Here is a 53658-nt window from a genome sequence, read left to right as displayed (position 1 = left end):
AGACGCAGGGCGGGTCCAGCCGATCGTCGTCGCCGATCCAGCGCACGTACGCGCCGCGCGAGACGCGGGCGGCGTGCACGAAGTTGTTGAGCAGGCCGACGTTCTCCGGATGCCGGTGGTAGACGATCCGGGGGTCGGAGGCGGCCAGGTCGCGGCAGAGCTCCTCCGTGCCGTCGGTGGAGGCGTTGTCGGAGATGACCAGCTCCAGGTTCTGGTGGTCCTGGGCGAGCACCGACCCGATCACCCCCTCCAGCCGGTCGGCGCCGTTGCGCACCGGCAGCGCGATCGAGACCAGATCAGCGGCCGACATGGGCCCTCCCTCCGCGTACGAGATGCAGGAGCGCGGCGCGCGGCACCGCGACGAGCACGAACAGCAGCAGCCCGGCCCCGCCGGCGACGCACAGCTCCAGGAACGCCCCGTCGACCACGGTGGCGAGCCCGGCCATGGCCACCCCGGCGAGGACGGCGGCGAGCAGCGGCCTGGCCAGCCCGGCGGCGAACAGCCCGACGGGCACCCCGGCCCGGCGCAGCGCGAGCGCCAGCAGCGGCAGCGCCAGCACCACCGCGACCACCGCGTGCGCCGTCGCGGCCCCCTGGATGCCGCCCGTACGAGCGCCGACGAGCAGGGCGGGCACCAGCGCGAGCGCCCAGCACACGTTCACCCACAGGGTCGCCCTGGTGATGCCCAGCCCGGCCAGGATGTCGGTGATCAGCAGACTGAGCATCCGCACGGCCATCACGATCGCCAGGAACCGCAGCACCTGGGCCGAGGGCAGCCAGCGCGGCTCGTACAGGAACTCCACCAGCGCGGGTGCGAGCACGCACATGACCGCCGCGATCGGCAGCACGAGGCAGCCCAGCAGCGGGACCGCCCGCCGCACCCCCTCCCGGATCGCGGCCGGCCCTTCCTCGGCCAGCCGCGAGAAGCTGGGCAGCGCCACGTAGCGCAGGGCGGTGCCGATGATCCCCGGCACCCAGGCCGCGATGTTGTAGGCGAGCAGGTAGAAGCCGAGCTGGGCGGTGCCGAGGGTGTCGCCGACGATCACCACGTCGACGTTGAGCAGCAGCCCTTCGATGCCGAGCCCGACGCAGAGCGGCAGCCCGAAGCGGAGCAGCCGTGCGGCCAGCACCCGGTCGAAGCCGAACGCGATCCGCACCCGGGCGAGCACCAGCACCAGCACGCCGGTGAGCGCGGCCCCGCTGAGCTGCCCCCAGGCGAAGCTGTAGGCCCCGGCGCCGTCCGCGGCCAGGGTGATGGAGACGGCCGCGTTGGCGCCGAACCCGGCCAGGTTGGCCCAGGCCAGCTTGTCCTGCTCGAAGCGGCGCATCAGGGCGGCGCTGCGCACCGCCGTCAGCCCGTAGACGACGTTGGTGGCCATGAGGATGCGGATCACCCAGGTGGCGTCCTCGTTGCCGGCGAAGCTCGCGTAGAAGGGCGCGATCACCCAGAACAGCCCGTACAGGGTGAGGCTGGAGGCGATGGCGACGACGGTCGCGGTCGGCGCGATCTCCTCCAGCCTGCCGCGCCACTGCACGGTGGCGGCGATGACCCCGGCGTCGTTGACGTGGATGACGAACTGGCTGGCCGCCAGCGCGATGGCGAACACGCCGAAGTCGTCGTTCGTCAGCAGCCGGGCCAGGACCAGGCTCATCGCGAACGAGCCGGCCTTCATCACCACGTTGCCGAGCAGGCTCCAGCGCAGGCCGCGGCCCGCCTTGCGGCCGACCTCGCCGACGTCGCTCACGTACCGTCCTCGACCCTCTCCAGCCAGATCTCCCGCCAGAACGGGACGAACTCGCGCGGGCAGTTCGCGTTGTAGACCCCTTCGCAGACGAGGTCGTCGAGGATGATGCAGGGGTTCTTCATGTGCAGCATCCGCCCGGTCTTCTCGTCCAGGCAGCGCTCCACCCTGGCGCGCACCCTGGCGGTGCGGCCGCAGTGGCGTGCCATCTCCTCCTCGAAGCCGAGCCCGCGGTTGAGCAGGCCGTCGTCGAGCGTGGCGAGGATGTCGTCCTTGGGCCTGATCCTGACCAGCTCCCCCGGCTGGAGGTCGAGCTTGCCGGTGGGCGTGGTCCGGCCGGCCCGCCCTTCGACGAACCCCCAGCGCAGCCCTCGCCTGATCCACAGCCGGCGCGGCAGGATCTTCTTGCTCGCCTCCTGGAACCGGTTGAACAGCCCGACCAGGAACGCCCGCGCCACCGCGGGCGCCCCGGCGTTCCCGCTGCGCACGTCGGTGACGTACTGGCCGAGGTCGCGGAACGGCAGGCAGGTGGGCGCGGCCCTGAGCAGCTCGGTGGCCTGGCAGGAGTACGCGTCCGCGCCCTTGCGGGTGTTGACCTGGAGCAGCGGCAGCAGCCTCGGCGACGACGCGGCGGGCCGCGGCGGATCGCCCGGCTCGACCTTCCTGAGCCAGGCTTCCTTCCAGTAGAGGGAGCAGGCGGTCTGGCAGCCGCCGTGCGCGGCCCCGTCGCAGCGGGCGCCGGTGAGGTGGACGGCGCGCTCCATCTTGCGCATGCCGCTGCGGCTGATCGTGTCGCAGAGCTTGTGCGCCACCTTGTGCACGGTCAGCCGCCGCCCGCAGTAGCGCAGCATCTCCGGCATGAACGGCAGGTTCTCCAGCTCGCCCCGCTCGTCCAGCGTGGCCAGGATCTCCTCCCGGCCGCGGACCTCGACGAGGTCGCCCACACGCAGCTCCATCAGTCCTCCCGTTTGAGCAGCCCGGCGCCTTCGAGCGCGGCGGCGGCGTCGGCGACCATGTCGAAGGGCAAGCCCGACCGGTCCGCGACGTCCAGCAGGCTGTGGCCGCCGTCGGACTGGTTCAGCACCCATAACATCGCCAGCTGCGCCTCTCGCGTGTCACTGCGCCCGCCGATCGACCCGTACAGGCCGCGTCTGCCGAGCTGCGGCTCGCCGTACGGGCTGAGGTTCCGGTAGCGGCCGTCGCGTTCGAGCACGCGCACCGCCTCCCAGAGCGTCTCCAGCGTGTCGGCCATGGCTTCGGCGGTGACGAAGCCCGGGTGGTCGCCGGAGGTGTGGTACTCGGGGTAGCCCGCGTACGGGGTTCTGGTGAGGCTGCCGACCGGCAGGTCGAAGCCGGGCGAGCAGTACTGACGCTCGTCGTACCCGTACGGGGAGAAGTCGAGGATCGTGTGCGGCCGGCCGGCGAGCACGTGCGCCAGCGCGCGGTCCACGCCCGCGTCGCCGCGCCTGCTGCGCTTGTAGGTGAGCGGGCCGGGGTCGCCTGCGCAGGCGAGCGTCAGCCCGGCCCCGATCCGGCCGAGCCGGTCGCGGTTGCGCGCCAGCCAGGTGATCGCGCCGATCGTGCCGGGCGCGAACACGAACCGGTACGTCAGCCGCTGTGACGGCCGCTGTGCCTCCAGCCGGGCGGCGAGCGCGACGGCGACGGCGATCCCGGCCAGGTTGTCGTTGGCCAGCGACGGGTGGCACACGTGGCAGGAGATCAGCACCTCCTCGTCGCTGGTGCCGCGCACGACGTGCTCGCCGTAGGTGAGGTGCCCGTCGGCCAGCGTGGCGTCGATCAGCACCTCGTACGGCCCCTCGCCGAGCCCGTCGAGCGTCCGCTGACTGAGGCAGAACCCCCACGTCTCGCTGTAGTAGCTGGTCCGGTACGGCACCAGGTCCGGCTGGTCGGGCAGCGTGTGCAGCCGCGGCCGCAGCTCCTCCAGCGTGTACGTGCCGCGCACCGGCACGCTGTAGCCCACCACGTGCAGGTTGAGCCGCCGGAAGTCGATGACCCTGGCCCCGGAGGGATCCTTGACGTACGCGTCGCGGATGTTCCACTCCTTGGGCACCGTCCAGTCGAGCACCTGCGTCCCGGTGGGCACCTCGTGCACGTCGAGCGGCAGGTGCTCGCCGACGATCTCCAGCGTGCGGCGCACGCCGTCGCCGGTGATGGAGCGGCAGACCGGGTAGAGCCGCTCGACCAGGGCGTGCATCTCCTCACCGGTCACGCGCGCAGCTCCGGGGTGACGGTGCCGTCGGCGCGGCGGTCGGCGAGCCTGGCCAGCCGGGTGAAGCGCCGTTCGAAGCCGTGCGCGGTCAGCCCGTGCTCGCGGTAGGCGTCGGCCAGCTCGACCGCCCCCGCCTTGACCGTCCACCGGGCGTGGAAGCCGGGCAGCGCGGCCCTGATGCGGGAGAAGTCCACCCGGTACGAGCGCGGGTCGGCCCCGCTCTCACCGGTGATGAGCAGCTCAGCGCCGGGCACCGCCTCCACCACGTGCTCGGCGATCTCGGCGACGGTCAGGTTGTTCTGCTCCCAGCCGACGTTGAACGCCCGGTCGTGCACCGCCTCGCGCGGCGCGGCCAGCGCGGCGGCGAACGCCTCGGCGATGTCGGCCGCGTGCACCAGCGGCCGCCACGGCGTGCCGTCCGACAGGACCCGCACGGTGCCGGTCAGGTGGGCGTGCGCGACCAGGTTGTTCAGCACGATGTCGGCCCGCAGCCGGGGCGAGAACCCGAACGCGGTGGCGTTGCGCAGGTAGACCGGCGAGAAGTCGTCGTCGGCCAGCGCCGCCAGGTCGTCCTCCACCCGCACCTTCGACTCCGCGTACGGGGTGACCGGCCGCAGCGGCGCGTCCTCGCCCAGCAGCTCGTCCCCGCCCGAGGCCCCGTACACCGAGCAGGTGGAGGCGTACAGGAAGCGGCGCACGCCCGCGTCCCGCGCCAGCCTGGCCAGCCGGACGGAGGCCGTGTGGTTGATGGCGTAGGTCAGCTCGGGGGCCAGCGCGCCCAGCGGGTCGTTCGACAGCGCCGCCAGGTGGACCACCGCGTCGAAGCCGTCGAGCAGCCCGGCGGGCACGTCGCGCAGGTCCGTCCGGTGGCCCGGCGGATCCGCGGGATCCGGGCCCAGCACGCAGTCGGCGAACAGCCCGGAGTCGAGCCCGGTCACCTCGTGGCCGGCGGCGGCGAGCACCGGCGCCATCACGGTGCCCAGGTATCCCAGGTGCCCGGTGAGCAGAACGCGCATGCGGATCAGCCTCCAGCGAGGTCGAGAGTGAGTTTGCGCAGGTAGAAGGCCTCGGCGTAGCGCGTCTGGCATTCGATCCCGCGGATCCTGGCCAGCCCGGTGAACGCCTCCCTGTCGAACCAGGAGCGGCGGCGCTGCGACGGGTAGTGCTCCCACAGCAGGGCGACCTTGGCCTCGGCGACCGCCGGCATGAGCGGCTGGTAGGCGTTCGGGCGGCCGAGGTCGCCGTCCCACTTGACGATCTCGTACCCGAGCACCAGGTGGTCGCGGAACGCGGTGGTCACCAGCTCCGCCAGCCCCCGGTGGTCCTGGTGGGCGTCGCCGGGGTGCGGCGCGAGGATCAGGTCGGGCGAGATCCTGACGCGCAGGTCCTCCACCGCCCGCTTGGCCTCGTCCCAGTGCGCGGGCAGCCGCCCGTCGGGCATCTTGCCGACCGTCACGCGCAGGTCGGCGCCGGGGCAGAAGGCCGCGAGCGCGTCGCGTTCCTCGCTCTCGCGCTGGGTGCCGCCGCCCGACAGCACCAGCGCCTCCACCCGGATCCCCGGACGGGCGGCGCAGAGCGTGAGCAGCGTGCCGCCGGCGCCGATGGCGACGTCGTCGCAGTGCGCGCCGAGTACGGCGATCCGGCGCAGCTCGCCGGGCACCAGGTCGATCATGCGGCGGGCTCCCAGACGGCCCACGGCCGGTCGCCGCGGGCGTAGGCGCGGTCCAGCTCGACGCGCTGGTTGACGGTGTCGGTGGGCCGCCAGTAGCCGCGGTACGGGTACGCGAGCAGCCGGCCGCGCTTGGCCAGCTCCCGGCAGCCGTCGACGAGCAGGTCACCGCCCTCCGGGATGTGGTCGAAGATCTCCTGGCGCAGGACGAAGTAGCCGCCGTTCACCCATAACGGCATCTCGGTGACGGCGGTGATCTGCCCGACCAGGCCGCCCTCCTCGACCTCCACGCAGTGGAAGGTGCCGGGCGGCGGCACCACCATCAGCGAGGCGCCCGCGTCCGACCGGGCGAACCGGTCGATCATGTCGGGCAGCGGCGCGTCGCTCAGCACGTCGGCGTAGTTGGCCAGGAACATCTCGTCCCCGCCGAGATGCTCGCGGACCCGGCGCAGCCGCTCGCCGATGGACGACTCGACGCCGGTGTGCACGAACGAGATCGTCCAGTCGGAGATGTCGTTGGCCAGCAGCTCGACCCGGCCCTGCCGGAGCACGAAGTCGTTGGACGCGGTCTCCTCGTAATGGAGGAAGAAGTCCTTGATCTGGTGGGCCCCGTAGCCGAGGCAGAGCACGAACTCCTTGTGCCCCCAGTGCGCGTAGTAGCGCATCACGTGCCAGATCAGCGGTCTCGGGCCGACGAGCTGCATGGGCTTGGGCGCGTCCCCGGGTGCGCCGGTGCGCATCCGCGTGCCGTACCCGCCGCAGAAGAGGACGACCTTCACACGACCTCCAACTCGGGGATGGGGAAGACCAGCCGGCCGCCCCAGTCGTGGACATAGGAGAGCTGCCCGACCAGCTCGTCCCGCAGGTTCCAGGGCAGGACGAGCACGTAGTCGGGCCGGTCGGCGGCGATCCTGCCGGGCTCGAAGACCGGGATGCGCGCGCCGGGGGTGAACTTGCCGTGCTTGTACGGGTTGCGATCCACCGTGTAGGCGAGCAGGTCGGGCCGGACACCGCAGTGGTTGAGCAGCGTGTTGCCCTTGCCGGGCGCCCCGTAGCCGACCACGGTCCTGCCGGCCTCGGCCGCGCCGACGAGGAAGCCCAGCAGGTCGCGCCGGACCTTGGCGACCCGGGCCGCGAAGCCCAGGTAGCCGGACAGGTCGTGCAGCCCGGCGGCCTTCTCCAGGGCCAGCGCGTCGCGCACCCGCTGCCCCGGCGTGCCCTCCGGCCGCGCCCAGAGCCGGATCGAGCCGCCGTGGGTGGGCAGCAGCTCGACGTCCACCAGCGTCAGCCCGCCGCTCGCCAATGCCCGCTGGGCCGAGGCGACCGTGTAGTACTGGAAGTGCTCGTGGTAGATCGTGTCGTACTGGTTGCGCTCGATCAGCGTGAGCAGGTGCTGCACCTCGATCGACACCCACCCGTCGTCGGCGACGAGCGTGCGCAGCCCTTCGGTGAAGCCGACCACGTCGGGGATGTGCGCGTACACGTTGTTCGCCACCACGTGGTCGGCCCTGCCGTGCTCCCGCACGACCGCCCTGGCCGTCTCGGGGGTGAGGAACGCGGTCACCGTGGGCACGCCGGCCCGGCGGGCGGCCTCGCCCACGTTCACCGACGGCTCGATGCCCAGGCAGCGCACGCCCCGCTCGACCACGTGCCGCAGCAGGTAGCCGTCGTTGCTGGCCACCTCCACCACGAACGCGCCCGGCCGCAGCGGCAGCCCGGTCACGAACGCGCGCGCGTGCTCCACCCACGACGTCGAGTAGGAGGAGAAGTAGGCGTAGTCGGTGAACGTCTCCTCCGGCGTGATCAGCGGCGGCAGCTGCGCCAGCCAGCACGCGGTGCACACCCGCAGGTGCAGCGGGTAGGTGACCTCGGGCTCGTCGAGCTGCGCGGCGGTGAGAATCCGCTCGCACGGCGGGGTGGCCCCCAGGTCCACCACCGAGGCCAGGTCGCCGGCCCCGCAGAGGCGGCAGGTCGTCATGCCATCGCTCCCTTGTAGAACTCCCGGCACCGCTCGTACGAGGGCAGCAGCCCGGCGTCGAGCGCCTCCTTCAGCGAGGGCGCCGCCGCGTCCTTCTCCGACAGCACCGGCTCCAGCTCGGCGGGCCAGGCGATGCCGAGGTCCGGGTCGAGCGGGTGCACGCCGTGCTCCCTGGCCGGGGTGTACGGAGCCGTGCACAGGTAGACGACGGTCGCCCGGTCGCTCAGCGTGATGAACCCGTGGCCGAGCCCTTCCGCGATCAGCGTCGCGGTGCGCTCCTCGTCGTCCAGCACCGCCGCCTCCCACCGGCCGAACGTGGGCGAGCTCGCGCGCAGGTCCACCACCACGTCCAGGATCGCCCCGGACACGCACATCACGTACTTCGCCTGCCCCGGCGGCACGTCCGCGAAGTGCAGCCCCCGCAGCACCCCCCGCCGCGAGACGGAACAGTTGACCTGGGCGAGCTCGAACGCCCGGGGCAGCAGATCCGCGCGCAGGGCCTCCGCGAACGCGCCCCGGGTGTCGTGATGCACGACCGGAGTGTGCAGCCAGGCGCCGTCGATGCCGAGAGGCTTCACCAGCCCACCTTCCCGACCGCCTGCCCGGCGTGCGGCGCCCTCCCGGTCAGCACCGGCCAGGCGGCGTGCAGGGCGTCGCGCCAGTGCCGGATCGGTTCGCCTCTCGTGACGGCGAGCAGGCTGGTGGCGGGGCGCCGGGCCGGGCGGGGGAAGGCCGTCGAAGGCACCGGCCGGACCCGGTCCGGGTCCTCGCCCAGCAGGGCGAACACCTCCCTGGCCAGCCCGTACCAGGTGGTCTCGCCGGCGCTGACCGCGTGGTAGACCCCCGGCGGCAGGTCCGACTGGGCCAGCCGGACCAGGTGGTCGGCCAGGTCGGCGGACCAGGTGGGCTGGCCGCGCTGGTCGTCCACGACGTCCACAAGGGGGCGGGTGGCCGCCAGCCGCGTCATCGTGCGGACGAAGTTCGGCCCGCCCGCGCCGTAGAGCCAGGCCGTGCGGACCACGTACTGCCCGTGCTCCAGCGCCGCCCGCTCACCCGCCAGCTTCGTCCGGCCGTAGGCGTTGACCGGCGAGGGCTCCGCGTCCTCCGGGTACGGCCCGGCGGCCGTGCCGTCGAAGACGTAGTCCGTCGACAGGTGCACCAGCCGCGCCCCGGCCCGCTCGCAGACCCGGGCCAGCGTGCGCACCGCCGTGCCGTTGACCTCCATGGCCTCGGTCTCGCGCGTCTCGGCCAGGTCGACCGCCGTCCAGCCGGCGCAGTTGACCACCACTCTCGGCCGGTAGGCGCCGACGAAGTCGCGCACCGCGCGGGCGTCGCACAGGTCCAGCTCGTCGCGGCCGAGCGCGAGCACCGGCTCCCCCGTCACGGCGATCCGGTGCAGCACGTCGGCGGCCAGCATGCCCCGGCCGCCGGTGACCAGCCATCTCATAAGCCGGCCCACCAGTCGCGGTTGGCCGCGTACCAGCGGACGGTCTCCTTCAGCCCCTGCTCGAACGGGATCCGCGGCCGGTAGCCGAGCCCGCGCAGCTTCCCGTCGTCCAGCGAGTACCGCCGGTCGTGTCCCTTGCGGTCCTCGACGTGTTCCACCATGTCCCACCCCTTGCCGCACGCCTCCAGAAGGCGGCCGGTCAGCTCCCTGTTCGTCAGCTCGGCGGTGCCCGCGATGTGGTAGACCTCGCCCGGTTCGCCCACCTCGGCCACCAGGCGGATGCCCGCGCAGTGGTCCTCGACGTGGATCCAGTCGCGCACGTTCCCGCCGTCGCCGTAGAGCGGCACCTTCCGGCCGCGCATCAGGTTCGTCACGAAGAGCGGGATGACCTTCTCCGGGTACTGGCGCGGACCGTAGTTGTTGCCGCACCGGGTGATCGACACGTTCAGCCCGTACGTGATCGCGTACGACCGGGCGATGAGGTCGCCGCCCGCCTTCGACGCCGCGTAGGGGGAACGCGGTCGCAGCGGCGCGTCCTCCGTCCACGACCCCTCGTCGATCGTCCCGTACACCTCGTCGGTGGAGACCTGCACCACCCGCGGCACCCCCGCGTCCAGGCACGCCTGCAGCAGCGTCTGCGTGCCGAGCACGTTCGTGCGGACGAACTCGGCCGCGCCGTCGATCGACCGGTCGACGTGCGACTCGGCCGCGAAGTTGACCACCAGGTCGTGGCCCGGCACCACCTCGGCCAGCAGGCCCGCGTCGCAGACGTCGCCGTGCACGAACGTGTGCGCGGCGCCGTCCAGGTTGGCGCGGTTGCCCGCGTAGGTGAGCTTGTCCAGCACCGTCACGTCGGCGCCGGCGAGCCCGTGGACGAAGTGCGAGCCGATGAACCCCGCACCGCCGGTCACCAGGATCCTCTTCATGAACTGATCTGTACCTTGCTGTGATCGCCCAGCACGAGCCGGTGGGCCCTCGGCGTGTCGGGCGCCCGGGTGACCTCGACGTCGTGGCCGATGAGCGACTGCTCGATCCGGCCCACCCCGTCGATCGACGCCCTCGGCATCAGGATCGAGTACTCGACCTCGCTGCGCGTCACCGCGCAGCCCGCCCCGATCGAGGTGTACGGGCCCACGTACGAGTCGCGGACGACCGCGCCCGCCCCGACGATCGCCGGGCCGACCAGCCGTGACCGCTCCACGACGGCGCCCGCCTCGACCCGCACCCGGCCGATCAGCTCGCTGGCGGCGTCGACCCGGCCGTACGTCCCCGCGTCGAGCCACTCCAGCACGAGCCGGTTCACTTCCAGCATGTCGGCGACGTTGCCGGTGTCCTTCCAGTAGCCGGTGATCACCGACGACTCCACCCGCAGCCCGGTCTCCAGGAGCCACTGGATCGCGTCGGTGATCTCCAGCTCACCCCGCCACGACGGCTTCAGCTCGGCCACCGCCGCGTGCACGGCCGGGCTGAACAGGTAGACGCCGACCAGCGCGAGGTCGCTCTTCGGGGACGCCGGTTTCTCCTCCAGGCGGACGACCCGGCCGGCCGCGTCCAGCTCGGCCACCCCGAACTGCCTCGGGTCGCCGACCCGGGTGAGCATGATCTGCGCCGCCGGCCGCTCACTGGCGAAGCGCTCCACCAGGCCGGTGATGCCGCCCACGACGAAGTTGTCACCCAGGTACATGACGAAGTCGTCGTCGCCCAGGTAGTCGCGGGCGATCAGCACGCCGTGCGCCAGCCCGAGCGGCGCCTCCTGGCGCAGGTAGGTGACCTCCAGCCCGAAGGCGGAGCCGTCGCCGACGGCCGCCTCGATCTCCGCCCAGGTGTCGCCCACCACGAGCCCCGCCTCGCGGATCCCGGCGGCGGCGATCGCCTCCAGTCCGTAGAACAGCACCGGTTTGTTCGCGACCGGCACGAGCTGCTTGGCCGAGGTGTGCGTGATCGGCCTCAGCCGTGTGCCCGACCCCCCGGCGAGCACGAGTGCTTTCACCGTCAGTACGCCCCTTCTCCACGCGCCACCACGGACCAGGTCTTCCACAGGATCTGCAGGTCGAGGACGAGCGACCAGTTCTCCACGTACCGCAGATCGAGCCGGACCGACTCCTCCCAGGTCAGGTCGGAGCGGCCGCTGACCTGCCAGAGCCCGGTCATGCCCGGCTTGACGACGAGGCGGCGGCGCACGTCGGCGCCGTACTGGGCGACCTCCTCGCGCAGCGGCGGCCGCGGGCCCACCAGCGACATCTCGCCGCGCACCACGTTGAGCAGCTGCGGCAGCTCGTCCAGTGAGTAGCGGCGCAGGAAAGCGCCGATCCCGGTGATCCTTGGATCGTTCCGCATCTTGAACAGCACGCTGTCGAACTCGTTCGCGCCGGCCAGCCCGTCCTTGAGCCGCTCCGCGTCCGTGACCATGGTCCGGAACTTGACCAGCCGGAACTCCTTGCCGCGCCGGCCCACCCTGGTCTGGTGGAAGAGCGCCGGTCCGGCGCTCGTGACCCGGATCAGCACCGCGATGGCGAGCAGCGGCAGGGCCAGCACGAGCAGCGCCGCCACCGCGACCAGCCGGTCGAACACGCTCTTGACGAACTGTCTCGCCCCGTCGAACTCGGGGTGCTCCACGTGCATCAGCGGCATCCCGGCGACCGGGCGGATGCTGATCCGCGGCCCGGCCACGTCGAGCAGCGCCGGGGCGACGAACAGGTCGGTGCGTGAGGTCTCCAGGCTCCACGCCAGCCGGCGCAGCGCCGCCCCGTCCAGTTCGGGGCAGGCGAGCACGGCGACCGCGTCCGCCCCGGTGCGCGTCACCACGCCGGCGACGTCCGCGAACGTGCCCAGGATCGGGATCCCGTCCAGGTCGTCGTCCTGCCGCTCGGCCGGCAGGCAGGCGCCCACGACCCGCATCCCGTGGTACGGCTGCCGGCGGAACTGCATCACCAGGTCGAGGATCGACTCCCGGTGGCCGACCGCGATGACCTCGCGCATGTACTCGCCCACCGCTCTCCTGCGGTGCAGGCGTTTACGCATCCGGTAGCGGAAGCAGAGCGTGGCGATCAGCGCCAGCGGCAGCATGGCCAGCACGAAGCTGCGCGCGATCACCGTCTGCGTGGCGTAGGCGCCGATGGCCACGGCCGCCATCAGCCCGACGCCGCCGTTGAGCACCGCCTTGAACTCGTCCGTGCCTTCCCCGTTGGCCCGCTGCCGGTAGGCGCCGCCGAGCGCGAGCGCGACCGGCCAGGCGGCGACCAGCCCGACGCCGAGGAGGAACTCCTCCGCCGGGATGTAGACGCCGTTGAGCAACCGGATGCCGAGCACGACCGCACACGCCAGCAGCACGCACGCGGTGTCCCCGGATAACAGGAGCCGCAGGTAAGCGCGCGTCCAGATGCTCGACGCATGGCGTGGTACGGCTTCGAGGAGCACGACAGCGGACTCCCCAGTCCCCACCCTCATAGCACCACCCAGAATCTTCGTACACCGCGTAACACCAGATGTTCCTTGACTGTTTTCACGGGTCCGGGAAGTCCCATGATTATCAAGGGCGGCGGCCCCCACTAAAGAGTAAAGATCAACCCAGTGATGGGGAATATCGCGATATGTCCACAATCGGACGAAGGTCAGCGGCCGTCAGGGCTTGACGGAACGATCCACAAGTGATCTCTTGAGGGTGGTAAATCATGGCATTACGGCCATATTCCTGCGGAATTACGGCGCGGCAAAACCGCTAGTCGTATTCCAGATCCGGCAATGCGGACGGCGGATCGGGGCTCCGCCACACGACCACAACCCCGTCGTGCTGCGCGTCGCTCGCCATCGTCAACCGGTCGAGGTCGAAATCGGGCAGGTAACGTAACCGGGCGAGAAATGTCGCGTCCGTCGCCGAACGCGGCACCACGCATCCCTCGCCGTCGCGGTCGAGGAGAACGTAAAGGACGTCGGAGTCCGTCTCGGTGACCACACGGACCTCCACCACGTCCTCCCACGCGAGGGCCTCGACGCTCCCGTCGGCGTAGTGACGGGTGACGCCCTCTTCCGTGACGTACACGTAGGAGTCCGGCATCGGATTGCCGTGCATGGCCGCGATTCTTGCGAGTTCGGGGGCTGTCCCGCAAGGGTTCGCGCGTACCGGGCCGCCTGCTCAGGCACCCCAGGTATGGGAGAGGTGCGCCGCCACGGCCGCGCGGGCGGCGTCGGCCGGGCCGGTCGCGATGGCGTCGAGCAGCTCGCGGTGCTCGCGCACCAGCACGTCCCTGTCTTCGTAGACCCGGCGCAGCCGCACCAGCCCGAGCCGGGTCTCGGCCGCCAGCGCGCCGTAGAGCCGCACCAGCCTCGGGCTGCCCACCGCCTCGATCAGCGCCTCGTGCAGCGCCATGTGCTCCGCCACCGACTCCGACCACGGCGCGCCGGGGTCGAGCGCGGCCATCCTGTCGAGCGCCGCGTCGGCCTCGGCCACCCGCCGCCCGGCCAGCGCGTCCGCCATCAGGCCCTCCAGCGGCCGCCGGACGAACATCAGGTCGTCCAGGTCGGCCGGCGTCACCTCGGGGACGTAGGCGCTGCGGTTGCGCTCCCGCCGGAGCAGCCCCTCGTGGACCAGCCGGGCCAGCGCCTCGCGCACCGTCGGCCGCGCCACCCCGTAGGCGGCGGCGATCTCCTGCTCGGGCAGCGGCGTGCCGGGCTCGATCTCGCCGGACAGCACACGGCCGCGCAGCGCGTCGACGAGCGCGCCGACGGCGGAGACGGGTCTGATCGGGGTCCGCACGGGTGCGACTCTAACGCCCCGCCGGGGCCTCCGACCCCTCTCGTACGATCACCCGCCGCCTCTCCGGCAGGGCCACCGCCACCAGGCTGACCGCCAGCAGGGCCAGCCCCGCCACCGAGACCGGGGCCAGCCGCTCGCCCAGCACCACCAGGCCGAGCAGCGCCGCCACGGCCGGCTCGGCCAGCGCCAGCGTGGCGGCCGTGGCAACCGGCGTGGTCCGCAGCCCTCTCCCGTACAGGAAGTAGGACAGCGCGGTCGTCCCCACCCCCAGGTAGAGGGCGGCGAGCAGGCCGCGGGGCTCCCCGAGCCAGCCCACGCCCTGCCAGAGCAGGACCGGCAGCATGATCACCGCGGCGCCGCCGAACAGCACTCCCATGACCGCGTTCGACTCCGCGCCCGCGCCGATCGCGCCGGCCGCGCTGACCGCGTAGAACGCGTAGAGCAGCCCGCCGAGCAGCGCCAGCAGCACCCCGGACACGACCTGACCGCCCGCCTCGGCCCCGCCGCCGACGATCAGCGCGACGCATCCGGCCACGGCCGCGGCGGTGGCCGCCGCCCAGCGCGGGCTGGGCCGGTGCCGGTGCAGCGCCCAGGAGAGCAGCCCGGTGAAGACGGGCCCGCTGCCGATCGCCACCACCGTGCCGATCGCCACGCCGGTGCGCGCGACGGCGGCGAAGAAGCAGAGCTGGTAGGCGGCCACGGCCACGGCGGCCAGCAGCAGCCCCGGGCGGAGCGCCGTCCTGAGCCCGGACCGGGCGAGCAGCGCCAGCGCGGCCCCGCCGATGACCAGCCGGGCGGCGGCCAGGGCGACGGAGTCGGCCGAGACGAGCAGGCCCGCGGTGCCGGCGGTCCCCCAGAGCACGGCGGCCGCGACGACGGAGAGCGGGCCATTCTTCATGCCAGACATTGTCTGACAACTATACAATTTCGTCCAACAGGTTATCGAGGAGCGCCCCGGCCCGCTCCCCCACCTCGGCCGCGTACTCGTCCAGCAGCGCCAGCGCCCCCCGCACCTCGGGGACATGTCTGGCGGGCAACTCGACCAGCGCCTCGTCCTCCACGGTCACGCCGCCCTCGACGCGGAACCCGTTCCCCGACGCCGCGACGAGCACGGCGAACGTCACCTCGCGCCCGTCGGGCAACATGAAGGCGGCGCCGGTGCGCACGCCGGCGGGCGGCACCACATAGGAGAAGGGACGGCCGCGCACGAACGGATGCCGTAACTCGGACAGGATCCCCGCCGCCCGGCCCAGGGCCGCCAGCAGGGCGGCCGCGGCCAGGCTCTCGCCGTCCACCCGCCCAGCGTAGATCACCCTCCATCCCCATGACCACCCAGGCCCCCACGGGACCGACCGGATCGGGGTGGACACACCCAAACCCTCACGGGGCCGACACGGATCAGGGGGGACGCACCCAGCCCTACGGGGCCGACCTGAATCGGGGTGGACGAAGGCGCGGGGCGGCCATGGCCGACCCCACTGGGTCGGTGGGTGTGGTGGGGCGGGGGTCAGGCGGGTGGGTCGGTGGCGAGGCGGGTGTGGCGTTCGATGTCGTGGCGGGCCCCGTCGTGGTGGAGCTTGCCGCGTTCGACGCCCTGCGGGAGGAAGCCCGCCTTGATCGCGACCCGGCACGAGGCGGGGTTGTCGAGGCGGTGGCTCAGCTCCAGCCGGTGCAGGCCGCGCTCGCCGAACGCCCAGCGCGCCAGCTCGTCGGTGGCCGAAGCCGCGATCCCGCGCCCGCGCGCCTCGGGGACCGTCCAGTAGGACACCCAGCCGGTGTCGTGGTCGTCGATCCGGGTCACCGCGACGTTGCCGACGACCCGCCCGTCGAGGGTGACGGCGAAGGCGTGGCCGGCGCCCTCCCAGGAGGCGATCCACCCGACCGCGTCCTGCGGCGTGACGACGGGCCACGAGCTCTGCCGCCTCAGGTCGGGCGCCCGGAAGGCACGCAGCACGACCGGAGCGTCATCCTCCCGCCACTTCCGCAGTCTGATCTGTGCCATTAACCGCCTATTTTATGGGCGGCCTCGAACGCGGTGACGAGCTGCTTCGGCGCGGTCAGGCACCACGCCTCGGCGGTCAGCTCGAACAGCTCGTCGTAGTCGATCTTGTCGAGGTGGACCACGACCCACCCGAACCGCCCCGCGGTGAACTGCACCTCGAACACCTCGGGCCGCTCGGCCACCAGCGCCAGCTGCTCCTCGATCGTCGACTTGAGCCCGACGGTCTCGGTGTCCTCCCACAGGTAACCGAAGCCCTTGCCCCGCACCTTGATCGCGACCCAGCCGGGCCCGTCGCTCGTGCGCACTTCAGGCAGGCTCTTCAGCAGTTCGAGAAACTCGTCGACGCTCACACCCATGGGGCCCTGTGTACCAAACGCATCCGACATTTCCTGCCGGTCCGGCCGCCGCCGTGGTCAAGGGGTGGTCGCCGAGGCGGCGAGGCCCGCGCGTGCCATGCCGCGTACCACCACGTAGTGGACGGGCCGGATCACCGTGAGGTAGATCCGGCCCGTCCACCCGTGGCAGCGCGCCACGGTGATCATGCGGAACCTGGTCCGTCCGCCGCCCGCGTCGTCGGCGACGATCGCCAGGAAGGCCGCGAGGTGCGAGTCGCTCGCCTCCAGCACCAGCTCGCGGCCTTCCTCGCCGCCGATCACGGTGAAGAACCCGATCCTGCGCCCCGGCGCGAACGGGATCTCCTCGGGTCGCATCCCGCCCGATCCGGGCCGCACGTCGGGGTGTGCCGTGCGGAGCAGTCGCGCGAACACCGACCGCGCCCTGAAGAGCCCGCGCACCCACCACGGCTCCCAGCCCAGCGCCCCGGCGGCGAACGCGCGCAACCCGCCCCCTCCTTCGACGGCGACCTCGTCCACGAAGTCGGCCCGTTCCATGAGCGTCGACAGCATGCGCCCTCCTTTTTAGAGACTTCTCTCTACAATAACGCGCGGCTACGCTCGACGCCATGGGACGACCGCCTCGCCATGACGTGGACCGGCTACTGGACGCCGCAGCCGAGCTGGTGACGACCGGCGGCCCCGGCGCCGTCACCATGACCGCAGTGGCCCGCGCCGCCGGCGCCCCGAGCGGCTCGGTCTACCACCGATTCCCCGGCCGCCCCGCCCTCCTGGCGGCGCTCTGGCTGCGCACGGTCGGCCGCTTCCAGCGGGGATTCCTCGCCGCGCTCGACACCGACCCGCCCGCGCAGGCCGCCCCCGCCGCGGCACGCCACGTGATCGCCTGGTCCCGCGCCCACCCGCACGAGGCCCGCGTCCTGCTCTACGGACCGGCCGACTTCGACCACCCGCACTGGCCCGGGGAGGCCCGCGCCCAGCTCGCCGCCGCGAACGGCCGGGTCACCGCCGCCCTGCACGCCCTGGCCGCCCGCCTGGGCAGGAGCTCCCCGTACGACCTCGAACGCCTGACGCTGGCGGCCGTCGACATCCCCTACGCCACCGTCCGTCGCCACCAGTCCGCCGGCACCCCGCTCCCCGCCTACGCCGAGGACCTGGTGACCAGTTGCGCCATCGCGGTGGCGGGCTAGAGGAGTCTCTCTATTTCGATCGGCGGCCCCTGCCCGTTCAGGGTGATCGACATGGCCGACGCCAAGTTGGCCCGCTGGCCATTTCCCGCAGAAGGGACCCGCCTGTCTAGAGTGATCAGCATGACCGACGCCAAGTCCACGGGCTGGCCGTTCACCGTGCAGGCCGCGTATGTCGGGTTGACGCTCCAGATGGCGTTCGGGTTGATCGGGCTGGCCGTGGGCTTCGGCGGGGCGCTGGCCATGATGCTCCCTCAGTTCTGGGGCCTCGTCGCCGTGGCGGCGGTGATCCTGGGGCTGACCGGGTGGGTGATGGCGCGGTTCCCCAGGCGGGAGCGGCGGGTGCGATGGGGCGCGGCGGCGCTCCAGGCGGTCCTGATCGCGGGCTGGCTGGTGGTGGAGTGGGCCGACGCCAAGCTCGGCACCCTGTCGTTCCTGTCGTTGAACGTGCTCATCCCCACGTTCGTCGTCGCCATGCTGTTCACGCCCGCCGCCGCGCGCTGGTTCGACCGCTGACCGCTACCCGCCGGCCGGCAGGACGACGCGCGGGATCATCGGCGACAGCGCCGCCTCGGTCGGCGAGATGCGGGAGCCGAGGAGGACTCGCCGGGCGGAGGGAAGCCATCGGCCCGATATCTCAACTTTTGAGTTGACTACTGGTGGGTTGAAGTGAAGCGGGCGTTTTGCCTGTTGTCTCTGATACTCCTGGTGCTACGGTAAGCGCCTGTTCCCGTTCGCACTCTGTTACGGAGCGGTAACAGTAAGCCTCTGCTGCACGGGGAGCAGCAGTACCGACCCCCCGAGGACCGCGGATGCCAGCAGACGTACCTCTTCGAACGCGACGCGATCTTGCCCCGCGAGAGCTCATGGTGGTCACCGCCCTGGGCACCATGGTCGTGGTGGCTTGCCTGTGGCTGTGGGCCGTGTTCGCCACGCCGGCCGACGCCCGCGGGGTGATGGCGATCACGGGCGGGCTCTGCGCGGTGCTGCTGGCCGCCGCCGCCGCCGTGATCGCCCACCATGTCGCCACCGGCCGCCGGCTGCGCGAGCAGGCCAGGGCCGCCGCCGCCCGGGTCGCCCGGCTGGAGCGCGAGATCGCCCGGGTGGCCGAGGACACGCTGCCCGCGCTCGGCCGCCAGATGCGCGGCGGCGGGTCCGTCCCCGACGCGCTCTCCCGCCTGCCGCAGCCTCCCGATGGACCGTTGCAACAACTACTGAAGGCCACCGCGAACGAGCTCGACGGGCTCGAACGCGAGCGGGCCATCGCGCACGCGTCCCGCTCGGCCACCGAGTCGGAGATCGTCACCCTCACCCGCGACACGCTGCCCGAGCTGGTCAGGCAGATCCAGGTGGAGCGCAAGCCGGTCACCTCCGCGCTCGCCGAGGTGCGCCAGCCCGTGCACGCCCCGCTGCGCGACCTGCTCGCCGAGACGGCCCAGCAGCTCTCCGAGGGCGACCGCAGGGGCGCCGCCGTGATGGCCGCCTGCGCCGGGGCCGCGGCCCGGGTGCAGGCCCAGGCCACCAGCCTGCTGGCGCAGCTGCGCGACCTGGAGGAGCAGTACGGCGACCAGGAGGAGGTCTTCGCCGACCTGCTCGACCTGGACCACCGCGTCTCCCAGCTCGGCCGGCTGGCCGACAACATCGCCCTGCTCAGCGGCGGCCGCTCCGGCCGCAGGTGGACCCGGCCGATCGTGATGGAGAGCGTCCTGCGCGGCGCGATGGGCCGCATCAGCGCCTACCAGCGCGTCCGCGTCCACTCCACCAGCACGGCCGCCGTGGTCGGGTACGCGGCCGAAGGCGTGATGCACGCGCTGGCCGAGCTCATGGACAACGCCGCCACCTTCTCCGCGCACGGCACCGAGGTGCACGTGTACGTGGACGAGGAGGACGCCGGCATGGTGGTCACGATCGAGGACAGCGGCCTCGGCATGCGCCCCCGCGAGCGCCAGCACGCCGCCAAGCTCGTCTCCGAGCCGCTCGACCTGCGCACGCTGTCCGGCACCCGGCTGGGCCTGGCCGTGGTGGGCCGGCTGGTCGACAAGTACGGCCTCACGGTCAGCTTCCGTCCGTCGGCCAGAGGCGGCACCGGTGTCGTGATGCTGATCCCCCGCGTGCTCATCACCCAGCCCAGGACCGCCCCCGAGCCGCCGGCCGCGATCGAGCGGCAGGCCCGCCCCGCCCTGGTGGCCGCGGCCGTGCCCGCCCAGGCCGCGCCCGCCGAGGAGGCCGAGGAGTCGCTGCCGCGGCGGCGGCGCGGCCAGACGCTCGCCGAGGCCACCGGGTCGCGACCGGCGACGGCGGTCAGGCCGCAGCGCGACGGGCGCGAGGCGGCGGCCAGGTTCGCCGCGTTCCGCCAGGCGGGCGGTCGCGGGCGTCCCGCCGATCCGGCCTCCGGCGACTCCTAGACCCCCGGGCGCAGCGAGCACCGGACCACTTGGATCTCAGATAGGAGGCAGGGGCCGCCCCCGGGCGGACGCCCCGCGTTTCGATGAGCACTATCGACGCATCGCGTACCACGGATCGCACCATTGACGGGCTGCTGGAGAGCCTCAAGGACCGGACCCCCGGCATCAGGTACGTCCTGGTCCTGACCAGGGACGGGCTCAAGATGAGCTACAGCAGCGGCCTCACCAGGGACAGGGCCGACCAGCTCTCGGCGCTGTCCGCCGGGATCCAGAGCCTGTCGCTGAGCGCCTCGGCCGAGTTCGGCGACGCGATCGGCGCCGGGCAGGCGATGGTGGAGTTCGCCGGTGGGCTGCTGCTCATCGTGCCCGCCGGAGAGGGCGCCCATCTGGCGGTGGTCGCCGAGGAGGACGGCGAGGTCGGGCTGATCGCGCACAACATGAACGAGCTGGTCGAGCAGATCGGGATGTACCTCACCGCGGCGCCCAGACCGGCCGAGGGCGACGCCTCGTGAACCGGCGCCCGATCGACCGGGAGAGCCCGGACCGCCTCTACACGGTCACCGGGGGCCGCACCCGCGCCGACGAGACCGCGTTCGACTCGGTCTCGCTCATCGTCAGCGAGTGCGAGCCGGTCCCGGGCATGCAGTCGGAGCATGTCAAGATCCTCCAGCTGGCCCGCCGCCCGACGGCCGTGGTGGAGATCTCCGCGGAGCTGCGGCTGCCGGTCAGCGTGGTGAAGATCCTGCTGCGCGACCTGCTCGACACGGGCCGCATCACCGTACGCCACCCCTCCGCCGGCGCCAAGGCGGGCAAGCCGGATCCGGACATCCTGAGGCAGGTGCTCGTTGCGCTCAACAACCTCTGACGAGACCCCCGTGCGGACGCCGCTGCGCGACTCCGCCGCGGACGCGATGAAGATCGTGGTCGTGGGCGGGTTCGGCGTGGGCAAGACCACCATGGTGGGCTCGGTCAGCGAGATCCGCCCGCTGAGCACCGAAGAGGTGATGACCGAGGCGAGCGTGGGCATCGACGACGCGAGCCGGGTCCGCACCAAGACCACCACCACGGTGGCCTTCGACTTCGGGCGCATCACGGTCAGCGACAGCACCGTGCTCTACCTGTTCGGGGCGCCCGGCCAGGAGCGGTTCTGGTTCGTCTGGGACCAGCTGTTCGCCGGCAGCCTGGGGGCGGTCGTGCTGGTCGACACCCGCCGCCTGGAGGACTCGTTCTACTCGATCGACCGGCTGGAACACCACGACATGCCGTTCGTCGTCGCGGTCAACCGCTTCGCGGGCGGCCCGTCGCTGGACGCCGTGCGCGAGGCGCTGGACCTGTCGCCCGGCATCCCGCTGGTCGACTGCGACGCGCGGGAGCGGCAGTCGTGCAAGCACGTGCTGATCACGCTCGTCGAGCATCTCACCCGCCTGTACGACCGGACCCCTGCGGGGCAGCCGTGACGAACCCCGGACATCCCGAGCACGCCGGCGCCGTCCGGCTGTACGAGCCGGAGGTCCTCGACGACCCGGCCGCGTTCCTGGAGGAGCTGCGCCGCAAGCACGGCCCGGTCGTGCCGGTGCTGCTCGACGCCGACCTGCCCGCCTGGCTCGTCCTCGGGTACCGCGAGCTGCACCACGTGACGAGCCAGCCGCAGCTGTTCGCCCGTGACCCGCGCCGCTGGAACCAGCACGACCTGGTGCCGCCGGACTGGCCGGCCCGCCCGCACGTCACGTACCAGCCGTCGGTGGTGTTCACCGAGGGCGAGGAGCGGCGGCGGCGCGGCGGCGCCATCGGCGACGCGCTGGACGAGATCGACCGCATCGAGCTGACCCAGCTCTGCGAGAAGGTCGCCGACGCCGCCATCGACCTGTTCTCCGGCGACGGCCAGGCCGACCTGGTCCCCCAGTACGCCCACCGGATGCCGGCTCAGGTCATCGCCCGGCTGTTCGGGCTGCCGGAGCCGGACGTCGGCACCCTGCTGCGCGCCATCTTCCAGGCCATGAACGACCCGGCGAACCGCGACGAGGCGGAGATGCAGGTCGGCGAGCTCATGGGCCGCCTGGTCGCCGGCAAGCGCGCCCGGCCGGGCCACGACCTCGCCTCCCGGCTGGTGACGCACGACGCCCGGCTCACCGATCCCGAGGTCGTCTACGACATGCTGTCGCTGCTGATCGCCTCGCAGGACAACTGCGCCGGCTGGATCGGCAACACGCTGCGCCTGATGCTCGTGGACGACCACTTCCAGATGGACCTGCAGGGCGGCCGGAGCAGCGTGGCCGAGGCGCTCAACCAGGTGCTGTGGAAGGACCCGCCGGCCCAGAACCTGCCGTCACGCTACGCCGCGCAGGACTGCGAGCTGGCCGGCCACCGCATCCGGCGCGGCGACATGATCGTGATCAGCCTCGTCGGCGCGAACGCCGACCCCCAGGTGCAGCAGGGTCACACCGCGGCCAACCGGGCGCACATGGCGTTCGGCCACGGCGAGTACGGCTGCCCCTTCCCCGCCCCCGAACTCGCGGAGATCATCTCCAAGACGGCCATCGAGGTCCTCCTGGACCGCCTGCCGGACGTGCACCTGGCGGTCGCGCCTGAGGAGCTGCGCTGGCGCCGCAACATCTGGAACCGCATGCTGTCGGCCCTCCCGGTCGCCTTCACCCCCACCATGGGCAGGTGAGCAGGCGCCGCGAGCACGGCCCGGTCGTGCCGGTGCTGCTCGACGCCGACCTGCCCGCCTGGCTCGTCCTCGGCTACCGGGAGCTGCACCACGTCACCGGCCAGAGCGGGCTGTTCGGCCGCGACCCCAGACGCTGGAACCTGCGCGAACACGTCCCGCCGGACTGGCCGTCGCTGCCGTACGTGCTCCACCACAGCCGTCGCTGGTGTGCAGCGAGGGCGAAGAACGGCGGCGGCGCGGCGGCGCCGTCGGCGACGCGCTGGACGAGATCGACCGCATCGAGCTGACCCTGCTCTGCGAGAAGGTCACCGACCAGACCGCCGACGCGTTCGCGGGCGACGGCCGGGCCGACCTGATCGCCCAGTACGCCCAGCGAACTGCGGTGGCGCCGCACCCTGTGGATCCGCGCCCTGGAGTCGCTGCCCGTCGCCTTCACCCCGGTGGCGCGTCGCCGATGAAGTCCTGAAAACAACTTGCAGCTCTCGACCCGTACCGAAAAAATTCCGTCATGATCCGGGTCGAGGGGTTAACCAAGGTCTTCCGCCGCCCGCGTACCTTCTCCGGGCCCTTCGGGGCGCTGCGCACTCTCGTGACCCGCCAGTACGAGGAGAAGACAGCCGTCGACGATGTCAGCTTCGACATCGACGAGGGCGAGGTCATCGGCTATCTCGGGCCCAACGGCGCCGGCAAGTCGACCACCATCAAGATCCTCACCGGCATCCTCACCCCCACCGCCGGCACCGTGCGGGTCAACGGGCTGGTGCCGTGGCGCGACCGGTCGGCCAACGCCCGCCGGGTCGGCGTCGTCTTCGGCCAGCGCAGCCAATTATGGTGGGACCTCCCCCTGATCGAGTCCCTGCGCCTGGTGGGCTCGCTCTACGACATGCCCGCCGCGCGCTTCGAGGCCTCGCTGAAGAAGCTGCGTGACCTGCTCGGGCTCGACGAGTTCCTCGACACCCCGGTCCGCCAGCTCAGCCTGGGCCAGCGGATGCGCGGCGACCTGGCCGCGGCCGTGCTGTACGAGCCGCCACTGCTCTACCTGGACGAGCCGACCGTCGGGCTCGACGTGCTGGCCAAGGAGGCGGTGCGCGAGTTCATCGTGGAGACCAACCGGACCGGGCGCACCACCGTCATCCTGACCACGCACGACCTGGCCGACGTCGAGGCGCTGTGCAAGCGGATCATCCTCATCGACCACGGCAAGGTGCTCTTCGACGGCCCGATCGACGCGCTGGTCGACCAGCCCAGGCGGCTGGTGGTGCTGCTGGAGTCCGCGCCCGAGGAGGTGCGCGGGGTGTCGCGCGACGACCAGGGCCGCCACGTCTTCGACATCCACGGCGACCTGCCCGCCATGATCGCCTCGATCTCCGCCGAGCACACGATCCGCGACCTGTCGATCGAGGAACCGGACCTGGAGAGCGTGATCAAAGGGATCTACGCCCGATGACCCGCGTCGGCTTCCTCTTCGCCCTGGCCTACCGCAGCTCCATCGTCATGACCTGCGTGACGCTGGTCGCCCAGGTGTTCCTGCTGCGCATGATCTGGACCGCGGTCTACGGGTCGCGGGCCGAGGCCGCGGGGCTCACCCTCGAAGCCCTGCTCGCGTACCTCACCCTGGCCAACCTCCAGTCCTTCGCCACCCAGACCCTCGTCTCCCGCGTCATCCACCACCGCATCCGCAGCGGGACGGTCTTCTTCGACCTGGCCCGGCCGATCGGTTACCTGCGGCAGATGGCCGCCTTCCAGGCCGGCAACACCGGGGGCAGCCTGCTGCTGCTCGCCCCGGTCGTCCCGGTGGTGCTGCTGGTCGGGTCGATCACGGCGCCGGTCAACGGGCTCGGCTACGTGGTCACGCTGGTGCTCGGGTACGTGATCGCCGTGCAGCTGGCGCTGCTGATCAGCCTTCTGGGCTTCTGGATGCTGGAGATCGGCGCGGTCTCGCTGCTCTACCAGCTGGTCAGCCAGTTCTTCGCGGGGACGATGGTGCCGCTCGCCTTCTTCCCCGGCTTCCTGGGCACGCTGGCCGAGGTGCTGCCGTTCAAGTACATGGGGTACGTTCCCGCGGCGATCTACGTCGGCCACATCTCCGACATCTCCGGACCTCTGCTGGTCGAGCTCGCCTGGGTCGCAGGGCTGTGGGCCCTGCTCGCGCTCGCCTGGTCACGCACGCATCGGAGGGTGGTGATCCAGGGTGGCTGAGGTCGTCCGCGCCCTGCGCCTGTACGTCCTGCTCCAGCGCGCCTCCGCCCGCGGCGCCATGCAGTACCGCCTCAACACCGCGATCGGCGTCCTCAGCGGCGCGATCTGGCAGGGCACCGGGTTCGCCTTCATCTGGGTGGTGATGCACACCTTCCCCTCGCTCGCGGGCTGGGGCCTGGCGGAGATCGCCTTCCTGTACGGCATGCGCCTGACGGCCCACGCCCTGGCGATGATCCCCATGATGAGCGTGCACGACATCCACTGGGTGGTGCGCAACGGGGAGTTCGACCGCTTCCTGCTGCGCCCGCTGAACCCGCTCGTCCAGCTCATGGGCAACCGGATGGGCCTGGCCCAGTTCGGCGACCTGCTGGTGGGCGTGGCGCTGCTCGCCGTCGCCTCCCAGAACGCCCAGGTCGACTGGAGCCTCAGCCTGGTCGCCTTCTGCGCCCTGGCGATCGTCGGCGGCGCGCTCATCGAGGCCGCCTTCTTCCTGGCGCTCTGCTCGCTGTCGCTGCGCATGATCGACACCTTCGCCCTGCGGGTCTTCCTGGACGACGTCTTCAGCAAGTTCGGCTCGTACCCGATGAAGATCTTCGGCGGCGTGACCGAGTGGCTGCTCACCTACGTGCTGCCGGTCGCCTTCGTGGCCTACATCCCGTCGAGCGTCGTGCTGGGCAAGCTCGACACCCCCTGGGCCCTGGCCGCCCCGCTGCTGGGCGTGCTCCTGGTCTGGCCGGCCTACCTCATCTGGCGCTGCCAGCTCACCCATTACCAGAGCGTGGGCCACTGAGCCGGCTCATCGCCGGTAGGGGTCGGCATAGGGTCGCGTCGACTCCTGGACGGCGTCGAAGACGGGCTCCATGGCGGGCCCGGCCACGTAGTAGCGGCCGCGTGCCTGCCCTCGCGGCACCAGCCACTTCAGCCGGCACAGCTCTCGGATGTCCCGCACGGCCTGCTGAGGGCTGAGCTCGGCGTCCTGCTGGTAGACGGTCCGCCGGACTCGCGACCGCCAGAACGCGGGCAGCAGCGCGAACACGGTCCGCTCGTCGAGGCGGTCCGCGGCTGCCGCCTCCGTCAGCGCCGACCAGGCCCGGCCCAGCAGTTCCACCCTCCGTCTGGCCTGCTGCGCCTGTAGGTGGTGCGCGCGCAGGCAGAACCGGATCCACTCGTACGCGTCGCCGCCGGGACGCCAGCCGGCCCCGCCCACCTCCTGGAGCACCTGGTAGTAGGCGTACGTGTTCTGCCCCCTGCCGAGCCACTCCTCGATGGAGGAGAACTCCGGGGGCAGCAGCGCCTCCCGGGCGAAGACCAAGGTGGACAGCGCCCGCGACATCCGCCCGTTGCCGTCGGCCCACGGGTGGATCATGACCAGGTTCAGATGCGCCATCGAGGCGCGGACGTGGACGGGAGCGTCGAGGTCGCCCTGGTCGAGCCACTGGATCAGCTCGTCCATGAGCCCCGGCAGCAAGCCGTGATCCGGACCCGTGTAGGCGGCGACGGCGGGATCGTCGGGGCTCGTGACGTAGACCGGACCGCCGCGGATCCGCCCCGGCCGCTTGCGGGGATGATGCTCCTGCATCATGAAGTGCAGCCCGTTCAGCAATCCCAGGTCGTACCGGAAGCCGTCGCCGGCGTCGGACAACGCTTGGATGTAGGTCATCGCCCGTTGGTAGCCCTCCAGCTCACGCCGGGTCGTGTCGCTGGTCTCCAGCGGCGCTTCACCGGCCATGAGCGCTTCGACGTCGTCGACCGATGCCGCGTAGCCCTCGATCGTGTTGGAACCGACGATCGCCCTGGCGGTCAGGCTCCTGCGGAGCTGCTTCGTCCACCGCTCCTGAGGTCGCACGTGCATGCGCAGGTCATGGCGCATGCGCTCGATCTCGTCGAGCACCCGGCGATCGACGTCACCGAGCTTGGGCACCTTGTAGAGCATGACCAGATGACACCATTATCGTGTCACCGGCGCAACCATGCCGGCCAACGCGGAAATGTCCGCGTGTCACCTACAGGCACTTGTCCAGTTGTTCGATCCACTCGCGTACGGCCGCGTCGACCTCGTGGCGGGCATAGCCGCGCATGAATTGCGTCACCGCCCGGTGATCGCAGATCGCGGATGGGCTGTCGAGAAACCGGTATTGGATACGCTCTTGCCCCCATTCCGCGTTGATCCACACGAAAGTTCCCATGACCGTCACAGAGGTCGACCGGCGCTCCGACACGCAGGAGAGCGCCGAACCCGACAAGAACGAAGAACCCACCCCCGGCGTCGTCGGCATGCTCGAACGGACCGGCTCCGTCGCGGTGCCGATCGCCATTGGGCTGTACGCGCTGCTCTACCTGGGCATCCAGGAGGTCTACGGCGTCTTCAACGTCAGCCCGGAACAGGTGGGCATCGACCAGGCGACGATCTTCGCCCGCCTGGTGGGCACCCTGGTCCTGCTCATCCTCCTCGGCGCGATCCTGCTCGGACCGGTCGTCGCGCTCGGGTGGCTGCTGGACAAGGTCACCTTCGGCCACGCCGCCCGTCTCGTCCGCGCCATCCGCGCCAGGCCCTGGGTGGCCGCGCTGCTCGGCGCCCTCTGGTGCGGCGCGACCTACTGGGGCTTCCTCGGCTACCTGGACCTGGACGAGGGCGCGACCCTGGCCACCGTCGTGATCGTCGCCTCGGTCATCGGCGTGCTGGCCTTCCTCGTCCCGTTCAGGCTGCTCCGCTCCCGCAAGGTCGGCAGAGCGGGCATGAAGATCGTGGTGGGCGCCTTCACCGGCATCGGCCTCGGCTTCGCCCTGATGGGCCAGATGGAGAGCGACGCCCACCGGCTCGCCACCACCGGCCAGCCGAGCCTCTGGCTGGCCGGCGTCGGGGTCCAGGACCAGTGGGTGGTGGCCGCCGACCGCGCGAGCGGCAAGCAACTGCGCGGCGGCGCCAAGCTGATGCTGCTGGGCGAGAGCAACGGCGTCTACACCTTCTACGACTGCCGGAACCAGGAGACGTTCCGCATCTCGATGGAGGCCACCATGATCCGGCAGATCGCCCTCGACCCGGACCGCCCGGAGACCTTCGACTGCCGTAAGCAGAACCTGGGCTGACGGCGCTCACGAACTCCGCAGGAACCGCCGGCCCAGGATGCCGTACCAGACCATGATCGGCAGATGGAGCGCGTACCCGAGCTGTTCCATCGCCGCCGTCGGCCCGTCCGTCCCGGTCGTCCACGGGAGCGCCACCGCGACCAGCCCGGACAGCGCCGCGACCAGGCCGGCGGTACGGAGACGACCGGGGACGCCGGCCGCGGCCGCGACGGTGGCGGCCACCCACAGCAGCCCGGCCAGGTTGACCATCCACTTGGCGGTGAGCAGGACCGCCGAGGCCACCGTCACGGCGGCGGGGTCGGCGGCCAGCTGCGTCACCGCCAGGTTGCCGGCATCGTGCAGGAGCCCCGCCAGCCCGGCGGCGGCGAGCAGACCACCGGCCATGACCGCCCGGCGGACGGCCATGGCCAGCCCGGCGGCGGTCAGGCCCAGCCAGCCCAGCACGTCCAAGGCGAGCTCGGTCAGATGCAGGCCGGTCCGCTCACGCACCGCGGCGAGCGCGGCGGCGGGATCAGCGGGATTCAGGGTCAACCCCGATGGCACCACGATGGCCGCGGCGGCGACCATGGCTACCAGGGAGGCGAGCAGGAGCACGCCGGTGAGCGACCGGCTCTTCTGATCAGTCATGGCGGGAAGGTAGAACCCTGCCGCGGCGGCAAGGTCAACACGTCCACACAGAGGGGGCGACATGTGGCGGATCGGGCAACTGGCGCGCATGACCGGCGTGTCCGAACGCACGCTGCGCCACTACGACGACATCGGCCTGCTCGCCCCCGCCGCGGTCGACGGCGTCACCGGCTACCGCTGGTACGGCGTCACCGAGTTGTCCCGGCTCGAACGCATCCGCGGCCTGCAGCGCCTCGGCCTGCCGCTGCGCCTGATCGCCGACCTGCTGGACGCGCCCGAGGCCCAGCTCCGCCAGGCGCTGGCCGAGACCATGACGGGCATCCGGCGCGACATCGCCACGCTGGCCGCGACCGCGGCACGCGCCCAGGACCACCTCGACGCCCCGATGTCGATCCTGCCCCAGCAGGCCGCCGTGGGCCCGCGCCGCCTGCGCGTCCGCCGCACGCGGGTGCGCCACCCGTCGGAGCTGGCCGCCCTCTGCCCGGCGGCACCGGCGGCACCGGCCGCCCTGCTGACCTGGCTGGACGGGCCACCGGCTGACGGCTTCGCCTGCGCCGTGACCACCGGCCGCGCCGGCGAGCAGCTCACCCTGCCCGCCCGCACCGTCGTGCGAGCCGTCGTGCCGCCCTCGGCGGGGGTCGTCCCGGCCGGGCACGAACTGTTCGGCTGGCTGCGCCGCCACCATCTGGCCGTCGACGGCCCCACCCTGGAAGAACACCTCGTGGACGCCGAGGGCCGGCACGCCACGGTTCTCGAGGTGCCCGTACGTCCGGAGAATCGACCTGACCGATCGGCGGGGCGCTCTCGTACGATGAGCAGGTGATCGGTCTCATCCGCTCCATGTGGAATGAGCCGCGGCCCCCCGGCCCGCCCGCGCGGGTGTGGCGCGACTGGGTGCTCGTGGCGGTGCTCGTGCCGGTCGCGGTGCTCGAAGGGGCCCTGCGGACGGACCTCCCGTGGCGGACCGTCGCGGTGCTCATCACCCTCGGGCTGATCCCCACGCTGCTGTGGCGCCGCACCCGTCCGCTGCTCATGCTCGTGATCGCCTTCGGCGTCACGAACCTGGCCACGCTGGTCACGTCCGGCGAGTCCGCGGAGACGAACACGCTGGCCTACCTGCTGATCCTGGTCTACTCGCTGACCCGGTGGGGGTCCGGGCGCGAGGTCGTGATCGGGCTGCCGATCATGCTCGGCTCGCTCTTCCACTCGATGGCCGCCGGCCGCCTCGCGTCCGCCGACGCGGTCGGCGGGCTCGCCGTCATGTTCGCGGCCCTCGCGCTGGGCGCGGCGTTCCGGTTCCGCGCCGGGGCGCGGGCGCGCGAGCTCGACCAGGTCAAGCTGCTCGAACGCGAACGGCTCGCGCGCGACCTGCACGACACCGTCGCCCATCACATCTCGGCCATGGCGATCCGGGCGCAGGCGGGCCTCGCCACCGCGGCGTCACGACCGGAGGCCGCGACCGACGCGCTGCGGGTGATCGAGGCCGAGGCGGCGCGGGCCCTGGACGAGATGCGGGCCATGGTCCACGTCCTGCGCCATGACGAGCAGCCCGGCCGGGGCATCGCCGACCTCCAGCAACTCGCGGCCGGGAGCCCGTCCGGCCCGGCCGTGGACGTGGAGGTCTCCGGCGATCTCGACGGGCTCTCCCCCTCGGTCGGCGCCGCCGTCTACCGGCTCGCCCAGGAGTCGGTCACCAACGCCCGGCGGCACGCCCGCCACGCGACCCGCATCGAGGTCCGCGTCGACGCCGACGACAAGTCGGTGCACCTGCGGGTGAGCGACGACGGGCTCGCGCGGCTGAACGCCTCGCCCGGCTACGGGCTCGTCGGCATGATCGAACGCGCCGGCCTGCTGGGTGGCACGTGCGTGGCCGGTCCCAATCCCGGCAGGGGCTGGACCGTGACGGCCGTGTTGCCGCGGACGGGGGCGGCGACGTGAGCGTCCGGGTGCTGGTCGCGGACGACCAGGAGATCGTGCGTACCGGGCTGGTGATGATCCTCGACGCCCAGCCCGGCATCGAGGTCGTCGGCGAGGCCGCCGACGGGCGGCGGGCCGTCGAGCTGGCCCGGCGGCTGCGCCCCGACGTGTGCCTGTTCGACATCCGCATGCCCGGCCTCGACGGGATCGCCGCCACCCGCGCCCTCGCCGGGCCGGATGTCGCCGACCCTCTCGCGGTCGTCGTGATCACCACGTTCGACCTCGACGAGTACGTCTACGCCGCGCTGCGGGCCGGCGCCCGGGGCTTCCTGCTGAAGAACGCCGGCGCCCAGCTGCTCTCCCAGGCGGTGCACGCCGCGGCGGGCGGCGACGCGCTGATCGCGCCGAGCATCACCGCGCGGCTGCTCGACACCTTCGCCCGGACCGGCCCCGCCGAGCCGCCGGCCCGCCCCGTGGAGGCGCTCACCGGCCGGGAGGAGGAGATCCTGCTGACGGTGGCGCGCGGGCGCACCAACGGGGAGATCGCCGACGAGTTCCACATCTCGCTCAGCACCGTCAAGTCCCACATCGCCAGCCTGATGGCCAAGCTCGGCGCGCGGAACCGCGTGGAGATCGCGATGTGGGCGTACGAGACGAACCGGGTCAGGAGCTGAACCTGACCGGCCACCTCTGGATGATCACCTCGGCCACGATGAGGTTGATCAGCCAACCGGCGCCCAGGAGCAGCGCCCTGGCGAGCTGGTCGGGCGGGCCGGCGATCCCGTAGTAGGGCGCCAGCACGAACGCCTGCGTGCCCGCGCCCAGGCCGATCGCGTAACCGCGGATCATCCAGGCGCGGTGCGCGGTGAAGTCGCGCCGCCGGATCGCCGCCAGCCCGAGCACGATCGAGGCGGCCATGGCCGTGCCGAACACCAGCCGGAAGGCGGCCAGGAGCGGCCCGTCGTGCTCGGGCAGGGCGTAGAACACGGCCATCCACATCCCGCTGAGCGCCGCGACGAGCCCGCACGGGGCCAGCAGCCGTCCGGCTCTGCGATGCCAGCCGACCTTCCTGCGACGTAACCGGGGGACGAACTGGAAGGCTCCGAGCACGGTGTAGAGGGTCACGCCGACGATGTGCAGCACGATCGGGACGGGCGAGGCCAGGAACCGCGCGTTGTCCGGCGTGACCGCCGCGCCGCCGGTCAGCTCGGCCATGCGGATGCCGCCGGCGATCACCGGGATGAGGCCGAGCCCGATCAGCGCGGCCACGGTCCACCCTGCCCGACCTCGCCGCGTCGCAATCTTGTCTGTCATGCCCCGATCGTGACGGTGGAGCGGGTGGTGGCTCATCAGCAGAAGGGCCGGCGTTGAGCTGGCCGATCGTCCGTCAATCAGGCGTACTTTCGGCTGATGACCCCCTTGAGCAGGATTTTTACGCTGATTGCACGATTCCGGATCTCCCGAGGAGAAAACGATGAAGGCGTTCGTCCTGCGCTCGTACGGCTCACCCGACGCGCTCGAACTCACCACCCTCGACCGGCCCGTGCCGGGCCGCGGCGACGTGCTCGTCCGGGTGCGCGCCACCTCCGTCCAGCCGTACGACTGGCACCTCATGAGAGGCGAGCCCCGCGTCTCACGCCTGATGGGCGGCCCCCTGGGGGTTCGCCGGCCGAAGATCTCCATCCTCGGCGCCGACGTGGCAGGCCAGGTGGAGGCGGTCGGCGAGGGCGTGACCGAGTTCCGCCCGGGTGACGAGGTGTACGCGATGTCCAAGCAGGGCGGCTTCGGCCAGTACGCCCTCGTACGGGCGGACGAGCTGGCCCCCAAGCCGGAGAACCTGACGTTCGAGCAGGCCGCGGCGGTGCCCCTGGCGGCCAACACCGCCCTGATCGCCCTGCGCGACCGGGCCCCGGTCCAGCCGGGCCAGAGCGTGCTCGTGATCGGCGCCTCAGGAGGCGTGGGCACGTTCGGCGTACAGATCGCCAAGGCGTTCGGCGCGCAGGTTACCGGCGTCTGCGGCCCGCGCAACGTCGACCTGGTCCGCTCGATCGGCGCGGACGACGTGGTCGACTACGCCAAGGAGGACTTCACCCGGCGGGGCCGGCGCTACGACGTCGTCCTGGACTGCGCCGGCAGCCACTCGGCCCTGGCCTGCAGGCGGGTGATGACCCGCAAGGGCACCTACGTGGTCGTCGGCGGCAAGGGCGGCAGGTGGCTGCGTCCCATGCCCCACGTGGTCGCGGCGCCCCTGTTGTCGCTGTTCGTGTCGCAGACGATGACCACGGCCGACGTGGTGGGCTGCACCGAGAACAAGCGGAACCTGCTGGCGCTGACCGAGCTCATCGAGGCCGGCAAGGTCACCCCGGTGATCGACCGTACCTACCCCTTCGAGGAGATCCCGGCAGCCGTCCGCTATCAGGAAATGGGACACGCGTCCGGAAAAGTGGTCGTCAAGATCTGATCACTCGGCTTGGATGGGTCCATGGAACGCCGGCTCATCAGCCATCTCGCCCACCGCGACCACCCCATCGCCGCTCCGGTCTCCGGCGCGCACGTGACCCGGCTGCTGCGCCGGGCCCGGCTGCCCGAGGGGGCGAGGATCCTCGATCTCGGCTGCGGCGAGGCCGCGTGGACGCTCCGCGCGCTGGCGCTGTACGAGGACGCGACCGCCGACGGCGTCGACGTCTCCGCCGAGGCGCTCAAGGCGGCCGAGGCGCACGCCGAGGTCCAGGGCGTCTGGGAGCGCATCCGGCTGCACGAGAAGCCGGCCGCCGACTTCCCGGTCGCCGAGAAGTACGACCTGGTGCTCTGCGTCGGGGCGACCCACGCGTTCGGCGGCCTCGGCCCCACCGCCGGACACGTGCGCCGCTACCTCAAGCCGAACGGGCTGGCGCTCATCGGCGAGGGCTTCTGGGAACGCGAACCGACGCCCGAAGCGCTCGCCCGCCTCGGCGTCGGCTCGTCAGACCTCCTCGACCTGCCAGGAACCGTCGCCGCGGCCGAGTCCGCCGGCTTCGACACCGTCTACGCGTACACCAGCGACCTGTCCGAATGGGACGACTACGAGTGGTCCTGGACCGGCACGCTGCTGCGCTGGGCCAACGAGCACCCCGGCCCCGACGCCGACGCTGCCCGAGCGGCCGCCCTCGAACACCGCGACACGTGGCTGCACGGCTACCGGAAGGTCCTGGGCTTCGTCACCCTGCTGCTCCAGCGTCAGGGCTCCTCCCAGTAGACCCCGGGGTGCCGCCCGCGACGTCGAAGCGCCTATCCACGCAGCTCGAACTTCAGGTGCGCGGACAGCGCGCGGAGGAAGTCCGGTGCGTCGAAGATCGCCCCGGCGGAGGCGACACCGGTGGTCGCGGCCCGCCCGGTCAGGACGCGCCGCACCGCCTCCACCGCGAGCGGCGCGCTGATGGCGTAGATGTCCTGCCCGCTCGCCACCGCCCGCCGCTCCTCGCCGCCGGACCGTACGACGACGTCGACGAGGAACGTCTGCCCGGACCGTCCGCGCTCGTCGGCAGCGACCGGCGCCGGCGTGTCCGGCGCCGCCAGGTCCCTCGCCGCCTCGACCGCCATGTACGAGCGCACCTCCGGGATGGACAGGTGGCTGGGGATCGTGACGACGTCGGCCATCGCGAACTCCCCGATGACCTCCCGGGAGCCCATCGGCTCGGGGAAGGACCACCGCAGCGTCGGCAGCTCGTCGTCGTGGTAGGCCAGCTCACCCTTGGTGAAGCGGACACGCCGGCCGTCCCTCCGCTGCCCGGAGACCCGGCCCGCGACGCGCGTCCCGGCCGTGGGGTGCCAGCTGCTCAGCCCGTAGGCGACGTGCGCCTCGTCGGCCGCCGTCCAGTCACCCATCGCCGCAGTCGCCAGCAGATCGGCCAGACCGCCGAAGAACGCCATCGCCGGGACGACCGCGACTCCGGCCTCGCGGGCCCGGTCAGCGAACCGCGCGAACGTGTCGGCGTTCGCCTCGATCTCGGCCGCCACGTCCACATAGGGGATCCCGGCCCGCAACGCCGCCTCGATCACCGGGGCGGCCGTCGTGGCGAACGGCCCGGCGCAGTTGACCACCGCCGCCGCCCCGGCCAGCGCCCGGTCGAGCGCCGCCGCATCGTCGACCGACGCCGGCCTGACGTCGTCCCCCGGCTCAGCCACCGCCCGCAGCTTGCCTTCGTCGCGCCCGGACAGCACCGGGACGAACCCCCGCTCCCTCAGCTCCGCCACCACGAACCGCCCCGTGTGCCCATACGCACCGTAGACCACCACAGCCGTGCCCATCAGCTCTCCTACTGTCCTCAGATGTCCGCTGGGGATCATCCTGGCGGCGGCCGCCGGCCGGCACGAGCGTCTGAAACGCCACGATGCGCACAGTTTCGGACACGAGGCGACCGCACGGGAGACCGCCGATACCTTCCAGGAATGACGTGTTCCCTTTTCCTGAACCGGCTGTAGCGTCGAACTCGTCGAAAAGTCCTGCCGCCTGGGCCTTTCACAATGAGCCGCCTTCGCATAACCAGTCGAATGCGCAGGGGAAAAATGATCATCTCGGTCAAGACGGTAACGGCGGCAGTCATCCTCGCGTCGCCCCTCTTCGTCACGCAGAGCGACCCGGAACCTGTCGTCTTCATGGCCACCTCCGGTTCGCACCGATTCACGTCGCCCGAGCAATCGCGGGACGTCTGGCAGGCGTGCGGCGCCAAGGCCCCGAACGGCAAGCTGGTCCGTACGTTCACACGCAAGGAGTTCCGGCCGGCGCCCAGAGGCACCAGGTCCAAGCTGCTGTGCGGGTCGGCCAAATGGGGCTACCGGCACATCAAGGACAGGCACCGGGACGACTGGCAGGCCGTCGCGAACTACCTCGGCCAGGACTGGCGCAGCTTCGCGGACTGGGCCATCGAACAGACGCTGAAAGCACCCGACTCCGCACCGGCGTACCGTCAGAACAACGACACCTATGCCTACCGTACGCCTATACAAATCCGGGACGAGAAAAACAAGGTCAGGGCCCGCTACAGGCCGGTCGTCGTCATCGCCGCGAAAACGAAGAACATCATCACGGCCTATCCCGTCGCCCAGCGTTGAAAGGGCGTCTGAATCATCGGCACCCGCTACCATGACGCCCATGGACCGGAGCGAATTGTTCGACGAGTTCGTCCGACGACTCAACGGATTCGACTCCCGCGCGGCCGCTGATCCCGGTGGGGAGTTCATCGAGATCACCCGTTGGGAGGGAGCGCCCCTCGTCCCGCCCGTGCGCCTGGCCATCGACGCGTCAAGCCTCGAACGCCACCTCCACGCCCTGGAAGGCGACGGCGCCGAGGTCTTCCCCGACGCCCCGCCACCCATCGGCGCCCTGCAACTGTTCCTCGTGCACGTCGGAGAGGAGATCGAGACGCGCGGCCCCGACGACGAACTACTCACGCTCCACGGCGACGACCTGAGCTTCCTCGGGAATGCGCCATAACGGTCTCCGGTCGCCCGATGTGCCGAGATGGAACTCTCTCGGCGTAGTACAGCCGCCAGCGTCGCGCTCGGCTTGGACGTGTCGTACGCCCGAGCCGAGCGGGTTTGGCGGGTGAGCCCGTCCATTTCCTTCATCACCTGGTTCGCCGACGTGGCCAAGTGAGCACGGAATCGACACGGGAGATCCGCGAACTCTTCAGCGCACCGCAGCGTCCCACCTACCGTTCGTGTTCATGCGGATTCGGAGAGGAAGCGCTGATGCCCGATACCAAACCCGCAGATCGCGACCAGGCGAAAGGCTGCGGTTGTCTCGCAGTTGTCCTCCTTGTCGCGGCCGGTTGTAACGCCCTCTTCTTCGCTAAGGACCCAGCACCTCCTGCCGCCTACAGCCCTCCGCCCGTCCCATCGCAGACCCTTTCGTGGACGCCGGAAGCTTCGTGGAAGCCGGATTCCGCCGAAGACTTCGACGATCTCGACGAGGACGGCATCGAAGACTCTTATGACAACGACAAAGACGGCGACGGCGTAACAAAGGCCCGCGACCGCGATGACCGAGACGCCAGCAAAGGACGCCCACAGAAGCGCACCCGAAAGCCCGAACCGAAGATCCGGTCAGAGCCAGCACCGCTTGCCAGAGCGCACCCGGGTGGCTTCTGCGGGACGCCTGGAGCAGCCGGCCTCGCGTCGAACGGCCGCACCTACTTTTGCCGCGGCGGCCACTGGCGCCGCTGAGAACTCTCACGAGACCATTCCAGAAGCGGAAGTGATCATGACTGACGTATGGGTCACCGCAGCCGGCGACCGCTACCACACCTCCCCCGACTGCATGGCGCTGCAAGCGGGGCAGGAAGGTGGCAGGGTCCAGGGCTACGAACTGAGGGATATCGACAAGGTCGATCTGGACAAGGCCAGGGCTTTCGGCAGGTCCGCGTGCGCCATCTGCGGAACGAGCCGCTTGGCGTGACGTACCAAGGTCCCGACATCGGCCGCGCCGGAGTTCCAGAGCGAAGGCCCGCAGTTCGTCCGAGGAAAAGGCCATGACCAGCAAACGCGCGGTGAGGACATGTTCGATCAAGGCTCCTCCTTGGTCACCGGCTGTCACGGCGCTGACCACGACCCGGAAGCGGGCTCCCTCCAGGGAGGAACGAGAACTATCGTGACTGGTATGGAAAACCGCCCCTCGCCCATGGACTCCCAGCGGTCGCATCTGCGTGCCTCGGACAGCAACAGGGAGCAGATCGCCGCCGTGCTCGGTGAAGCGATGAGCACCGGTCAGCTGAGCCATGAGGAGTACTCCGAGCGCCTGGACAAGCTCTACCAGGCCAAGACCGTGGGAGAACTCCAACTCCTCACCCATGACCTCCAGATCGACCAGCGCCACCCGGTCACCCCGAACCTGGTCTCCAACTCCCCGGCCACGAACGCCGAGCCCGAGAACGTCATCGCGATCTTCGGCGGCGCCGACCGCAAGGGCCGCTGGCGAGTACGGCGCCGGACCAGGGCGCTCGCCCTTTTCGGTGGCGTACGGTTCGACCTGACCGATGCCGAGTTCGAGGCGAGGGAAGTCGAGATCAAGGTCACTGCGATCTTCGGCGGGACCGAGATCATCGTTCCCGAGGGGATGGAGGTGCGCAACGAGGGCGTCGGCATCTTCGGCGGCTTCGACGTGCACGGCGGCCCCGACGTCGACCCGTCGGCGCCGGTGCTCGTGGTGAAGGGCCTGGCGCTGTTCGGCGGGGTGACCGGCAAGCCACGACGCCGTCGCGAGCGGTGACCGGCACGGCGACGCTCACTCGTACAGGGATCTCCCGCCGCATCGTGGGGATGCTCTACTCCTCGATGAGGATGCCCAACGCGCCGGCCAGGGCGAGAGCCAGTCCTTGCGCGTCACGGCCGGCCACGATCGCGCCCTTGAGACTGGTGACACCGCCGATCCCCAGCAGCACGCAGTCGGAGAAGTGCGCGCCGTCCATCTGCGCCTGCGAGAACTGCGCTCCGCTCAGATCGCAACGCTCGAAGCGGACTCCCCGCAGGTCGGCGTTCTGGAAATTGGCCTCCCGCATGACGCAGTCGCGGAAGACGACGTTCTTGAACGTCGAGAATCGAAACCCGGTCAGATCGGCGCGGCATGCGTCGAAGAGCACGTCACGGAACGTGCATTCGGTCCAGGTCATGCCGGTCAGCCGGGTCGCCGACGTCCGGGTCCGATGCATGCCCGACGTTCTGGCCGTCATGTTGGACAGGTCGCAGCGTTCCAGCTCCACGTCCACGAACCCGGCTCGACGCAACTGGGTGCCTGCGAAGCTGGTGGTGACGAACCGGCAGCCCTCGTAGTCGACCGCGTCAGCCTGGCGAGAGGTCAGGTCGCCGCCGTGGAACTCCAGGCCGCGGTAGGTGCCGTCGTCCTCCAGGGCATGCTGGGGAAGTTCCGCCATGACGAGCGGCGAGGGCAGTTTGGGGGCCGCAGGTGCTTTGGGTCGCTTCGGCTGTCGGGGAGATGGGGAAGACATCGGGCGGAGCCTAGCCCATGCCGCGCGCGGGGGTGTCGCTGCTCGGATCGCCGCACCCAGAGATGCATGCGTTTCGCATACACTTCGCTCATGGAGTCAGCTCTGGAAGAGACCATCGACGAGTGGCACACGAGCGTGAACGGCGGCGACCTGGAGCTGCGGCGAAGGCGGTCAGCGATCCGATCGTCGTCCTGGGCCCGAAGGGCGCGGGTCCGATCACCCCCGGGCAGTTCTCGGAGTGGGTCGGGCGTTCCGGGATCACGATGACGCCGCGATCGTGGCACCCCATCAGCGACAGGCTCATGGTCGTGGAGGAGGACGCCACCTGGCCCGGGAGCGAGACGCCGACCAGGGTGGCCACGGTGTTTCGAGTGACCGGGCAGCAGGTGTCCGCCGCCCTCCGGCTGCCCGACCTCAGGTCAGCGCTGGAACTGGCCTACATCTGCCGTGAGATGGCGGCCACCGAATGAGCGGCCCGGGACAGGTCCTGTTCCAGTTCGTACGTCACTGGTCACGCAGGAGCGTGGACCATCGAGCCACTGAGCAAGGCCGGCTCGTCCTCGTCACCGAGGCGGTCTTCGCCCTCACCCGGCACGGCCGGGAAGCGACGGTCAACGCCATCGCCGACGAGATCGGCATCGACCAGAGCGGAGCGTCCCGGCTGGTGAAGAGCGCGGCAGACGCCGGATTCCTGAAGATGCGGACCTCGGCGGCGGACGGACGCCGACGCCACGCGACGGTGACCCCGTCAGGCCACGCGCTGCTGGAGGACGCGCACCGCTGGCAGGAGCAGGTCTTCGACCGACTGACCGACGGCTGGAGCGAGCAGCGGCGTCTCGACTTCCAACAAGCGATGACCAGCCTGATCGAACGCTCCCACGCCTTGACGCATGACACACCGACGCCCCATTGAGCGCTGAGAAGCTGGCGGAGCGGTATCAGAGACCCATCCCAGCAACCGTCTCCGGCATTGTTCGGGAAATCCTCTCCTTCCGTCGTCAGCGGAGTTAGGATTTTTCCTGAACATCGAGCGACTTGGAGAGCACCGATGGAGGCGAGACCACAGCCACAGAACGAGGTCGAAGTTCTGCGAGCCGGAATGGCTGTGCTAGGTGACCGGCTGCCACCCGGATGGGACGTCCAACCCCTGAGCCGCAGACCGCCCGATGCTCGCTTCGACGCTCTCTGGAAGGTGACAGCACCGGACGGAACCTCGGTCGTGCTGGTCGTGGAAGCCAAGCGCGTGGTGGAGAGACGTGACACCGCCACACTCCTCCAGCAGTTGAATGCCGCCGCGGACGAACATCCGGGCAGCCGTGGGGTCGTCGCCGCCCGATACCTGTCACCACCCGTGCGTAAGCGGCTCTCTGAGGCCGGCCTGTCCTACATAGACGCGACGGGGAACATCAACCTGAACGTCTCTCAGCCCGGTCTCTACATTGCCGATCGAGGGGCTGACCATGATCCGTGGCGCGGTCCTGGAAGACCGCGCGGAACGTTGAAGGGCGCTCCCGCTGCGAAAATCGTCCGTGCGCTGTTGGACCACGAAAGATCGTGGGCGATCCGTGAACTGATCGACGTCGCTGACGTATCCACCGGGTCGACCTACCGGGTGATCGAGTTCCTGGAGAGCGAGAACCTGGCAACGCGGACCAGCTCGGGTGCGGTCGTGGTTCCCGACTGGGTCCCGCTGCTGAGGCGTTGGAGCGAAGACTACGGGTTCGTACGAAGCAGTCGAGTCACACGGTGGATAGCCCCGAGAGGGCTGCCTGATCTCATGCGACGGGCGGGTGATAATCCCACCCAGTACGCCATCACCGGGACGTTGGCCGCAGCCACCTGGGCCCCCTATGCTCCAGCCCGCTCCGCCATGATCTACACGACGGATGCCGAGCACACCGCCCAGCTCTGGGACCTTCGCCCCGCTGATGCCGGAGCGAATGTGATGTTGGCCGAGCCGGAGAACGACGTCGTCTTCGTCCGTACCCTTACCGACGCTTCCGGTCTCACGATCGCCGCGCCACCCCAGGTCGCCGTCGATTTGATGACAGGCCCTGGACGCAGCCCCTCCGAAGCCGAAGAACTCATTGACTGGATGGCACGGCATGAATCCTCCTGGCGTAAGCAGTAGTGACATCCTCGTCCGATCTCGGTCCGCGCTTCTCGATGCATTGGCCGCGTTGGACGCCCATCGCGACGCTGTGATCGTGATCGGAGCACAGGCCGTCTACCTGCGGACCACACGAAGCCCTGTCGCGCTCGCCGAGACGACCAAGGACAGCGACCTCGTACTCGACCCGAGAGTCCTGGAGGACGATCCGCTTCTGGAAGAAGCCATGGGCCGCGCGGGGTTCTACCGTGACCCCATCGGCGGACAACCCGGAGCGTGGCTGAACCCCGCGGGCATTCCTGTGGATCTGATGGTGCCCGAGGCCCTTGCAGGAGCAGGTACGAGGAACACGCGGGGAGCCCCGCATCCCACCACATGATCGCCGTGCCACCCGCCGTGCTCGAGGCCTCGAAGCCGCTGTCATTGACAACACGGTGATGGACGTCACCGCTCTTGACCCGGCCGATGCCCGCGTATATGACGTCAGAGTCGCCGGACCCGCAGCCTTGCTGGTGGCCAAGGTCCACAAGATCGCCGAACGGGTTTCAGCCCCCCACCGGCTGAATGACAAGGACGCACACGACATGTACCGCATCCTTGTCGACGCCGACACCGCTGAACTGGCCGCCACGTTCAGGCTCCTGGCTCGTGACCCCATCAGCGGCGAGATCACCGAGCAGGCTGTCGAACATCTGGCGGCACTGTTCGCGGCTGGACCGGACGCGCTCGGCTCAACGATGGCCGGACGCGCGGAAGAGGGAATCGGCGAGCCCGAGACAGTCGCTTTGGCAACGTCTCTGCTGGCCGCTGATCTCCTGCAGGCCTTGGAACGCACCAATCTCACACAGGGCTCGACCCCGACGTCGTGAGGACGACGCAGGCGCGTACTGACCACGGACCTCGCCGAGGGTAGGCGTTGTGGTCACCTTCGACCCGACCCTCGGCGAGGCTTCTGCTCTATGCCTGTCCGCGCCCGGATCTCACGCCCACGCGCGACACTTTCGGCAGATCGCTCAGTTCACCATGAAGTCGTAGTCACGTGCCCAGCTCAAGTATCCGCGCGCATCGATGCTCCACACCGACAGCGTGTGAGGACCGGCACTCTCGGGCGTGATGGTCACGGTGGGCGTGTCGGCGGAGGTCTGGAGCGTCTCACCGGAGTCCAGGCGGTAACCGTACGCGACGACGTCCTGTGCGCCGTTGGGCGAGAAGGTGAACTCGCCTGGCACGCCCGCGCCACCGCCGGGTGTGTTCTCCGGGTAGGCAGTCGAGACGACCGACGGCGCCGGGTTCCGCCCCGGGGTGAAGGAGTAGGCGCGTTCCGGCCCGGCGTTACCGGCCCGGTCGACCGCTGCGACATACAGGGTGTGGCGGAAGGAGACCGTAGGGGTGAGCGACACGCTGGCCCGTCCCTCGGCATCGGCCGTCACCTGCCCGGCCATGGGACCACCCGGTGTGAGCCGGTACTTGTAGGACACGACGTCGGTGGACTCACCGGGGGCGAAGGTGAACACGCCTGGCGTGCCGACCAGCCCGCCCGTCGCGTTCGCCGGATAGGTCTCGGAGGCGATCACCGGCAGCATGGGCCGGGTCACGTCGACGGTGAACTCCTGCCAGGCCGTCCAGTCGCTGACGTCGCTGAGCATCTCCAAGGTCTCCGGCTCCTGGTAGTGATCCTCGGCGCGCACCCGCCACTGGTAGGTCTGGCCATCGACGAATAGCCCTTCGGGGACCTCGGTGCAGTGCCTGCCCTCCTGCTGGGGATAGGAGGTCGCCGAGCCCAGAACGGTGCCGGAGGAGTCCGCCCACTCGAAGCGCGCCGACATCTGATCGCCGTGCTGCCGGTCGGCGTTGACGACTTCAGCTCAGGGTGGGCGTTGTGGTGGGGACGAACTTCGTCTCCGGGCGCGATCCGGGCCCGCAGAAGTCGTCGAGGCTGATGGCCGGATCCGTGGGCACCTCAGGCACGGTGTTGTACCAGAAACGCAGCGCCGGCGTGTCGAAGCGACCCCAGTACGGGTGGTTGACCTGATCGGTCCCGAAGACCCGCAGGTTGCGCGGCCCGACCTCACTGGCCGCACGCATCCCGAAGGTCAGGTGCCTCTCACCGCGTGCGACGGCATCCCGCACGAGGTCACCGATCCGCCAGCCGAAGAAGCAGGAGTCGAAGCCGTCGGCGACGGTCCCGGTGCCGAGATTCCGCTTCCAGGCCGGCTGGTTGCGCCAGGTGGTCTCCGGGCCGATCTGCCCGGTCACCCAGAGCTCGACGGTGGGGTCACAGGCGCCGCTTTTGAGATAGCCCGAAAAGGTGGCGTGGAGCAGCTTCTTGCCGTGCATCGGGCTGATGTCCATGCGGAAGAAGGAGCGGAACACGCCAGGAGGCTGGACGCCCGTCCCCACGAGCGCGCCGTCCGCGCTGTTCCAGTGGGAGGCCTTCGGATCGGCCTGGGCGACGTAGGTCCAAGCGAGCTTGACAGTGCTGGTGGACGCCGACGCGTGTGCCGGCGTCGGCGGCATGATGACGAGCGTGACGAAGAAGGCACATAACAGCGCCAGGACGCGTTTCACTGTAATTCTCCCCGTTATGGTGCGTTTCCCTAGGTACGAGGGTCGCCCGGGAAGGCAACGCGGCAGGAGCCATTTCAGCGACGATCATGTAACTACGGGACCCGGAGGAACAGCGGCCTTCCCAGGCGACCCTGGCACACGGAGCAGTCTCTCTTCGACTGCTGGACAATCGAATAATTCGTACGAGTTGAGACATAACAGCTAATGCACCATACCCACAGACCCTCTCTGTAACATAGCGGCATGTCGACACATCCCCCAGTCGCCAGCTACGTCGGCAAAAGCGTGCGTTGGTATCAGATCGGAAAGAAGACGATAGAAAGGAGAAATTGGCTCAAATACCTGCGCTGGCAGGCCGTCTCCCGCGCCCTCAGCGAGGACGACACCATCCTCTCAGAGAGAGTGGGACAAGCGGCTACCGCCTTCTGCGACGCACTCGACATCACAGAATTTCCGATCGACCAGGACCGTTCCGGCATGTTCAGGCGCATGAGCCGCTGGGCCAGAGAAAAGGTAACGTGGGGCGTTCGCTTTCCGGATTATCGCGGTCGGCTCAGTTTGACGTTCGACGACCGACTGAAAGCCTGGATAGGAGACGCCGCCGAAAGCCCCATGGGACAGAGAGCACTTGATTTCGCCCAATACCATGTGAAGCAAGAAGGCCGTAGCGCGCTGTTCGCGGAAGCGGTTCTCAACGAAGCACACGGCGTGCTGATAGAAGCGCGCGAAGGCGAATCTCCAGGCGCCGCCCGATGGGAGATGGCCGCCGAGATCCACCGCTACGTCCCGGACAGCGAAATCAGACGGCGTCACCAGCGCTGGAGGAGTTCGGCGAGAGCCATCAGCGCGGGCGGCACGGCCGCGGTCACCACCCAGGTCTTCACAGACGATCTGAGCAGCTCACTCACTCTGGGCGTCGCGCTCACCGCCTTGGCCGCGATCGTGGAGCTGACCATTTCCACGCGCACGCTGACCGGTCAGCAGATCGCGGTCCGGGAGCAGGTGCGAGCGTGGCTGGAGGAAGCACTGGTGTCACGACTATGGGCCAACCTGCAGTGGGCAGGCGGCCTGGCCAGGCAGGTCGAAGCAACGGGACGGCCGCTGCCCGTCGGCGACCTCATCATGGCCATGGCCAGGAACCTGGTCACCATAAAACCTCTGGACGACGATGCCAAGGTATTCCGCGACGTGGACCGACTGAGAGAGCATGCCCTCTCTGTTTCGGACCCCGAGCTTCTCGCATTCCTCGTACGCCTTGAAACAGCCTTACGGCACAAGCCTGACACCCTGCCACACGCGTTCCGCGCACTGATCACTTCGGTGCGAGAACGGAACACCCTCGGAGAAGTGGAACCAGGAGGCCGACAGATGATCATACGAGCGAGCGGGGACTAGGCCCGCAGTACCCATTCGGCACCTTGAAAAGGTGGCTGGCGATAGCGCTTCACTTCGCGCTACCGAACCAGTATGGGAGGACTTCAGCCGGCTCGAAGGGCAGCGACCGCTTCGACGAGACCCGCCGCCTCCAAAGCGTCGAGCACATCATCAACGGTCTCCGGCGGGCTGGTCCGTGAGTCCGCGATCTGCTGCACACAAGCCCAAACGACCCTTCCGTCCAGGTCAATCTGGTCCAGGACGAAGTCGTCGGGCGACTTCACCCCGATATCCCAAGGAGCCAGGTAGTCGGCAGGGAGTTCTTGAGATTCGACGTGACGATGTCCCGCGCGCCAACCTTGATCGCCGCGGCCAGCACATGCCGATCATCAGCGTCGGGAAGCTTCAGCCCTTCGATCAGTGGCTCGTACCCCTCGACGAAGCAGTCTCGGACCGCGGAGTTCATCAGGCAGCGGAGCTTGCCGAGCTTCTCTACAGGGATGTCGGGCCGGTTGGCGGCGAGGTTGCGCTGCATCTCGTCAAGGATTCTGTTGGTCCACCTGGCTTGCACCCGTCCCGTCATGGCGAGGCGAATGAGCAGGTCACGCAGGGTGTTGCCGTACAACACGTTCGCGTCGTAGACCACCACGAATGTCATGGCTCAGATACCCAGCTCTTGCCCCAGAGCAGCGAGCTCATCGGCCGCGGTCCGGCGCTTGGCGTCATCGCGACGCTTGTATCCCTGAAGATCCTCGTACTTGATCCGGCGGTGCTTGCCAATCAATCGGAAGGGGATTTCTCCCGTCTCCAGAAGTTTGATCAAGTACGGGCGCGATACGTTCAGCATGTCTGCCGCTTGCTGCGTCGTCAGCTCAGCATGCGACGGAATCACCGTGACTCCGCGCCCTTCGGCTGCCTGGGCAAGGATGAAGGCGAGCAGACTCACGGCTTCGCGAGGCAGGATCAACGGATCCTCACCCCCGTGTTCGCCGGCGACCCGGACGGTCGGCTGCTCGGGATACCGCATCAGGTAATCCTTGATCCGGCGTACCGCGCGACCGGCTACCTCAGCATCGATGCTCCCCGGCTGAACTCGCTTGGCCTGCACGTCAGTCATGGCGCCACCCCCTCTTCGCAGTATCCGCAACAGACGAAATAAACGCAAGCGAACTCGCCGGCGACTTCCGGCCAGAGCGGATGCGGAGGAGCGCGGGACAGGCCGCTTGGATCGGGAGGGAACAGATCGCGGCCGGCTCGGCAACAACAGGTGTCCTGGTTCAGAGCCGAGAGGCCACAGAATGAGCGAGACGAGTCGGGCGGAGATCGATGACGCCTCTTTCATCGAACGGTCCCGGCACGATCCCGAGGCGTTCGCCGAGGCCTTCCGCCGATACGCCCCGGATATCACGCGCTATGTCACCCGCAGGCTGGGGAACGACGCGACCGAGGACGTGGTGGCCGAAACCTTCCTGACGGCGTTCCAGCAGCGGAACGGGTACGACCTGTCGCGCCAGAACGCGCGGCCGTGGCTGTACGGGATCGCGACCAACCTGATGCGAAGGCACCTGCGGGCCGAGGTGCGGCAGCTACGTCTCCTGGAGCGCACCGGTGTCGACCCGGTGACGGCATCGTTCGCCGAGCGCAGCGACGAACGGCTCAGCGCCGAGGCCTCTCGTCGGAGCCTGGCGGGAGCCCTGGCATCGCTGCCCAAGGGCCACCGCGACGCGTTGCTGCTGGTGGCCTGGGGTGGCCTCAGCTATGCGGAGACCGCTGAAGCCCTGGGCGTACCTCTGGGAACCGTGCAGTCACGCATCAACCGGGCTCGAAAGAGACTTCGCCGAGAGCTCGGCGAGATCAACCCCATGGCCACTTTCAGTGAGGAATCCGTCTGTGAATGAGATGACTCAGCTCGAACGCATGCGTTCGGAGATTCCACGGCCCGACCTGGCCGACCTCCGGGCCCAGGAGGAGCGACTGCTGGCCGCCATCGTCGATCCAGCATCCGTACGCCTTGAACGCGCCGGGACGCGCCCGCGCATCGAACATCGCCTGAGGCTCAGCTTCGCGGCGGGACTGGCTGCCGCCGCGGTGGCAGCCGGGGTCATGGTGGTCGCCGCCGGTTCAGAGCCAGACGCTCCCCCTACTCTGCACACGATGCCGGTGAAGGTGGAGACGGTCCTCAACCAGGCCGCGGAGAGTGTGAACATGTCGCCGGAACTGCACCCGAAGCCCGGACAGTTCCTGGTCTTCGAGTCACAGACGATGGACACCGTCGGTGGCCACTCCACTTTCCTGGCCAGGTCGAAGCGCAAAGTCTGGCTGCCCGTGGAGGGTGACTCGACGGGCGGATTCATCGAGAGCGAAGGGCTTGCGCCCAGTGCTTACCCGGGCCGGCCGATTCCGCCCGAGGCGTGGGAGAACCTCGGCCACAGCGGCCCGGAGAAGCTCAGCGACTTCGACCACCGCGTCGAGTACCTGCGTACCGACTATGCCTACCTGAGCCGTCTCCCCACCGAGCCGGCGAAGATGTACCAGCACCTCTACACCGGCCTTGCGCACGGTGCCGAGGCCGATGCCGAGGCATGGACCCGGGTCGGCAACATGCTCTCGGAGGCGTACATGCCGGCAGCACAGCGTGCCGCGCTGTTCCGTGCGGCAGCGGCCATCCCCGGCGTCAAGACCGTCGGCAAGGCCGACGACGCGGCGGGCCGTACGGGCGTCGCCGCAGCGAGGGTCAACCCGTGGCTCGGCATCCGGGAGGAGTACATCTTCGACCGGGAGAGCTATCAGTACCTCGGTGTGCGGAGCGTCGTCGTGGACGCCGACCAGGCCAAGGCGCCGGTGGGGAGCGTGCTGACCGCCTCGGCCCTGCTGAAGATCTCAGTTGTCGACCAACCCCCGCAGTGAACAGGCACTGACCGGTCCTTGGATCCTCGCATCAGGTCACTCGTCGTCGGGATCGCGGCCAACGACTCGCGGGTACGCCCGGAAGCCGCCACCGGCTGATGACGCCGGGTGACCACCAGATCGGCCCCTGCTCGGCATCAGCCACCAGGCGGGCGGCCTCTCCGACGGGCAGCTTCGCTAACGCTCAGCTCAGTAGCGTCGTGCAGGACGGCCATACAGTATCTGTACATCTTTCCGCACAAAACCGCGGTCCCTGAGCAAGTCCGGGCTCACGCCTCGCCGGACGTCAGGCCCTTGTGACCTCGAACGTCCTTGCCGTTGCGACGATGAGGCACGAGATCACCGCCCCGGCCACTACATCAGGCACAACCATTGCGACGAACGTACGGACCGAAAGTCGAACCTGTACACGGCAAACGCATTCCTGTCGCGCTCAGAGCATCCACGATGCTTCCAGCAGCTACCTCAGTGAGCTTCCCATCCTGGGTCGCACGGGCAAGAAGCCACACGGTGCCGTGGACTTCCAAACCATGGGCCCTTCCTACTGCCACGGCATGTCGATCATCAGTGATGGCAGTCCCACTGCACAGTTCGGCTGCGGAGAACACGCTAGCCTCCCCCAGATCACGCTCCGAAGATCCGATGCGCCGCACCCATTTGGCGAAGCACTTGATCTCTTCTAGAGAGTCGAGCCTTGCCAGCCCAAGCCAATCCGAATGGAGCACAGTCTCCAGGAGCGGGTGCGCCTGCACTCCCGCCCGTATCTCTTCGCGCACTACGTGTGTTGTCAAGCACGTGGTGCCCGCGAGAACGTCACGCAACACGTCCAAACGCTCCGCGCGCGCAAAATGATTCAGACACATCGCGTCGAATACCAGAACGGAGTCTGACTCAGCGACGCTCACAGCTCGTAATCCGCGTCATCACGCACCGGCAGGTCGGCCGCTACGATCTGGCCGCGCATGAGCTCCACCGCCCGGGATTGCGTGATGAGCGATCTCTTGCAGGATTCCATCACTGCATGTGCGAAGCTCGGGGGCACTCGAACCGTCTCTAGATCAGGTTGAGGTGCCCACCCGACCGCTTCCATCAGTTCTGCGCGTGTCGGGTTACTTCGGCGCATTTCTTTGGCGACACTCCTGTCGATCGCCTCGGCTGCAACGGCTTGCCGCACCGTCAGTGACCAGGACGTCTTGAAACGTGCAGCCAAGACCACCAAGTCGTCGCGCTTCGCTCTTTCTCCCGAGGGAATCACGCGACGAAATGCTGCAGCCGGGAGAAGGAGTTCCGCGGCGAACGCGTCGATAATCGCTTCTCTTTCACCACGAGACGCATGGATGCCTATGTCCGTGGAGTACTCGTCTCCGACTATCAGATGGCCCAGTTCATGAGCCGCAGTCGCGCGCCGGCGGCCAGGATCTCCGTGCCTGCTGACAACTGCCACAGCGAGATCGTCCTCGACCAACGAGGCGCCTTCACCCGGCACCTCGACCACCGCGACCAACTGCCCAAGCCGTTCGCACACACTCATGAGTGAATCGATAGGCTCAATGCCGTAGCTCAGACGCTCTCGCACCCATAGGGCGGCACGGCGGGCGCTCGATAGATCTTGCACCGCCTCGGAATAGCGATGGATCTCGGGAGGATTGAGCACTCCCAACTCAACAAGCTGCCGTATGTCAGCCAACCACGTAGAGAGAGCCACTTCCAGGCGATGGGATTGTCGCGTCGCGTCGGTCACCGTATCGTCGGCCAACTCCACGCGGCGGGAGACGACCGATGGTGGCGAATCAAGAAAATAGCCCAGAGGCACCTGAAGAACCGTCGACAGCTTGGCGAGCTCGAGCGCGTCGACACGTCGAACGCCTCGCTCGATCTTCGCGATCATCGTCCGGTCGAGCTTCAGAGCCGAGGCCAGCTCTTCCTGCGACATGTCGGCTGCCATACGGCACTCGCGCACGCGCTCACCTATGTCAAGCCACTCTCCCGGGTCCTTCATGTTGCGATAATCGCACATGACTCGCGGAGACGCGAGGCCGGGATGCCAAATCGTAGACACGATCAGGCAATAGATTCATATCCCTTACAGTGCCTACGACCCGATTCGTACGATTTGCCTCACACCGGACCGCGCGAAACGACCTTCGAAGTCGAGGCAGTCTCGACCTACGCTACGCCTCACCAGAGGTCAGACCGACCGGACAGGCCACGCCCGTGCCGCCGATCCCGCAGTACCCATTCGGCACCTTGAACAAATACTGCTGGTGGTAGAACTTAACTCTCCGCAACAATTTATGCGAGGAGAGTTACATGACCAATGTCCCAGTCGTCTCTTACGCTCGCATATCCGCTGACATCAGGCGGGATGAGCGCGGGGTGCAGGACCAGCACCGCCTCAACCGGGAGACGGCGGAACGGCACGGGTGGACGGTCGTCCACGAGTACACGGACAACGACAAGTCAGCCGCGAAGGCCGACGTCGTACGCGATGACTTCGAGGCCATGCTACGGGCACTGCGGGCCGGCGAACTTCCCAACGGTACGGCGGTGCAAGGCGTCGTGATCGTCGCCGAAGACCGTCTCGCCCGGCGTCCCGGCGACTACGAACGCTTCGTCGAAGCGATCACCTACCAGGACGGCCGCGTGTTCGCCGACGCTCGCGGCACGAAAGACCTGTACAGCGAGGACACCGAGAGCATGGGCCTCTTCGGTGCGGTGATCTCCAAGATGGAGGTCCGCAAAATGCAGCGCCGCATGCGCCGCTCGCACCGCACGCGCGCCGAGCAAGGTCTGCCTGTCGGCGGTACGCGCCCCTTTGGTTGGAAGCCTGACCGTCTCACCCTCGACCCCGAGGAGGCACCTCTCGTACGGCAAGCGGTGCTGGACCTCATCGCAGGGCGCTCGCTCCACTCCATTACGAACCAGTGGCGTCGGGAGGGCGCGAAGACCTCGCTGGGCAACGAGTGGACAACCCCCTCGCTCAAGCTCAACGTGCAGAACCCCCGCATCTGCGGCTGGCGGGAGATCAACGGCGAACTCGTCCGCGACCCCGCGGGCAACCCCGTGGTCGGCCAGTGGGAGCCGATCGTGACGCCAGAGCAGTGGATGGCCGTCAAGAACATCTTCGATGCCCGCAGAGGCCACTACATCCACCGTGACGGGCGTATCGGCCACATCCTCACACCGGACTTCCGCGAGCCGAACTACCTGCTCACCGGCTTCCTCCGCTGCGGTCGCGCCAAGCCGGACGGTTCCCTCTGCAACACCTCACTGCGAGTCACCCACAGCAAGGACTGCGTCCAGCACATCTACATCTGCCCAGGCAGGACCGTCGGCGGCTGCGGCGGACTCGGACGGCGCGGTGACATGGTCGATCTCTTCATCTCGGAAGCGGTACTCGCCAAGCTGGAGCAGGTCCAGCTCGCCGCGTCCGCTGCTCCCGCCGAGTGGCCGGGTCAGGCAGAGTACGAGAGCGCGAAGACCCGCCTGGAGGAGCTGCGCGTGCAGTGGACGGCGGGCAACATCACGAACGAGCTGTTCTTCTCAACAGCGCCGGATCTTGAGAAGCGGATCGCCCGCCTTCGCACCGAGGCGCAAGGCTTCACCGCTGCCGCGCAGCGCCGCCAAGCCCGTTCCGACACCGACATCACCGAGATCCGCCGACGCTGGTACCTGCCGGAGGAGGAAGACGGACTGCCCCTCACCATCAAACGGTCCTACATCCGTGAAGCCCTCCTGGCCGTGATCATCTACCCCTCCGGCAAGGGACGCAGGAAGTTCAACCCGGACCTACTTGAGCCGATCTGGCGAGAGGGCTGAATCCTCAAGACGTCCAGGACGTCCCGCGGAAGGCTGTCCCCCTTACTCAAGGGGGACAGCCTTCTTACTTTGCCCCCAAGCACTGGTGACAGCCGGACTTCTACGGCCACAACCGGACGTCTCCGGTACGTGCCGGACGTCTGCACACTCGTCGCCATAGGAACTCCGACCTGCATAAACGCGTTCCTCAAGTGGTACAACGAACTCACACCAAGAGCCACCGTCCCTCTACAGCACGACCGCAGCGAACATCTCGGCGAATCACCTCAAGGCGCATACACGATTCCGGGCAAGCACATCCACGACCACTGATGACCCGTCGGATAGACCCGGCCCGACGGCAGGTGTCCACACAGAGCGCGCCATTCACCTTCTCGCCGCACTCCATTCCTGTCCCTTCGCTGCTGGTACCGCCGCCGAAGGCTGTCCTCGGGCTGCCTCGGCGCCGGCCTCTGGTCGTGCTGATCGGGTACGGCGGTGGCTCCCGCCCACGAACCGAGGAGGCCACCTGAACCAACCGAACGAGCTGTCCGCCCAGGAGTGGGGCAAGCAGCAAGCCGCCCGATCCCCTCGCTGGTCAGAAGAGAAATGGCAGCGCATCGCGACCGTGCTCGGCGTATGCGTCGCCTGCGGGACCCCGCCCGATGGCACGTCCGGGAGCGATGCCACGTGAGCGAGGGTCCTCACCTGTCACCCGAGATGCTGGCCTTGATGCAGAGAGCGGCCATGCCCGACTTCGCCCGCTGGCAACAGATGGTCTACGCCACGGGCGGCTGCGCCCAACCGGTCCGGCTGCACGGTGAGAGATACACGCTGAACAGCCGGACGGGCGAAGTCCTCGACGTCTACCGGACCGCCGACGAGCCGACCGGTTTCCTGCTCACAGCGTGCGGCAACCGGCGCGCGTCCAGGTGCCCGGCCTGCTCGGCGGTCTACAAGGACGACACGTACCACCTGATCATCACTGGCCTACGCGGCGGCAAGGGCGTTCCGGAGGAGGTCAGCCAGCATCCCCGCGCGTTCGTCACCTTCACCGCCCCATCCTTCGGTGCCGTCCACGCCCACCGCAAGCAGTCAGGCCGGACACTCCCATGCCGTCCACGCCGGGACCGTCCCGTCTGCGAGCACGGTCGGCCGAAGGGCTGCGGCTTGCGTCATGAGCGCGATGACGTCCAGGTCGGACAGCCCTTGTGCGTGGACTGCTACGACTACATCGGGGCTGTCCTGTGGAACGCTCACGCGGGCGCGCTCTGGCGAGAGTTCACCAAGACCATGCCGAGCGTCCTGGCCCGTCTGCTCGGCACCACGCGAAAGGAGCTTCGCCGGACGGTCCGCCTTTCCTATGCCAAGGTCGCCGAGTATCAGGCTCGCGGCCTGGTCCACTTCCATGCCGTCGTCAGACTCGACGGACCGAACGGACCCGCCGACCGCCCTCCGGACCACATCACGATCGACCTGCTCGACCAGGCCATACGCCGGACCGTCGGTCAGGTCGCGGTCCGAATAGAGGACGGACCGCCCTCGCCCGTCCGGTGGGGCGACCAGCTCGATGTACGACCGGTCTACGTCTCGGCCGAACTGGACGGCATGACCGACCAGCGCGTTGCCAGATACGTGGCCAAGTACGCCACCAAGGGTGCTGAGTCGGCCGGCACAGTCGATCGTCCGATTCGGCACATATGGGAGATCGCCGGACTGAAGACCACGGAGCATGCCCGCCGGATGATCTACACCTGTTTCAGCCTCGCCGACCTGCCGCCGTACCGGCACCTGCCACTGCGGCAGTGGGCCCACATGCTTGGCTATGGAGGCCACTTCTCCACCAAGTCCCGCCACTACTCGATCAGACTCGGAGACCTACGACAGGCCCGCGCCGACTTTCGTGCCGAGCAAGCCTTGCTGATCAAGGGCACTCCGCCTCCCGCCTCGGAGACAACCGTGACGGTAAGCGAATGGCACTATGCCGGAAGCGGTCATCGCCACGGAGAGGCGTTCTGGGCGGAGGTAGCACGCCAACGGATCGCCACCGCCCGCAAGATCGCCCGAGATCAGTCCAGCGAGGACAGACAGCCGCTCCCTCTAGACCTAGAGAGACCTCCCTCTAGGTCTAGAGAGCGCCTAGAGGCTAATCAGCCGACTGAACAGGTATCTAGTGCCTAGAGGCTCCTAATCTCGCTGGGCTCCTTCGGGCCAGATCACCTGGACGGGCACCTCCCGCCGTCGAGCCTCGGCCACCACGTCAGCAGTGCCGCCGTAGCCTCGGGCGGGCTTCCCGTCCCAGACGGCGAACAACACATCGGCGTCGTCCAGCATCCGCGCACTCGCCGTCATGTGGGACTCAGAGGTGGACTCCACGAAGTCCAGCCGGTGGGTGCGGACCGCCCGGCCCAGCAGCTCGTCGTATGCAGCATGGCACTCACTCGGCAGCCCGTCCCGGTATTCCTTGGCCGGGATCACAGCCTCCAGCACCCCACCGAGATCGAGCACCGCACGAGCGAAGATCTGATCGGCTCCGTCCGCCAGGCAGGACAACCCGGTGACGCCCGTTCGGCACTCCGCGAGGGCCTTACGTACGGCCCCGTCGATGAGCACGGTGGTCTCCTCGGGCAAGCCCCGATGCCCGGACACAGCGAT

General features: G+C 69.6%; 66 protein-coding genes and 1 pseudogene (2 of these 67 cut by a window edge). 33 read left to right on the top strand and 34 right to left on the bottom strand.

Going from position 1 to position 53658, the window contains the following annotated elements:
* From ACIBF7_RS08000 to ACIBF7_RS07905, 20 genes are all read right to left on the bottom strand, one after another.
* Positions 1-310 carry the 5' end (the start) of a glycosyltransferase family 2 protein gene (locus tag ACIBF7_RS08000; protein ID WP_219544898.1) on the bottom strand. 578 nt of this gene lie to the left of the window's left edge, so 310 of the gene's 888 nt are visible here — the first part of the coding sequence; its start codon is at positions 308-310; its stop codon lies beyond the left edge, outside the window.
* Positions 297-1745, bottom strand: coding sequence for an oligosaccharide flippase family protein (locus ACIBF7_RS07995; RefSeq protein WP_397196695.1), 1449 nt, complete (start codon positions 1743-1745; stop codon positions 297-299). Before ACIBF7_RS07995 ends, ACIBF7_RS08000 begins: the two co-directional genes overlap by 14 nt.
* Positions 1742-2698 (bottom strand): hypothetical protein, encoded by a 957-nt coding sequence (locus ACIBF7_RS07990; RefSeq protein ID WP_364234796.1) that lies wholly within the window; start codon positions 2696-2698, stop codon positions 1742-1744. Before ACIBF7_RS07990 ends, ACIBF7_RS07995 begins: the two co-directional genes overlap by 4 nt.
* Positions 2698-3972, bottom strand: a complete 1275-nt coding sequence (locus ACIBF7_RS07985) for a DUF4910 domain-containing protein (protein WP_397196694.1) — start codon at positions 3970-3972, stop codon at positions 2698-2700. The genes ACIBF7_RS07990 and ACIBF7_RS07985 overlap by 1 nt, the downstream gene beginning before the upstream one ends.
* Complete coding sequence (locus ACIBF7_RS07980; protein ID WP_397196693.1) at positions 3969-4988, bottom strand: NAD-dependent epimerase/dehydratase family protein; 1020 nt, start codon at positions 4986-4988, stop codon at positions 3969-3971. Before ACIBF7_RS07980 ends, ACIBF7_RS07985 begins: the two co-directional genes overlap by 4 nt.
* 5 nt (positions 4989-4993) lie before the next feature.
* On the bottom strand, positions 4994-5644 hold the full coding sequence (locus tag ACIBF7_RS07975) for a PIG-L deacetylase family protein (protein WP_364234787.1): 651 nt from the start codon (positions 5642-5644) through the stop codon (positions 4994-4996).
* Positions 5641-6420 (bottom strand): glucose-1-phosphate cytidylyltransferase, encoded by a 780-nt coding sequence (locus tag ACIBF7_RS07970; protein ID WP_148036436.1) that lies wholly within the window; start codon positions 6418-6420, stop codon positions 5641-5643. Before ACIBF7_RS07970 ends, ACIBF7_RS07975 begins: the two co-directional genes overlap by 4 nt.
* Positions 6417-7619 carry a class I SAM-dependent methyltransferase gene (locus ACIBF7_RS07965; protein WP_397196692.1) on the bottom strand — a complete coding sequence of 401 codons (1203 nt, stop codon included), beginning with the start codon at positions 7617-7619 and terminating at the stop codon, positions 6417-6419. The genes ACIBF7_RS07970 and ACIBF7_RS07965 overlap by 4 nt, the downstream gene beginning before the upstream one ends.
* Positions 7616-8197: a dTDP-4-dehydrorhamnose 3,5-epimerase family protein gene (locus tag ACIBF7_RS07960; protein ID WP_397196691.1), complete on the bottom strand. Its 582-nt coding sequence runs from the start codon at positions 8195-8197 to the stop codon at positions 7616-7618. Before ACIBF7_RS07960 ends, ACIBF7_RS07965 begins: the two co-directional genes overlap by 4 nt.
* Positions 8194-9066: a dTDP-4-dehydrorhamnose reductase gene (gene rfbD, locus ACIBF7_RS07955; RefSeq protein WP_397196690.1), complete on the bottom strand. Its 873-nt coding sequence runs from the start codon at positions 9064-9066 to the stop codon at positions 8194-8196. Before rfbD ends, ACIBF7_RS07960 begins: the two co-directional genes overlap by 4 nt.
* Positions 9063-9992, bottom strand: a complete 930-nt coding sequence (gene rfbB, locus ACIBF7_RS07950) for a dTDP-glucose 4,6-dehydratase (protein ID WP_219544890.1) — start codon at positions 9990-9992, stop codon at positions 9063-9065. Before rfbB ends, rfbD begins: the two co-directional genes overlap by 4 nt.
* Positions 9989-11056 carry a glucose-1-phosphate thymidylyltransferase gene (locus ACIBF7_RS07945; RefSeq protein ID WP_148036431.1) on the bottom strand — a complete coding sequence of 356 codons (1068 nt, stop codon included), beginning with the start codon at positions 11054-11056 and terminating at the stop codon, positions 9989-9991. The genes rfbB and ACIBF7_RS07945 overlap by 4 nt, the downstream gene beginning before the upstream one ends.
* Positions 11057-11058: 2 nt before the next feature.
* Entirely contained in the window at positions 11059-12513 is a 1455-nt protein-coding gene (locus ACIBF7_RS07940; RefSeq protein WP_397196689.1) for a sugar transferase, read from the bottom strand.
* 271 nt (positions 12514-12784) lie between these two features.
* Positions 12785-13135, bottom strand: a complete 351-nt coding sequence (locus ACIBF7_RS07935) for a hypothetical protein (protein WP_219544887.1) — start codon at positions 13133-13135, stop codon at positions 12785-12787.
* Between the two features lie 63 nt (positions 13136-13198).
* Positions 13199-13819 (bottom strand): GntR family transcriptional regulator, encoded by a 621-nt coding sequence (locus tag ACIBF7_RS07930; protein WP_271274834.1) that lies wholly within the window; start codon positions 13817-13819, stop codon positions 13199-13201.
* Positions 13820-13829: 10 nt separating this feature from the next.
* Positions 13830-14717: a DMT family transporter gene (locus ACIBF7_RS07925; protein ID WP_397196688.1), complete on the bottom strand. Its 888-nt coding sequence runs from the start codon at positions 14715-14717 to the stop codon at positions 13830-13832.
* A gap of 19 nt (positions 14718-14736) precedes the next feature.
* The gene (locus ACIBF7_RS07920; RefSeq protein ID WP_219544884.1) at positions 14737-15132 is read right to left on the bottom strand and encodes a hypothetical protein; all 396 of its coding nucleotides are present in this window, start codon (positions 15130-15132) and stop codon (positions 14737-14739) included.
* A 194-nt stretch (positions 15133-15326) separates the two neighbouring features.
* A complete protein-coding gene (locus ACIBF7_RS07915; protein WP_397196687.1) occupies positions 15327-15821 on the bottom strand; it encodes a GNAT family N-acetyltransferase in 495 nt (164 codons plus the stop codon).
* Positions 15821-16177 carry an MmcQ/YjbR family DNA-binding protein gene (locus ACIBF7_RS07910; RefSeq protein ID WP_148036424.1) on the bottom strand — a complete coding sequence of 119 codons (357 nt, stop codon included), beginning with the start codon at positions 16175-16177 and terminating at the stop codon, positions 15821-15823. Before ACIBF7_RS07910 ends, ACIBF7_RS07915 begins: the two co-directional genes overlap by 1 nt.
* Before the next feature lie 57 nt (positions 16178-16234).
* On the bottom strand, positions 16235-16726 hold the full coding sequence (locus ACIBF7_RS07905) for a DUF2867 domain-containing protein (protein WP_397196686.1): 492 nt from the start codon (positions 16724-16726) through the stop codon (positions 16235-16237).
* A gap of 56 nt (positions 16727-16782) precedes the next feature.
* Between ACIBF7_RS07905 and ACIBF7_RS07900 the strand changes: the two genes are divergently transcribed.
* The 12 genes from ACIBF7_RS07900 to ACIBF7_RS07845 all read left to right on the top strand — a co-directional run bounded on the left by ACIBF7_RS07900 (position 16783) and on the right by ACIBF7_RS07845 (position 25423).
* A complete protein-coding gene (locus ACIBF7_RS07900) occupies positions 16783-17361 on the top strand; it encodes a TetR/AcrR family transcriptional regulator (RefSeq protein WP_148036422.1) in 579 nt (192 codons plus the stop codon).
* Positions 17362-17481: 120 nt separating this feature from the next.
* Positions 17482-17874 carry a hypothetical protein gene (locus tag ACIBF7_RS07895; protein ID WP_271274830.1) on the top strand — a complete coding sequence of 131 codons (393 nt, stop codon included), beginning with the start codon at positions 17482-17484 and terminating at the stop codon, positions 17872-17874.
* 350 nt (positions 17875-18224) lie between these two features.
* Positions 18225-19763 carry a sensor histidine kinase gene (locus tag ACIBF7_RS07890; protein ID WP_397196685.1) on the top strand — a complete coding sequence of 513 codons (1539 nt, stop codon included), beginning with the start codon at positions 18225-18227 and terminating at the stop codon, positions 19761-19763.
* A gap of 83 nt (positions 19764-19846) precedes the next feature.
* Positions 19847-20275: a roadblock/LC7 domain-containing protein gene (locus ACIBF7_RS07885; protein ID WP_397196684.1), complete on the top strand. Its 429-nt coding sequence runs from the start codon at positions 19847-19849 to the stop codon at positions 20273-20275.
* Positions 20272-20628 (top strand): DUF742 domain-containing protein, encoded by a 357-nt coding sequence (locus ACIBF7_RS07880; protein WP_397196683.1) that lies wholly within the window; start codon positions 20272-20274, stop codon positions 20626-20628. Before ACIBF7_RS07885 ends, ACIBF7_RS07880 begins: the two co-directional genes overlap by 4 nt.
* Before the next feature lie 46 nt (positions 20629-20674).
* The gene (locus tag ACIBF7_RS07875; protein WP_397196711.1) at positions 20675-21220 is read left to right on the top strand and encodes a GTP-binding protein; all 546 of its coding nucleotides are present in this window, start codon (positions 20675-20677) and stop codon (positions 21218-21220) included.
* Positions 21217-22434, top strand: coding sequence for a cytochrome P450 (locus ACIBF7_RS07870; RefSeq protein ID WP_397196682.1), 1218 nt, complete (start codon positions 21217-21219; stop codon positions 22432-22434). The genes ACIBF7_RS07875 and ACIBF7_RS07870 overlap by 4 nt, the downstream gene beginning before the upstream one ends.
* Positions 22431-22721: a hypothetical protein gene (locus tag ACIBF7_RS07865; protein ID WP_271274828.1), complete on the top strand. Its 291-nt coding sequence runs from the start codon at positions 22431-22433 to the stop codon at positions 22719-22721. Before ACIBF7_RS07870 ends, ACIBF7_RS07865 begins: the two co-directional genes overlap by 4 nt.
* Positions 22640-22900 carry a hypothetical protein gene (locus ACIBF7_RS07860; protein ID WP_271274827.1) on the top strand — a complete coding sequence of 87 codons (261 nt, stop codon included), beginning with the start codon at positions 22640-22642 and terminating at the stop codon, positions 22898-22900. Before ACIBF7_RS07865 ends, ACIBF7_RS07860 begins: the two co-directional genes overlap by 82 nt.
* 42 nt (positions 22901-22942) lie before the next feature.
* A complete protein-coding gene (locus ACIBF7_RS07855; protein WP_397196681.1) occupies positions 22943-23881 on the top strand; it encodes an ATP-binding cassette domain-containing protein in 939 nt (312 codons plus the stop codon).
* Positions 23878-24633 carry an ABC transporter permease gene (locus ACIBF7_RS07850; RefSeq protein ID WP_397196680.1) on the top strand — a complete coding sequence of 252 codons (756 nt, stop codon included), beginning with the start codon at positions 23878-23880 and terminating at the stop codon, positions 24631-24633. Before ACIBF7_RS07855 ends, ACIBF7_RS07850 begins: the two co-directional genes overlap by 4 nt.
* Positions 24626-25423 carry an ABC transporter permease gene (locus ACIBF7_RS07845; RefSeq protein ID WP_397196679.1) on the top strand — a complete coding sequence of 266 codons (798 nt, stop codon included), beginning with the start codon at positions 24626-24628 and terminating at the stop codon, positions 25421-25423. The genes ACIBF7_RS07850 and ACIBF7_RS07845 overlap by 8 nt, the downstream gene beginning before the upstream one ends.
* A 6-nt stretch (positions 25424-25429) precedes the next feature.
* Here the strand turns inward: ACIBF7_RS07845 and ACIBF7_RS07840 are convergent, their stop codons facing one another.
* Positions 25430-26566, bottom strand: a complete 1137-nt coding sequence (locus ACIBF7_RS07840) for a Fic family protein (RefSeq protein WP_271274825.1) — start codon at positions 26564-26566, stop codon at positions 25430-25432.
* 70 nt (positions 26567-26636) lie between these two features.
* Entirely contained in the window at positions 26637-26807 is a 171-nt protein-coding gene (locus tag ACIBF7_RS07835; RefSeq protein WP_271274824.1) for a hypothetical protein, read from the bottom strand.
* Between the two features lie 10 nt (positions 26808-26817).
* On the opposite strand from ACIBF7_RS07835, the gene ACIBF7_RS07830 reads away from it, so the two are divergent.
* Positions 26818-27720, top strand: a complete 903-nt coding sequence (locus tag ACIBF7_RS07830; RefSeq protein WP_364234745.1) for a hypothetical protein — start codon at positions 26818-26820, stop codon at positions 27718-27720.
* A gap of 6 nt (positions 27721-27726) precedes the next feature.
* On the opposite strand, the gene ACIBF7_RS07825 is transcribed toward ACIBF7_RS07830, so the two are convergent.
* Positions 27727-28347: a hypothetical protein gene (locus tag ACIBF7_RS07825; protein WP_148036411.1), complete on the bottom strand. Its 621-nt coding sequence runs from the start codon at positions 28345-28347 to the stop codon at positions 27727-27729.
* A gap of 61 nt (positions 28348-28408) precedes the next feature.
* Between ACIBF7_RS07825 and ACIBF7_RS07820 the strand changes: the two genes are divergently transcribed.
* From ACIBF7_RS07820 to ACIBF7_RS07810, 3 genes are read left to right on the top strand one after another with little or no spacing between them, the layout of a single operon-like run.
* Complete coding sequence (locus ACIBF7_RS07820; RefSeq protein WP_397196678.1) at positions 28409-29170, top strand: MerR family transcriptional regulator; 762 nt, start codon at positions 28409-28411, stop codon at positions 29168-29170.
* On the top strand, positions 29167-30285 hold the full coding sequence (locus tag ACIBF7_RS07815) for a sensor histidine kinase (RefSeq protein ID WP_364234741.1): 1119 nt from the start codon (positions 29167-29169) through the stop codon (positions 30283-30285). Before ACIBF7_RS07820 ends, ACIBF7_RS07815 begins: the two co-directional genes overlap by 4 nt.
* A complete protein-coding gene (locus ACIBF7_RS07810; RefSeq protein ID WP_148036408.1) occupies positions 30282-30938 on the top strand; it encodes a response regulator transcription factor in 657 nt (218 codons plus the stop codon). The genes ACIBF7_RS07815 and ACIBF7_RS07810 overlap by 4 nt, the downstream gene beginning before the upstream one ends.
* Here ACIBF7_RS07810 and ACIBF7_RS07805 read toward each other — a convergent pair.
* Complete coding sequence (locus ACIBF7_RS07805; protein ID WP_397196677.1) at positions 30928-31578, bottom strand: DUF2306 domain-containing protein; 651 nt, start codon at positions 31576-31578, stop codon at positions 30928-30930. The two genes, ACIBF7_RS07810 and ACIBF7_RS07805, sit on opposite strands and share 11 nt — an antisense overlap.
* Before the next feature lie 160 nt (positions 31579-31738).
* On the opposite strand from ACIBF7_RS07805, the gene ACIBF7_RS07800 reads away from it, so the two are divergent.
* Positions 31739-32725, top strand: coding sequence for an NAD(P)-dependent alcohol dehydrogenase (locus tag ACIBF7_RS07800; protein WP_271274819.1), 987 nt, complete (start codon positions 31739-31741; stop codon positions 32723-32725).
* Between the two features lie 21 nt (positions 32726-32746).
* Positions 32747-33499, top strand: a complete 753-nt coding sequence (locus ACIBF7_RS07795; protein ID WP_271274818.1) for a cyclopropane-fatty-acyl-phospholipid synthase family protein — start codon at positions 32747-32749, stop codon at positions 33497-33499.
* A gap of 32 nt (positions 33500-33531) precedes the next feature.
* On the opposite strand, the gene ACIBF7_RS07790 is transcribed toward ACIBF7_RS07795, so the two are convergent.
* The gene (locus ACIBF7_RS07790) at positions 33532-34551 is read right to left on the bottom strand and encodes a saccharopine dehydrogenase NADP-binding domain-containing protein (protein ID WP_271274817.1); all 1020 of its coding nucleotides are present in this window, start codon (positions 34549-34551) and stop codon (positions 33532-33534) included.
* Between the two features lie 258 nt (positions 34552-34809).
* Between ACIBF7_RS07790 and ACIBF7_RS07785 the strand changes: the two genes are divergently transcribed.
* The 5 genes from ACIBF7_RS07785 to ACIBF7_RS07765 all read left to right on the top strand — a co-directional run bounded on the left by ACIBF7_RS07785 (position 34810) and on the right by ACIBF7_RS07765 (position 37510).
* Entirely contained in the window at positions 34810-35355 is a 546-nt protein-coding gene (locus ACIBF7_RS07785) for a hypothetical protein (protein WP_148036403.1), read from the top strand.
* A 40-nt stretch (positions 35356-35395) separates the two neighbouring features.
* Positions 35396-35737 carry a hypothetical protein gene (locus tag ACIBF7_RS07780; protein WP_148036402.1) on the top strand — a complete coding sequence of 114 codons (342 nt, stop codon included), beginning with the start codon at positions 35396-35398 and terminating at the stop codon, positions 35735-35737.
* A gap of 257 nt (positions 35738-35994) precedes the next feature.
* Positions 35995-36468 (top strand): hypothetical protein, encoded by a 474-nt coding sequence (locus ACIBF7_RS07775; protein ID WP_271274816.1) that lies wholly within the window; start codon positions 35995-35997, stop codon positions 36466-36468.
* A 37-nt stretch (positions 36469-36505) separates the two neighbouring features.
* A complete protein-coding gene (locus tag ACIBF7_RS07770; RefSeq protein ID WP_271274815.1) occupies positions 36506-36700 on the top strand; it encodes a hypothetical protein in 195 nt (64 codons plus the stop codon).
* A 201-nt stretch (positions 36701-36901) separates the two neighbouring features.
* Positions 36902-37510 (top strand): DUF1707 domain-containing protein, encoded by a 609-nt coding sequence (locus ACIBF7_RS07765; protein ID WP_271274814.1) that lies wholly within the window; start codon positions 36902-36904, stop codon positions 37508-37510.
* A gap of 55 nt (positions 37511-37565) precedes the next feature.
* Here ACIBF7_RS07765 and ACIBF7_RS07760 read toward each other — a convergent pair whose 3' ends face one another.
* The gene (locus tag ACIBF7_RS07760) at positions 37566-38171 is read right to left on the bottom strand and encodes a pentapeptide repeat-containing protein (RefSeq protein ID WP_397196676.1); all 606 of its coding nucleotides are present in this window, start codon (positions 38169-38171) and stop codon (positions 37566-37568) included.
* 197 nt (positions 38172-38368) lie between these two features.
* On the opposite strand from ACIBF7_RS07760, the gene ACIBF7_RS07755 reads away from it, so the two are divergent.
* From ACIBF7_RS07755 to ACIBF7_RS07735, 5 genes are all read left to right on the top strand, one after another.
* Positions 38369-38716 carry a hypothetical protein gene (locus ACIBF7_RS07755; RefSeq protein WP_397196675.1) on the top strand — a complete coding sequence of 116 codons (348 nt, stop codon included), beginning with the start codon at positions 38369-38371 and terminating at the stop codon, positions 38714-38716.
* A gap of 53 nt (positions 38717-38769) precedes the next feature.
* Positions 38770-39159 carry a MarR family winged helix-turn-helix transcriptional regulator gene (locus ACIBF7_RS07750; protein ID WP_397196674.1) on the top strand — a complete coding sequence of 130 codons (390 nt, stop codon included), beginning with the start codon at positions 38770-38772 and terminating at the stop codon, positions 39157-39159.
* 306 nt (positions 39160-39465) lie between these two features.
* Positions 39466-40377, top strand: coding sequence for a hypothetical protein (locus ACIBF7_RS07745; RefSeq protein WP_148036393.1), 912 nt, complete (start codon positions 39466-39468; stop codon positions 40375-40377).
* Between the two features lie 49 nt (positions 40378-40426).
* On the top strand, positions 40427-40735 hold the full coding sequence (locus ACIBF7_RS07740; RefSeq protein ID WP_397196673.1) for a hypothetical protein: 309 nt from the start codon (positions 40427-40429) through the stop codon (positions 40733-40735).
* 58 nt (positions 40736-40793) lie between these two features.
* A complete protein-coding gene (locus ACIBF7_RS07735) occupies positions 40794-41225 on the top strand; it encodes a hypothetical protein (protein WP_397196672.1) in 432 nt (143 codons plus the stop codon).
* A 144-nt stretch (positions 41226-41369) separates the two neighbouring features.
* On the opposite strand, the gene ACIBF7_RS07730 is transcribed toward ACIBF7_RS07735, so the two are convergent.
* Positions 41370-42182, bottom strand: a complete 813-nt coding sequence (locus tag ACIBF7_RS07730) for a hypothetical protein (protein ID WP_397196671.1) — start codon at positions 42180-42182, stop codon at positions 41370-41372.
* Between the two features lie 34 nt (positions 42183-42216).
* Complete coding sequence (locus ACIBF7_RS07725) at positions 42217-42924, bottom strand: hypothetical protein (protein WP_397196670.1); 708 nt, start codon at positions 42922-42924, stop codon at positions 42217-42219.
* A gap of 243 nt (positions 42925-43167) precedes the next feature.
* On the opposite strand from ACIBF7_RS07725, the gene ACIBF7_RS07720 reads away from it, so the two are divergent.
* Positions 43168-44319, top strand: coding sequence for a hypothetical protein (locus ACIBF7_RS07720; protein ID WP_397196669.1), 1152 nt, complete (start codon positions 43168-43170; stop codon positions 44317-44319).
* 83 nt (positions 44320-44402) lie between these two features.
* Here ACIBF7_RS07720 and ACIBF7_RS07715 read toward each other — a convergent pair whose 3' ends face one another.
* From ACIBF7_RS07715 to ACIBF7_RS07705, 3 genes are read right to left on the bottom strand one after another with little or no spacing between them, the layout of a single operon-like run.
* A complete protein-coding gene (locus tag ACIBF7_RS07715; RefSeq protein WP_397196668.1) occupies positions 44403-44582 on the bottom strand; it encodes a hypothetical protein in 180 nt (59 codons plus the stop codon).
* Positions 44579-44956 carry a PIN domain-containing protein gene (locus ACIBF7_RS07710; protein WP_397196667.1) on the bottom strand — a complete coding sequence of 126 codons (378 nt, stop codon included), beginning with the start codon at positions 44954-44956 and terminating at the stop codon, positions 44579-44581. Before ACIBF7_RS07710 ends, ACIBF7_RS07715 begins: the two co-directional genes overlap by 4 nt.
* 3 nt (positions 44957-44959) lie before the next feature.
* Positions 44960-45415, bottom strand: coding sequence for a helix-turn-helix domain-containing protein (locus ACIBF7_RS07705; RefSeq protein ID WP_397196666.1), 456 nt, complete (start codon positions 45413-45415; stop codon positions 44960-44962).
* A gap of 181 nt (positions 45416-45596) precedes the next feature.
* On the opposite strand from ACIBF7_RS07705, the gene ACIBF7_RS07700 reads away from it, so the two are divergent.
* Positions 45597-46196 carry an RNA polymerase sigma factor gene (locus tag ACIBF7_RS07700; protein ID WP_397196665.1) on the top strand — a complete coding sequence of 200 codons (600 nt, stop codon included), beginning with the start codon at positions 45597-45599 and terminating at the stop codon, positions 46194-46196.
* 1 nt (position 46197) lies between these two features.
* Complete coding sequence (locus ACIBF7_RS07695) at positions 46198-47205, top strand: CU044_5270 family protein (RefSeq protein ID WP_397196664.1); 1008 nt, start codon at positions 46198-46200, stop codon at positions 47203-47205.
* Between the two features lie 901 nt (positions 47206-48106).
* Here the strand turns inward: ACIBF7_RS07695 and ACIBF7_RS07690 are convergent.
* Positions 48107-49204: a helix-turn-helix domain-containing protein gene (locus ACIBF7_RS07690; protein WP_397196663.1), complete on the bottom strand. Its 1098-nt coding sequence runs from the start codon at positions 49202-49204 to the stop codon at positions 48107-48109.
* 172 nt (positions 49205-49376) lie between these two features.
* Positions 49377-49475 (bottom strand): annotated as a pseudogene (locus ACIBF7_RS07685) (peptide-methionine (S)-S-oxide reductase); the annotation flags it as partial.
* 40 nt (positions 49476-49515) lie between these two features.
* On the opposite strand from ACIBF7_RS07685, the gene ACIBF7_RS07680 reads away from it, so the two are divergent.
* On the top strand, positions 49516-51024 hold the full coding sequence (locus ACIBF7_RS07680; protein WP_397196662.1) for a recombinase family protein: 1509 nt from the start codon (positions 49516-49518) through the stop codon (positions 51022-51024).
* Positions 51025-51750: 726 nt separating this feature from the next.
* Positions 51751-53184: a replication initiator gene (locus ACIBF7_RS07675; protein ID WP_397196661.1), complete on the top strand. Its 1434-nt coding sequence runs from the start codon at positions 51751-51753 to the stop codon at positions 53182-53184.
* Between the two features lie 6 nt (positions 53185-53190).
* Here the strand turns inward: ACIBF7_RS07675 and ACIBF7_RS07670 are convergent, their stop codons facing one another.
* Positions 53191-53658, bottom strand: partial view of a hypothetical protein gene (locus tag ACIBF7_RS07670; RefSeq protein ID WP_397196660.1) — the 3' portion only. The gene runs 9 nt beyond the window's last position; the window shows 468 of its 477 coding nt (coding positions 10-477); its start codon lies beyond the right edge, outside the window; it ends in the stop codon at positions 53191-53193.

Origin of the sequence: Nonomuraea sp. NPDC050478 (assembly GCF_044458265.1) — a bacterium.
Lineage (GTDB): Bacteria > Actinomycetota > Actinomycetes > Streptosporangiales > Streptosporangiaceae > Nonomuraea > Nonomuraea ferruginea.
Note: the sequence above shows the minus strand (reverse complement) of the source record. Positions and strands in the feature narration are given on the sequence as shown.

Excerpts from the sequence above, each read along its gene's own strand:
- ACIBF7_RS07785 (WP_148036403.1), top strand. The coding sequence starts at position 34,810 with ATGATCATCTCGGTCAAGACGGTAACGGCGGCAGTCATCCTCGCGTCG.
- ACIBF7_RS07690 (WP_397196663.1), bottom strand. The coding sequence starts at position 49,204 with ATGAAGGACCCGGGAGAGTGGCTTGACATAGGTGAGCGCGTGCGCGAG.
- ACIBF7_RS07855 (WP_397196681.1), top strand. The coding sequence starts at position 22,943 with ATGATCCGGGTCGAGGGGTTAACCAAGGTCTTCCGCCGCCCGCGTACC.
- ACIBF7_RS07705 (WP_397196666.1), bottom strand. The coding sequence starts at position 45,415 with ATGACTGACGTGCAGGCCAAGCGAGTTCAGCCGGGGAGCATCGATGCT.
- ACIBF7_RS07720 (WP_397196669.1), top strand. The coding sequence starts at position 43,168 with ATGTCGACACATCCCCCAGTCGCCAGCTACGTCGGCAAAAGCGTGCGT.
- ACIBF7_RS07830 (WP_364234745.1), top strand. The coding sequence starts at position 26,818 with ATGACCGTCACAGAGGTCGACCGGCGCTCCGACACGCAGGAGAGCGCC.
- rfbD (WP_397196690.1), bottom strand. The coding sequence starts at position 9,066 with ATGAGATGGCTGGTCACCGGCGGCCGGGGCATGCTGGCCGCCGACGTG.
- ACIBF7_RS07680 (WP_397196662.1), top strand. The coding sequence starts at position 49,516 with ATGACCAATGTCCCAGTCGTCTCTTACGCTCGCATATCCGCTGACATC.
- ACIBF7_RS07760 (WP_397196676.1), bottom strand. The coding sequence starts at position 38,171 with ATGGCGGAACTTCCCCAGCATGCCCTGGAGGACGACGGCACCTACCGC.
- ACIBF7_RS07770 (WP_271274815.1), top strand. The coding sequence starts at position 36,506 with ATGACTGACGTATGGGTCACCGCAGCCGGCGACCGCTACCACACCTCC.
- ACIBF7_RS07925 (WP_397196688.1), bottom strand. The coding sequence starts at position 14,717 with ATGAAGAATGGCCCGCTCTCCGTCGTCGCGGCCGCCGTGCTCTGGGGG.
- rfbB (WP_219544890.1), bottom strand. The coding sequence starts at position 9,992 with ATGAAGAGGATCCTGGTGACCGGCGGTGCGGGGTTCATCGGCTCGCAC.
- ACIBF7_RS07805 (WP_397196677.1), bottom strand. The coding sequence starts at position 31,578 with ATGACAGACAAGATTGCGACGCGGCGAGGTCGGGCAGGGTGGACCGTG.
- ACIBF7_RS07915 (WP_397196687.1), bottom strand. The coding sequence starts at position 15,821 with ATGGCACAGATCAGACTGCGGAAGTGGCGGGAGGATGACGCTCCGGTC.
- ACIBF7_RS07840 (WP_271274825.1), bottom strand. The coding sequence starts at position 26,566 with ATGCTCTACAAGGTGCCCAAGCTCGGTGACGTCGATCGCCGGGTGCTC.
- ACIBF7_RS07890 (WP_397196685.1), top strand. The coding sequence starts at position 18,225 with ATGGTGGTCACCGCCCTGGGCACCATGGTCGTGGTGGCTTGCCTGTGG.
- ACIBF7_RS07730 (WP_397196671.1), bottom strand. The coding sequence starts at position 42,182 with ATGTCGGCGCGCTTCGAGTGGGCGGACTCCTCCGGCACCGTTCTGGGC.
- ACIBF7_RS07675 (WP_397196661.1), top strand. The coding sequence starts at position 51,751 with ATGCCCGACTTCGCCCGCTGGCAACAGATGGTCTACGCCACGGGCGGC.
- ACIBF7_RS07975 (WP_364234787.1), bottom strand. The coding sequence starts at position 5,644 with ATGATCGACCTGGTGCCCGGCGAGCTGCGCCGGATCGCCGTACTCGGC.
- ACIBF7_RS07940 (WP_397196689.1), bottom strand. The coding sequence starts at position 12,513 with ATGAGGGTGGGGACTGGGGAGTCCGCTGTCGTGCTCCTCGAAGCCGTA.
- ACIBF7_RS07800 (WP_271274819.1), top strand. The coding sequence starts at position 31,739 with ATGAAGGCGTTCGTCCTGCGCTCGTACGGCTCACCCGACGCGCTCGAA.
- ACIBF7_RS07710 (WP_397196667.1), bottom strand. The coding sequence starts at position 44,956 with ATGACATTCGTGGTGGTCTACGACGCGAACGTGTTGTACGGCAACACC.
- ACIBF7_RS07980 (WP_397196693.1), bottom strand. The coding sequence starts at position 4,988 with ATGCGCGTTCTGCTCACCGGGCACCTGGGATACCTGGGCACCGTGATG.
- ACIBF7_RS07965 (WP_397196692.1), bottom strand. The coding sequence starts at position 7,619 with ATGACGACCTGCCGCCTCTGCGGGGCCGGCGACCTGGCCTCGGTGGTG.
- ACIBF7_RS07875 (WP_397196711.1), top strand. The coding sequence starts at position 20,675 with ATGAAGATCGTGGTCGTGGGCGGGTTCGGCGTGGGCAAGACCACCATG.
- ACIBF7_RS07775 (WP_271274816.1), top strand. The coding sequence starts at position 35,995 with ATGCCCGATACCAAACCCGCAGATCGCGACCAGGCGAAAGGCTGCGGT.
- ACIBF7_RS07695 (WP_397196664.1), top strand. The coding sequence starts at position 46,198 with ATGACTCAGCTCGAACGCATGCGTTCGGAGATTCCACGGCCCGACCTG.
- ACIBF7_RS07795 (WP_271274818.1), top strand. The coding sequence starts at position 32,747 with ATGGAACGCCGGCTCATCAGCCATCTCGCCCACCGCGACCACCCCATC.
- ACIBF7_RS07825 (WP_148036411.1), bottom strand. The coding sequence starts at position 28,347 with ATGACTGATCAGAAGAGCCGGTCGCTCACCGGCGTGCTCCTGCTCGCC.
- ACIBF7_RS07820 (WP_397196678.1), top strand. The coding sequence starts at position 28,409 with ATGTGGCGGATCGGGCAACTGGCGCGCATGACCGGCGTGTCCGAACGC.
- ACIBF7_RS07895 (WP_271274830.1), top strand. The coding sequence starts at position 17,482 with ATGACCGACGCCAAGTCCACGGGCTGGCCGTTCACCGTGCAGGCCGCG.
- ACIBF7_RS07990 (WP_364234796.1), bottom strand. The coding sequence starts at position 2,698 with ATGGAGCTGCGTGTGGGCGACCTCGTCGAGGTCCGCGGCCGGGAGGAG.
- ACIBF7_RS07700 (WP_397196665.1), top strand. The coding sequence starts at position 45,597 with ATGAGCGAGACGAGTCGGGCGGAGATCGATGACGCCTCTTTCATCGAA.
- ACIBF7_RS07910 (WP_148036424.1), bottom strand. The coding sequence starts at position 16,177 with ATGGGTGTGAGCGTCGACGAGTTTCTCGAACTGCTGAAGAGCCTGCCT.
- ACIBF7_RS07790 (WP_271274817.1), bottom strand. The coding sequence starts at position 34,551 with ATGGGCACGGCTGTGGTGGTCTACGGTGCGTATGGGCACACGGGGCGG.
- ACIBF7_RS07885 (WP_397196684.1), top strand. The coding sequence starts at position 19,847 with ATGAGCACTATCGACGCATCGCGTACCACGGATCGCACCATTGACGGG.
- ACIBF7_RS07905 (WP_397196686.1), bottom strand. The coding sequence starts at position 16,726 with ATGCTGTCGACGCTCATGGAACGGGCCGACTTCGTGGACGAGGTCGCC.
- ACIBF7_RS07765 (WP_271274814.1), top strand. The coding sequence starts at position 36,902 with ATGGAAAACCGCCCCTCGCCCATGGACTCCCAGCGGTCGCATCTGCGT.
- ACIBF7_RS07735 (WP_397196672.1), top strand. The coding sequence starts at position 40,794 with ATGGACGTCACCGCTCTTGACCCGGCCGATGCCCGCGTATATGACGTC.
- ACIBF7_RS07850 (WP_397196680.1), top strand. The coding sequence starts at position 23,878 with ATGACCCGCGTCGGCTTCCTCTTCGCCCTGGCCTACCGCAGCTCCATC.
- ACIBF7_RS07780 (WP_148036402.1), top strand. The coding sequence starts at position 35,396 with ATGGACCGGAGCGAATTGTTCGACGAGTTCGTCCGACGACTCAACGGA.
- ACIBF7_RS07900 (WP_148036422.1), top strand. The coding sequence starts at position 16,783 with ATGGGACGACCGCCTCGCCATGACGTGGACCGGCTACTGGACGCCGCA.
- ACIBF7_RS07935 (WP_219544887.1), bottom strand. The coding sequence starts at position 13,135 with ATGCACGGCAATCCGATGCCGGACTCCTACGTGTACGTCACGGAAGAG.